This is a genomic window from Sunxiuqinia sp. sy24, from assembly GCF_052677165.1.
The window spans coordinates 1-57,671 of sequence record NZ_JBQYLH010000023.1; the positions used below are offsets into that span (position 1 = coordinate 1).

43 protein-coding genes and 1 tRNA gene (1 of these 44 running past the window's edge) are annotated in these 57,671 nt (G+C 42.3%); 10 read left to right on the forward strand and 34 right to left on the reverse strand.

What is annotated here, in order from left to right; translation table 11 throughout:
* Positions 1 to 495: 495 nt before the first annotated feature.
* From ACUNWA_RS17110 to ACUNWA_RS17245, 28 genes are all read right to left on the reverse strand, one after another.
* Positions 496 to 1,767 (reverse strand): DUF4998 domain-containing protein, encoded by a 1,272-nt coding sequence (locus tag ACUNWA_RS17110; protein WP_445593204.1) that lies wholly within the window; start codon positions 1,765 to 1,767, stop codon positions 496 to 498.
* A gap of 23 nt (positions 1,768 to 1,790) precedes the next feature.
* Positions 1,791 to 3,035 (reverse strand): DUF5000 domain-containing lipoprotein, encoded by a 1,245-nt coding sequence (locus tag ACUNWA_RS17115; protein WP_445593141.1) that lies wholly within the window; start codon positions 3,033 to 3,035, stop codon positions 1,791 to 1,793.
* A 29-nt stretch (positions 3,036 to 3,064) separates the two neighbouring features.
* Positions 3,065 to 4,981 carry a RagB/SusD family nutrient uptake outer membrane protein gene (locus ACUNWA_RS17120; protein WP_445593142.1) on the reverse strand — a complete coding sequence of 639 codons (1,917 nt, stop codon included), beginning with the start codon at positions 4,979 to 4,981 and terminating at the stop codon, positions 3,065 to 3,067.
* Between the two features lie 14 nt (positions 4,982 to 4,995).
* Positions 4,996 to 8,457, reverse strand: a complete 3,462-nt coding sequence (locus ACUNWA_RS17125; RefSeq protein WP_445593143.1) for a SusC/RagA family TonB-linked outer membrane protein — start codon at positions 8,455 to 8,457, stop codon at positions 4,996 to 4,998.
* Between the two features lie 335 nt (positions 8,458 to 8,792).
* Positions 8,793 to 9,980 carry a FecR family protein gene (locus tag ACUNWA_RS17130; RefSeq protein WP_445593144.1) on the reverse strand — a complete coding sequence of 396 codons (1,188 nt, stop codon included), beginning with the start codon at positions 9,978 to 9,980 and terminating at the stop codon, positions 8,793 to 8,795.
* A 132-nt stretch (positions 9,981 to 10,112) separates the two neighbouring features.
* On the reverse strand, positions 10,113 to 10,631 hold the full coding sequence (locus ACUNWA_RS17135; protein WP_445593145.1) for an RNA polymerase sigma factor: 519 nt from the start codon (positions 10,629 to 10,631) through the stop codon (positions 10,113 to 10,115).
* A 342-nt stretch (positions 10,632 to 10,973) separates the two neighbouring features.
* Positions 10,974 to 12,746 (reverse strand): metallophosphoesterase family protein, encoded by a 1,773-nt coding sequence (locus ACUNWA_RS17140; RefSeq protein ID WP_445593146.1) that lies wholly within the window; start codon positions 12,744 to 12,746, stop codon positions 10,974 to 10,976.
* A 121-nt stretch (positions 12,747 to 12,867) separates the two neighbouring features.
* Positions 12,868 to 13,671, reverse strand: a complete 804-nt coding sequence (locus ACUNWA_RS17145) for an endonuclease/exonuclease/phosphatase family protein (protein ID WP_445593147.1) — start codon at positions 13,669 to 13,671, stop codon at positions 12,868 to 12,870.
* Between the two features lie 135 nt (positions 13,672 to 13,806).
* A complete protein-coding gene (locus ACUNWA_RS17150) occupies positions 13,807 to 15,501 on the reverse strand; it encodes a RagB/SusD family nutrient uptake outer membrane protein (protein WP_445593148.1) in 1,695 nt (564 codons plus the stop codon).
* 22 nt (positions 15,502 to 15,523) lie between these two features.
* Positions 15,524 to 18,736, reverse strand: coding sequence for a SusC/RagA family TonB-linked outer membrane protein (locus tag ACUNWA_RS17155; protein WP_445593149.1), 3,213 nt, complete (start codon positions 18,734 to 18,736; stop codon positions 15,524 to 15,526).
* A 140-nt stretch (positions 18,737 to 18,876) separates the two neighbouring features.
* A complete protein-coding gene (locus ACUNWA_RS17160) occupies positions 18,877 to 20,064 on the reverse strand; it encodes a FecR family protein (protein ID WP_445593150.1) in 1,188 nt (395 codons plus the stop codon).
* A gap of 59 nt (positions 20,065 to 20,123) precedes the next feature.
* Complete coding sequence (locus ACUNWA_RS17165) at positions 20,124 to 20,735, reverse strand: RNA polymerase sigma factor (RefSeq protein WP_445593151.1); 612 nt, start codon at positions 20,733 to 20,735, stop codon at positions 20,124 to 20,126.
* 196 nt (positions 20,736 to 20,931) lie between these two features.
* Positions 20,932 to 21,750 (reverse strand): phosphatidylinositol-specific phospholipase C/glycerophosphodiester phosphodiesterase family protein, encoded by an 819-nt coding sequence (locus ACUNWA_RS17170; protein WP_445593152.1) that lies wholly within the window; start codon positions 21,748 to 21,750, stop codon positions 20,932 to 20,934.
* A gap of 20 nt (positions 21,751 to 21,770) precedes the next feature.
* The gene (locus ACUNWA_RS17175) at positions 21,771 to 22,733 is read right to left on the reverse strand and encodes a hypothetical protein (protein ID WP_445593153.1); all 963 of its coding nucleotides are present in this window, start codon (positions 22,731 to 22,733) and stop codon (positions 21,771 to 21,773) included.
* A 64-nt stretch (positions 22,734 to 22,797) separates the two neighbouring features.
* The gene (iolG, locus tag ACUNWA_RS17180) at positions 22,798 to 23,811 is read right to left on the reverse strand and encodes an inositol 2-dehydrogenase (protein WP_445593154.1); all 1,014 of its coding nucleotides are present in this window, start codon (positions 23,809 to 23,811) and stop codon (positions 22,798 to 22,800) included.
* 13 nt (positions 23,812 to 23,824) lie between these two features.
* On the reverse strand, positions 23,825 to 24,724 hold the full coding sequence (locus ACUNWA_RS17185; protein WP_445593155.1) for a sugar phosphate isomerase/epimerase family protein: 900 nt from the start codon (positions 24,722 to 24,724) through the stop codon (positions 23,825 to 23,827).
* A gap of 12 nt (positions 24,725 to 24,736) precedes the next feature.
* Positions 24,737 to 26,212, reverse strand: coding sequence for a CoA-acylating methylmalonate-semialdehyde dehydrogenase (locus tag ACUNWA_RS17190; RefSeq protein WP_445593156.1), 1,476 nt, complete (start codon positions 26,210 to 26,212; stop codon positions 24,737 to 24,739).
* A 161-nt stretch (positions 26,213 to 26,373) separates the two neighbouring features.
* A complete protein-coding gene (locus ACUNWA_RS17195) occupies positions 26,374 to 27,957 on the reverse strand; it encodes a solute:sodium symporter family transporter (RefSeq protein ID WP_445593157.1) in 1,584 nt (527 codons plus the stop codon).
* A 181-nt stretch (positions 27,958 to 28,138) separates the two neighbouring features.
* Positions 28,139 to 30,001: a 3D-(3,5/4)-trihydroxycyclohexane-1,2-dione acylhydrolase (decyclizing) gene (gene iolD, locus ACUNWA_RS17200; RefSeq protein WP_445593158.1), complete on the reverse strand. Its 1,863-nt coding sequence runs from the start codon at positions 29,999 to 30,001 to the stop codon at positions 28,139 to 28,141.
* A gap of 54 nt (positions 30,002 to 30,055) precedes the next feature.
* On the reverse strand, positions 30,056 to 31,075 hold the full coding sequence (iolC, locus tag ACUNWA_RS17205) for a 5-dehydro-2-deoxygluconokinase (RefSeq protein ID WP_445593159.1): 1,020 nt from the start codon (positions 31,073 to 31,075) through the stop codon (positions 30,056 to 30,058).
* Positions 31,076 to 31,089: 14 nt separating this feature from the next.
* Positions 31,090 to 31,971, reverse strand: a complete 882-nt coding sequence (gene iolB / locus ACUNWA_RS17210; protein ID WP_445593160.1) for a 5-deoxy-glucuronate isomerase — start codon at positions 31,969 to 31,971, stop codon at positions 31,090 to 31,092.
* Positions 31,958 to 32,917, reverse strand: coding sequence for a class II fructose-bisphosphate aldolase (locus tag ACUNWA_RS17215; protein WP_445593161.1), 960 nt, complete (start codon positions 32,915 to 32,917; stop codon positions 31,958 to 31,960). The genes iolB and ACUNWA_RS17215 overlap by 14 nt, the downstream gene beginning before the upstream one ends.
* Positions 32,918 to 33,063: 146 nt before the next feature.
* On the reverse strand, positions 33,064 to 34,083 hold the full coding sequence (locus ACUNWA_RS17220; protein WP_445593162.1) for a LacI family DNA-binding transcriptional regulator: 1,020 nt from the start codon (positions 34,081 to 34,083) through the stop codon (positions 33,064 to 33,066).
* A 117-nt stretch (positions 34,084 to 34,200) separates the two neighbouring features.
* Entirely contained in the window at positions 34,201 to 34,851 is a 651-nt protein-coding gene (locus tag ACUNWA_RS17225; RefSeq protein WP_445593163.1) for an HAD family hydrolase, read from the reverse strand.
* A gap of 152 nt (positions 34,852 to 35,003) precedes the next feature.
* Complete coding sequence (locus ACUNWA_RS17230; protein ID WP_445593164.1) at positions 35,004 to 35,699, reverse strand: vitamin B12 dependent-methionine synthase activation domain-containing protein; 696 nt, start codon at positions 35,697 to 35,699, stop codon at positions 35,004 to 35,006.
* Positions 35,686 to 36,579 (reverse strand): CobW family GTP-binding protein, encoded by an 894-nt coding sequence (locus ACUNWA_RS17235; RefSeq protein WP_445593165.1) that lies wholly within the window; start codon positions 36,577 to 36,579, stop codon positions 35,686 to 35,688. Before ACUNWA_RS17235 ends, ACUNWA_RS17230 begins: the two co-directional genes overlap by 14 nt.
* Entirely contained in the window at positions 36,579 to 37,925 is a 1,347-nt protein-coding gene (locus ACUNWA_RS17240) for a uroporphyrinogen decarboxylase family protein (protein WP_445593166.1), read from the reverse strand. Before ACUNWA_RS17240 ends, ACUNWA_RS17235 begins: the two co-directional genes overlap by 1 nt.
* Positions 37,926 to 37,928: 3 nt before the next feature.
* A complete protein-coding gene (locus tag ACUNWA_RS17245) occupies positions 37,929 to 38,597 on the reverse strand; it encodes a corrinoid protein (protein WP_445593167.1) in 669 nt (222 codons plus the stop codon).
* 117 nt (positions 38,598 to 38,714) lie between these two features.
* On the opposite strand from ACUNWA_RS17245, the gene ACUNWA_RS17250 reads away from it, so the two are divergent.
* Positions 38,715 to 39,578 carry a helix-turn-helix domain-containing protein gene (locus ACUNWA_RS17250; protein ID WP_445593168.1) on the forward strand — a complete coding sequence of 288 codons (864 nt, stop codon included), beginning with the start codon at positions 38,715 to 38,717 and terminating at the stop codon, positions 39,576 to 39,578.
* Between the two features lie 2 nt (positions 39,579 to 39,580).
* On the opposite strand, the gene ACUNWA_RS17255 is transcribed toward ACUNWA_RS17250, so the two are convergent.
* From ACUNWA_RS17255 to ACUNWA_RS17265, 3 genes are all read right to left on the reverse strand, one after another.
* Positions 39,581 to 39,904: an L-rhamnose mutarotase gene (locus tag ACUNWA_RS17255; RefSeq protein WP_445593169.1), complete on the reverse strand. Its 324-nt coding sequence runs from the start codon at positions 39,902 to 39,904 to the stop codon at positions 39,581 to 39,583.
* 113 nt (positions 39,905 to 40,017) lie between these two features.
* Entirely contained in the window at positions 40,018 to 41,268 is a 1,251-nt protein-coding gene (locus ACUNWA_RS17260) for a uroporphyrinogen decarboxylase family protein (RefSeq protein ID WP_445593170.1), read from the reverse strand.
* 79 nt (positions 41,269 to 41,347) lie between these two features.
* Positions 41,348 to 42,391: an L-rhamnose/proton symporter RhaT gene (locus ACUNWA_RS17265; RefSeq protein WP_445593171.1), complete on the reverse strand. Its 1,044-nt coding sequence runs from the start codon at positions 42,389 to 42,391 to the stop codon at positions 41,348 to 41,350.
* Between the two features lie 169 nt (positions 42,392 to 42,560).
* Here ACUNWA_RS17265 and ACUNWA_RS17270 point away from each other — a divergent pair, with 169 nt between their 5' ends.
* Together ACUNWA_RS17270 and ACUNWA_RS17275 are read left to right on the forward strand one after the other, a co-directional pair.
* A complete protein-coding gene (locus ACUNWA_RS17270) occupies positions 42,561 to 43,430 on the forward strand; it encodes a helix-turn-helix domain-containing protein (RefSeq protein ID WP_445593172.1) in 870 nt (289 codons plus the stop codon).
* Between the two features lie 237 nt (positions 43,431 to 43,667).
* Positions 43,668 to 43,744: transfer RNA gene (locus tag ACUNWA_RS17275), tRNA-Arg, on the forward strand.
* A 93-nt stretch (positions 43,745 to 43,837) separates the two neighbouring features.
* Here the strand turns inward: ACUNWA_RS17275 and ACUNWA_RS17280 are convergent.
* Positions 43,838 to 44,728, reverse strand: coding sequence for a DMT family transporter (locus ACUNWA_RS17280; RefSeq protein ID WP_445593173.1), 891 nt, complete (start codon positions 44,726 to 44,728; stop codon positions 43,838 to 43,840).
* Between the two features lie 143 nt (positions 44,729 to 44,871).
* Positions 44,872 to 46,983, reverse strand: a complete 2,112-nt coding sequence (locus tag ACUNWA_RS17285) for a M3 family metallopeptidase (RefSeq protein WP_445593174.1) — start codon at positions 46,981 to 46,983, stop codon at positions 44,872 to 44,874.
* A 230-nt stretch (positions 46,984 to 47,213) separates the two neighbouring features.
* On the opposite strand from ACUNWA_RS17285, the gene pheT reads away from it, so the two are divergent.
* On the forward strand, positions 47,214 to 49,670 hold the full coding sequence (gene pheT, locus ACUNWA_RS17290) for a phenylalanine--tRNA ligase subunit beta (RefSeq protein ID WP_445593175.1): 2,457 nt from the start codon (positions 47,214 to 47,216) through the stop codon (positions 49,668 to 49,670).
* Positions 49,671 to 49,864: 194 nt separating this feature from the next.
* Here the strand turns inward: pheT and ACUNWA_RS17295 are convergent, their stop codons facing one another.
* Entirely contained in the window at positions 49,865 to 50,065 is a 201-nt protein-coding gene (locus tag ACUNWA_RS17295) for a YwbE family protein (protein WP_445593176.1), read from the reverse strand.
* Positions 50,066 to 50,235: 170 nt separating this feature from the next.
* Between ACUNWA_RS17295 and ACUNWA_RS17300 the strand changes: the two genes are divergently transcribed.
* The 6 genes from ACUNWA_RS17300 to ACUNWA_RS17325 all read left to right on the forward strand — a co-directional run.
* Positions 50,236 to 50,646 carry a hypothetical protein gene (locus tag ACUNWA_RS17300; RefSeq protein WP_445593177.1) on the forward strand — a complete coding sequence of 137 codons (411 nt, stop codon included), beginning with the start codon at positions 50,236 to 50,238 and terminating at the stop codon, positions 50,644 to 50,646.
* A gap of 496 nt (positions 50,647 to 51,142) precedes the next feature.
* On the forward strand, positions 51,143 to 51,559 hold the full coding sequence (locus tag ACUNWA_RS17305) for a hypothetical protein (RefSeq protein ID WP_445593178.1): 417 nt from the start codon (positions 51,143 to 51,145) through the stop codon (positions 51,557 to 51,559).
* 279 nt (positions 51,560 to 51,838) lie between these two features.
* Complete coding sequence (gene ggt, locus ACUNWA_RS17310; protein WP_445593179.1) at positions 51,839 to 53,527, forward strand: gamma-glutamyltransferase; 1,689 nt, start codon at positions 51,839 to 51,841, stop codon at positions 53,525 to 53,527.
* A gap of 53 nt (positions 53,528 to 53,580) precedes the next feature.
* Complete coding sequence (locus tag ACUNWA_RS17315) at positions 53,581 to 55,881, forward strand: family 78 glycoside hydrolase catalytic domain (protein ID WP_445593180.1); 2,301 nt, start codon at positions 53,581 to 53,583, stop codon at positions 55,879 to 55,881.
* A 723-nt stretch (positions 55,882 to 56,604) separates the two neighbouring features.
* Positions 56,605 to 57,135 carry a winged helix-turn-helix domain-containing protein gene (locus ACUNWA_RS17320; RefSeq protein ID WP_445593181.1) on the forward strand — a complete coding sequence of 177 codons (531 nt, stop codon included), beginning with the start codon at positions 56,605 to 56,607 and terminating at the stop codon, positions 57,133 to 57,135.
* Positions 57,136 to 57,172: 37 nt separating this feature from the next.
* Positions 57,173 to 57,671 carry the beginning of an SLBB domain-containing protein gene (locus ACUNWA_RS17325; protein ID WP_445593182.1) on the forward strand. It continues 1,904 nt past the right edge of the window, so only the first 499 of its 2,403 coding nucleotides appear in the window; its start codon is at positions 57,173 to 57,175; the stop codon falls past the right edge of the window.

The following is a 57,671-nucleotide window of genomic DNA, read 5'->3' on the forward strand; positions in this document are numbered from 1 at the left end:
GTTTGTCTTTAAAATCAAACCAACAAATGTATAGACCCGCAAAAAGATTTAAAACACGGGGTTCAGCGAATGCTTACAAGCTTTTAACCAGTCCCTTTCCGACAACAGGTAATTTGGGCAATCCCTGTAGCGTATGGAAAAGGTAGCATACATCCGGGTGAAACACGCCAAATTAACCTTATTCCGCTGAATCGAGATCTGGTATAACAAACGAAGAAGGCATTCGGCTTTAGAGTACAAAACAATAAACGAATTTGAACAACTAAATAATAATCAAAGAATAGCAGCGTAACTCTTAACTAGCCGTACAATTTTTTGTTGCATATCCAATCTACTGGCTAACTGCGCTTATGCATTTTAAGAAGATAAAATAATACCTTCCGGCAAACAAAAATCTTATACCAGACTCAATTCTAGCTCAATGACCTATTCGAACAAAAACTTTCACTGACAATATACTGATGCCAGTGAAAGTTTGATTAAAAAACAATACTATTATATATCATCTCCCCAAAGAGTTATTTCGCCAATATTAACACAATTTGAATTTTGCCAATTTGAATTCTTAATTACCAATCGTATATAACGAACACGTTCAATATTGTCATCAACATCATATTCCCATCCAGCGTTCCACTCTGCGGACTGCTCACTCGATGTTTCAGGTTTTATAATTTCATGATCGCCTAACATCTTCCAGTCAGCTTTCCAGTCATCTGATTTCCAATATCCCTCATCGTCGACTGGCATTTTCAACTGATCAACTCCCCAAATTTCAAAATACCTTGGACTATGGCCAGTAAAAGGGCTATTATCTGTTCTTGGCCACAGATGGAATCTGCTTAACTCTGCCAATACGCCCATGTCAAAAGTAAAAAAGTGAGGGAAATCAAATCCCGCAGCATTCTCTATAGTATGCAAAACCTGCGGATTTCTTGAACCTCCATCCCAAATTCTTGCCAGATCGCGAGATTTATTAACAGTTGTATTATCGCCGGCTAAAACAACAATTGAAAAATTTGCTTTGTTAATTTCTCTCTCAAACTTAGGCATTGTGTACTCTTTAGGTAAAGCATCCAATGTTTCCAGGGCATCTTCGGTAGGAAGGTGAGTTGTTACCACATGAATTATATCTCCAGTTTCCAAACCGGTTAAGACTGTTTCCGTATCGTCATTTTCAACCCGAACAGATTGCGCTACACCTCCAACGCTGTAATTTACAGCAACATACTGAACGGTAGTACTGGCAATATCATCCCATTCAATAAGCATACTCCCATCCGCTTGTTTAGCAATAGACGCAATGCTTCTGTTCTTCAATGACTCAATGTATGAGTCACCATATACTTCTACAACAATTTCAGTAGGTAAAGAGAAATGGCCTTCATTATCTCGTGTAATAAACTCAAAAACGTAGTTCCCCTCTTCAATGCTGTTAATATCGTATGTCATCGGAAGTCTACCACTTTGTGTTCGGTTTACATCAACAACGATAGAGTCAGCACGACTATTCCAAAAAATCACAGATTTTGTGATCCTTGGATCTGCATTAACTTCCCAATTGAATTTTACTTTTTCATATCCGGAAAATGATTTCAATGAATCAACAACACCGGTATAAATGTCTTCTCCCCAATCATAGTATTTTTCGTGGATGCTGTTCATATCATCGCATCTTATCATTGAAAACAACATAATAGAGGAAAAAATAATCAGAAAGCTTTTTCGGATAACTGTGACTACAAATAGTCCTATATTTTTATTCATATCTTTCAAATTACTAATTTAATTTATTCATCTCTTACTCCATCATCACCAAATATCGATACCTCAGCAATATGCAAAGTAGCTGTTCTGGCCCAGGTTTCTTTTACAACAAAACGCAGGTAGCGCATTTCACCAACGCCCGATTCAAATATAAACTCACTTCCATTTGCACTTGCTACAGCATCCTCATCATTAGATTTGTTCAACGGAAGCCCGGATGGCTTAATCTCTTCAAAATCACCTAGTAAGGTCCACTGATTCTGCCATTCATTTCCCTCCCAATAAGTATCGTTAAAGTCATGACTCAATTCCTTTGCTCCCCACACTTCAAAATAACGAACATTGTGTTGAGAAAAAATATAACCATCCTGCCTGTTCCATATCACCCCCCTGCTCAACTTTGCCTGTACACCCAGGTCAATCGTAAAGGTCTGTGGTGGAATAAATCCAGCACTTGGATCTGTATGCCAGATAACATTTAAGTCCCCATCCCATATATTCTCGATTGGCCTACCTTGACGAACCGTATTATTATCCCCTAATAGATGTCCGTTAGAAAAATAGTCCTTATTTAATTCTCTTTCGTATAACGGAACCTCGATGGAAATAACAGTGTCGGTTCTGTTCCCATATTGATCTATCAAACTAACCCCGAACTTACGCTCATCTGTATTGTAGCCCCTGATAGATCTCTTCTCTTCTAATAATGTAGAGAACACTAGGTCATATTCTTCCCATTCGCTCGAATCATTCAGTGCATATAAAAATGCACCTATCAGGGCGTTTGTTTCATTTTGCCAACGAATTACTACACCTCCAAAATCAGGTTCCATTGTTATCGTTTTGAATATCGTCTGATAAGGAGGCTCCAATGGAGTAAAAGACCCCGTATAAGGCTCCGATCTGTTCCCGTTGTGATCCACTAAATAAATAGTGTATTCGCAGGGTGCTATTTCTCCTAAACCTTCAATGGTTATGAAATTACTGTACACCGATGAACGAGCAATCTTTTGCTCCCCTGCAAACGAATATTCACAAATTACATAAGATATATCCGTTTCATCTGGAAGATCGTAAGTTATTTTGGCTCCACCCGGTAAGGCTTCTGTCTGAACATTGGAGACAGCCGCCGGAGCAACACCCTCTATAGGATATTGTCCAACTTTTTCCTCGTCACAAGAGACAATTAACGTAATCATTATTGCAATAACTCCGAGGAGTTTTATGCAAAATAACATTTTTCTAATAGTTATAGTTATTTGCTTCATATCTATAAGTTGTTTCATTTTGATATAAATCACCAACCCGGGTTCTGAACCAGGTTAGAGTTTTTAATAATCGTATTGGTGTAAAGTGGCCACAAATAGTCTTTGGTTGTATAATTTCGATTTTTGAAATACGTAACAACCTGGTAATATTCATCCAGTTTTACACCTTGAAAATCCCATCCCCGAGCTGGTTGATTCATGTATGTCATAGCATCCTTCCAACGACGAAGATCAAAGAAACGTTGGCCTTCGAAGGCCAATTCAATCATCCTTTCTCTTTTAATAATATCGCGCATACCTTCTTTTGTAGTAGGTTTTGCTGGAACGGAAGAATACTTTTGCCAGGAATCAACAACTCCGGCCAAACCGGCTCTGGTTCTAACTGCATCCACCCATTCGTAAACTTCATTATCCGGCGCATCTTTTATTTCGTTCAATGCTTCTGCCCGTAACAGGTAAAGATCGCTTAGCCTAATAAGAGGGATTGAGAATCTCCAAGGGCTTGGGGATGATGTTGTTGTTGCAGATCTAAAGCTAACCAGCTTTTTAATGAAATATCCGGTTATAATATGATGATTAGATAATACGAGCCCCTGAGATTCTCCACTTTTATTTTTGATAACAATTGCCTCATCTTCGGATTGCGCCAAGGCCTCATATAAACTACGATCAAAAGCCAGATGTGCATAAAATCGAGGTTCCCGAAAATAGTTCAGGTTTGCTGTGGTTTCGCCTTTACTAATGTAATATTGATGAAATGAACCGGTGTCTTTTCTGGTTTCGTAACGTTGAGCAAAGTTCCAGGAAGGATCCTCATCAATTGGAATACCATGATTTGTATAATACTGTTCGGCAATTTTTAACGTCGCACTTAACTCCTGAATTCCACCACCTTCATTTGAGAAAAAAGCCGGAGTGCAATAATTCTGAAACTGATTGGCATTGTTGTAAGCGGTATGTGCCCAGATAATTTCAGGGTTGTCAACGGGTCTCTCACATACTGCCCCCCTTAACGTATACTTCAGCAATGTAGCATCCGACATTGTTTCAAAACCACGCTGAAAATGGAAAAGAGAGTGACCATTTTCTTCAGAGATATTGATTGCTTCCACAATGGCATCCAGCGCTTTGTTCCATTTGGTTTTGTCTTCCACCGTTGAAATCAACTGTACACCTCTGTTATCTTTAAAGTTTGAATAAAATGAGTTCCCATTGAGTAACGGACTTGCTCCCCAAACTAGCACTTTAGCCTTAACGGATGCTGCAATTGGTTTGGTTATTCTTCCCATTTCGGTTGTTGTTTCCTCGATCTGATCGGGAAGATTTTCCATTGATTCATCGATCAACCTTACTACGTAGCTAATAACCGAATCTGCAGGTTCTCTGTATACGCGAACTACAGCAGGATCAGCATCAACCTGTAAGTTTTCGTCCACGATTGGAATTGGTCCGTACAATTGCAAAAGAAAATAGTGCAAATAAGCCTTTATAAACTTAACCTCCGATACCCATCGAACACGCTCCCATGCTTCCAGGTCAGGTACTTTTTCAATGTTCTCCAGAAAAATATTACAGTCCCTGATACCAACCCACAGGTTTCTGCCATCTCTACGGCCATCCCAATAGTTCTGAAATGGATCTGAAGCATTTTGGTCGTTAACCGCTATTCGCGAACCACTCCTGCCGTTTAGACTCGATACGTCAATATCCCACCATATTTCATCACCACCGACGTTTCCTGGATAACTAAACGGATCATTCTGGTTCGGAAGCATATTGTAGCATGAAAATAGAAATTTTTCCGAATTAATCCTGTTAGAGAAAGCATTATCCAGTGTAGCTACACCATCGGGTACTACATCAAGATAATCGGAACAACTATATATGGTCGCTGATCCCAAAAGTATGGCGAAAAGCTTTAGTATTTTAATATTCAGATTTTTCATAATTCCTTAGCCAATTAAAATTCAACATTTACGCCAATATTTATCACCCTCTGAAGTGGGTAGTTAAATGCATTCCCGGCTTGTTCCGGATCCCACAACTTAAACTTACGCATTTGGAAAAGGTTGCTCCCTGAAGTATAGAAACGAACATTCTTCAAATGTAATTTCTGGACAAACCGGGCGGGCAAGATATATCCTATTTCTGCTGTTTTCAGACGCAGAAATGAGCCGTTTCTCATCCACCATGTACTCGTTACCTCGTTGTTACCAATTGACTCTGCCGATAACCTGGGCCAAAATGCATAAATGTCCCGATTATCTTCCGACCAGTGGCTGTCTGCAATTGTTTCCAGCAAAGCCCGGTTTGTTGTCCCAGAAGAGTTCCCCTCAACAAAAGGAGCAATATTACCAGGATTGATCCAGAACGAAGAACGGTCTGATCCCTGGAAAAAACAAGAGATATCAATGCTTTTATAACCTAACGAGAGTCCAAAACCATAAATAATTTCAGGTGTAGTCGGATAGCCGATAGGTACTAAATCGTTTTCATCAATTCGTCCGTCTTTATTGATGTCTTTATATTTTATATCTCCGGCCGCGTAATCTCCAAAAGTTTGTATCGGAGAATTCTTTACTTCCTCATCATCTAAGAAAAGACGCTCGGCAATATAACCCCACCTTTGTGATAATTTTTGTCCCTTATGTAAGCGCCAAGGAGTGGCAGAATAATCAGGCTCTTCGTACATTTCAAATTTGCTCGTAGCATATGTAAAATTACCTCTTGCTACTGCCCACAAATTTGGAGTAAATGACTTATTGTAGTCAATCGATAATTCTATACCACTACCAATAGCTTCTCCGATATTTGCTTTAGGAGTTGCTTGCAAGCCCATGGTTGTTGGAATATCTGCCCTTGTCTGTAGAATATTACTTCTCTTTTCTTTAAAATAATCAAACTGAAATTCGAGGCTGCTCCATAGATTCAGTTCCATTCCATAATTACTCTTTCGACTAATTTCCCAGGTAATATTATCATCTTCATAACGAGAAATAGAAATACCAGGACGATAATAGCTGTAAGTGTCACCAAAAGCTATTCCTCTACCACCATTGCTCATATTCAATTCGGAAAGATAATAAAACCTGTCAGCGCTGTTACCTATTTCATCGTTACCCACCAAACCATAGGTAGCTTTCAGTTTTAATTTTGAAATGAAGCTTTCATAGGGTTTCATAAACGGCTCGTTAGATACTATCCACCCCAAACCAGCAGAAGGGAAGAACCCCCAACGTTCACTTTTTGCAAATCTTTCAGAACCATTATATCCAAAGTTGGCTTCAAAATAGTAACGATCGTCATAACTGTATGTAGCCCTACCGGCCAATCCCATATTTCGGTGAGGCAAAGAAAGCTGTAGCGTATTATAAGTATTGTTTTTTCGCTCACGTATTGTTGCGACTAACAAACCTGAGACAGTATGCCTTTCTGCAATTGTTTTATTGTATTGCAATGCCCACTCGGAATACATTGTATTTTGCATTACCCTGCCACCTGGAACATAATCAAGATAGTCGGTTCCATCATCAGAGTTCAGAGCCGTCAACATATAATCATTCGACGTAGCTGAAGAAAGGGCATAATAAAAAGGTCTATACTGTCTCCTTACTTCAAGTTGGGCAAATCGGTTGATATTAAACATAGCTCTAGCCGATAAACCTTTAGTTAAAAAATCAAGGTTTTGCTTTAATTCAAACTGAACATACATAGAAGAACGATCGTTTGATTTATACCCCTTTAACATTTCAGCATAAGGATTCAAATACCCCCCCGATGCTGTATTTCCAAAAAGAATATGCTTTGTATAAATATTGGCTGAATCGGGTTCATAGTAAGGTAAAAAGTACACTGGATTTGCCAGAACAGCCTGATTGTAAATATTAGTACCTCCATATAATGGCCCCTGATAATCATCAAAGACACCGCTTAAACGAACTATGGCCTCAGTTGTATTGGTTAAATTCACATTGATATTTGAACGCAATGAATATTTATTAATTTCAATATTATTGTTAAAATTCTGGCGTTCATCTACTTTCAATATACCATTGTCATTTGAGTAGGATGCTGCAATATAATAGCGTGCAATTTTTCCTCCTCCACTAATATTAAGATTGTAACGTTGATTGAAAGTATTCTGATCAAACAAAAGATCCTGCCAATTAACAGCTGGATATAAAATCGGATCAATACCTCTTTCTGTATAGTTGATTTTCTTTTGATCATAAGGTAGACGAGAACCAGGAGTTCTTGTTCTTACTGCTTCATTATGCAATTTCATAAATGTTACAGGATCTGACAATTGAATACTTTCCGTTGGAGAAGAAAAAGACCCCTCTGCCCGAAACTGCACTTTAACACTACCTTCCCGTCCTTCTTTTGTCGTTACCAATACGACACCATTTGCACCTCGTGCACCATAAAGCGCAGTAGCATTAGCATCTTTCATAATTGAAAAACTGGCAATATCATCCGTTGTCAGCCGAGACAAATCTTCGGTTGTCATTTCCACACCATCAATCAATATTAATGGATCAACTTTTCCTGTACCAAAACTCGTAACACCACGAATAAAAAATTGAGCATTATCTTCTCCGGGTTCTCCGGTTCTCTGATAAGAAATCAATCCTGCGATTCGGCCGGCAAAAGCAGTAGTCAGGTTACTTGACGGAACTTTCAATTCGTCTGCATCGATTGTCGAAATAGAAGCCAGCACGCTTTCCTTCTTTTGCTTCCCAAAAGCAACTACTGTAACATCCTCTAATTCTTCAGATTTTTCCTTCAGCTTCACATTTATCTTTTCCTGATTGCCAGCATCCACAATCTGACTTTCCATTCCAATAAAGGAAAAGACTAGTTTGTCCGAAGGGTTGACTTCCATAGAGTAGCTTCCATCACTATCTGTGATGACACCACGCGTGGTCCCGACAATAGTAATAGTAGCCCCTGGTAGTGGCATCCCGTTAATATCAGTAACTCTTCCTGTGATTGTTTTCTTTTGCAGATTATCTAGCTCAAGATCAAGCAATGAGTTTGGCAGTTCATTTTCGGCTGTGCTTTTATGAACAATAACTGCCTTATGAACAATCTCATAAGTTAATCCAGTTTTTTTCAAACACTCATCAAGAATAGCACCAACCGTTTGATCGCTAAACTCAATGTTTAACCCCTGAATTTCTTCAATCTCATCGTTCTGATAAAAAAAATTGAACTCTGTCATTTTTTTCATTGTCCAGATTACTTCTTCCAGCGATGCATCTTTCATACTAAGGCTAATCTTTGTAGCCTGTGAATACGATTCTGTTGCAGCAACTTGAAGCACTGAAGCCAAAATGATCACCCAAATAACTTTAATCATAATTAGAAATTGAAACACCTTCCACTTAAGGAAAGTGCTCATTACACCGTTTTTTTTCATAAGTTTGAATGTTTAATTATCAGTATCCCGTTTGCAGTGGATATTTATTCTCCAGGCAGGAAATGTTGGTCGCATTTTCTGTCTTTTTTTCATCATAATTCTAAGTGTCTTTTTTAATTGTTTTATTCATTTACTTCTTGCCAAATAAAATGGCACCATTACTAATTTCTACCTTAACCTTTTGAATCACTCCATTTTTTTTCATAAGTTTGAATGTTTAATTATCAGTATCCCGTTTGCAGTGGATATTTATTCTCCAGGCAGGAAATGTTGGTCGCATTTCCTGTCTTTTTTTCATCATAATTCTAAGTGTCTTTTTTAATTGTTTTATTCATTTACTTCTTGCCAAATAAAATGGCACCATTACTAATTTCTACCTTAACCTTTTGAGTTGCTTCAATTATATCTATAAACTGTCTGATCTCATCATATCTATCCAAACTGCCACTAAACCTTATGCTTTTAACTTCGGGGTTCATATAAAACACTTTGACTGAATACCAGCGTGCCAACAAAACCATAATATCCTCAAGTGCCATATCGTGAAAGACCAGCTGTCCGTCTTTCCAACTTATGTAATTGGTTACATCAACCTTACGTCTTATAATGTTACCCGAAAGGTTGTCCATTACAACTTGTTCATTGGGGTTTAAAATCTGCTCTTTTGCCCCATTCTGACTATGAGATAATTTTACTTTCCCTTCCACAAGGGTGGTTATTATGCTCTTTGAATCCTTGTAGGCGTTCACATTAAAAGAAGTACCCAAAACCTCTAATCTCATCTCTTTGGTATTCACAATAAACGGTTTTACGGTATTTCTTGCTACTTCAAAATAAGCTTCTCCAATGAGTTCAACTTCCCGATTTATCTGTCCAAACTGAACCGGATATTTTAAAGTAGTCATTGAATTAAGATAAACTGTTGTTCCATCTGATAAAGTCAGTCGATATTCTCCTCCAATCGGAACATTAATTGTATTATAAACCATTGCATCTCCTGTTTTATCTTTCGATTTACTATAACTGATTTCACCCTTCTTTTTTTCAATTGTAGTTCCATCAATTTCAGTAAGCGACATCGTATTGGCAGAGTCTAATACAACATTTCGGCCATTAAACAAGGTTAAGGTTGCTTTTGAGGAACCAGGTTCTATTTGAGCATACTGTCGATTGATTCTATTTTCAGCAATTTGCCTTTCAAAATAAACATATGTGATTCCTCCAATAAAAAGAGGAACGATTAATATTGCTGCGACGCGAATAATCCTTTGCAAAAAGATCATTCGCGACCTTTTCTTTATTTCTACATGAACTTTTAACCAGCCCTTCTCAACTTTTACATTTTCCCTTTCTAAAACCCATTTTTTATAATTTTGTGAGTTTTTCAACTTTAAGTAAAGAGAATTATTTGCAACGGCTCTATTGCGCCAATTGTTAAGTTCCTGCAACTCTTCATCACTAATTTCATCGCTGATTTCTTTAGCAATCAATAATGCTATTTTCTCATATTCAGTATTGGACATTGTCAAACTTTAAGTGCTTACAACATAAAAGCACTTAAGTCTTAAAATAGGATGACACTTAGATGTTTTTTTTTTAGAATAGTGCAAAAAAGAGAACAAAAGAATTAAAACTTGAAAACAGAAATAATAAATTTAATTCTCACCTAATATGCACAGCAAAACAAATAAGGAAGGAGTTAATACCTTTCGCAATGCTCTAAAAGCCCTTTGCTTGATGGTTTTTACTGTATTTATAGTTATATTAAGCTGCTCTGCGATTTCTTTGTTAGATAGGCCATCAAGAGACAATTCGATCACTTGTTGTTGTTGGAAACTCAGATCTATAATCGCATGATAAATTATATCATAAACCTCACGCTCAACTAAAATATCACGATAAAAATCGAACGATTCAACTCGTTCTTTTATGATTTCCTGATGTCGTTTGCGATCGCGTAGGAAATTCAGGCAATGATTTTTTATATATTTATACAAGTATGATTTTGCAGCAGCAGCCCCTCGAATACACTCCCTTTTACTCCATATACACACAAAAGCTTCCTGCACAATGTCAGCACTTACCGCTTCATTCTGCAGATAGCGATTCGCAAAAATACAAAGCGAAGGATAATGTTCTTCAAAGAACTCTTTAAATCCTTCTTCTTCACTCAACAATTTTTTATTAGCAAGGCCCAAGCTGTAGTTATTCGTTTTTTCAAGTTTAGATAAAAAAATTGAGGATACTATTTACAATTCACAATATATACATAAAAAATCAGATTTATATTTTTAGTTCACGACGCATTTTTTTCGCAGGTAGTAATTACAAATATAATTAGTTAATCCTTAAAAACGAATTAATCACTGACTATCAACAGGTAGCATGAATGAGACTCGTGATTTCAAGGGATTTAATTACAAGGTTATTAGCAAATTAGGGAAAAACCTTGCAGAAATTATATAGTAAAAATTAATCTTATTTCTTATCATCCCTGGCATCCAACTTTCTGACATTCAATCACCCTTCAAGTTAATCAAATTAGAATTCTGAAGATCAATACTAAAGTGATCGGCCGGAGCACCATTCAAAAAATGTTGGAAAATTTCACCAAGCAATTTAAGTTGATCATTTCGTTTTGAATTGGACAAGTTCTGCTCCCAGGCCCCCAATAATAACTGGTATTGATCGATCCGATCGACTCCAATATCCTTAATGGCTAATTGGTCGGCACTACGAAGCCGGTAAAAATCATAGACCAGATCAAAACCTGTTAAGAGCTCAAACTCGTCGGTCCGAAATTGCGGTGCATTAACCACAGCCGAATCCGCATCACCCAATAGCATTTTCCCGGAAGCAGTCAATAAAAATGATCGCAATTCCTCTGGCCAATTCTTTGGTAAAAATCGTAATCGAACCAACTCCTTCAAATGCCAACTTGTAAACGCCTTGTAATTCTCTGACCGCAAAATTTCGTTATTCCATACATTTTCGGAAGCCTCTTTTTCCAAATAGGCATGCTCCATTTCATAAAGTGGAAAAAGCTCTTTAAAGCTTGGAACCGAATCGACAACAATGGTTTGAACTTCCATCACCCGATCGGTCTTTAACGTTAATAACTTGTAGGCCGGAATGTAAGCAGCCAACGATGGAATTTGCACATTCACCAGAGTATTCCCTTTGTCAGAGTTCCTGATACCTGTATCGTTAATGTGCATGTGCCCGCCAAAATGAACTTTAATACCGGCATCAGCAAATATTTGGGCCACATTTTCTTCAGGCACACGATGCAGCTGCATTTTCCCTTCACCTAAAAGCTCAGCTATGGATGCTGAAGCATCATCATTAAAATCGATCATCGGATAATGACTAAAAACCACCAAGGTTTTACCTCTTGTTTCGGCCTCTGCGACAACCCTTTTCACCCAATCAATTAAATGCTTTTTATGAGTCAACACATTATCGTATCCATTGCTTGCGCCGTTGTAATACAATGGGTTTTCCGGATCTGCTGCCGATTTTTCATTGGGAATATACACATTGGCATCAAGAGCTAAAAACCACAAACCTTTGGTTGGCTCCACCAAATAACTCACATCAGGAATCGTTGTATTCGTTGGTGGTATAGCATACATACGTTTTTCAAGAGCAGCTTGTTGATTTGCTTGCTCAAACTGGTATTCATCGTAGCTATAGGTTGTAAAAGGCGTCTCCCAATACCAATCGTCCTGTTTAGGGAAAAATCCAAAATCACTCAGAACTTCAATAACTTCATGGTATCCCATGTTACGAATATCACGAGTGATCACCGCTGGAAGCGCATCTGAACTTTGGGTTTTGTAGAAGCTTGTGGAACTCATGATAGCCTGCTCCTTTCCTCCATCACCTAAAAAGTCGGGCTTTCCGGCTTCCATCGAAAAAGGCCGAACAGGGTCGTGATTGCCTGTAGTGACAATAAACTGAATACCATACGTTTCAGAATAATCATCCAAAATCCGCTTCAATCCCCGAACGTTGACCGGTTGTCCGTCGTCACTAAAATCACCAGGAAGCACCACCAATTTAACACCCCGTTTCACAACATCATCCAAAGCCGCCAAGAAAGCGAAATAGTTTTCATTGAACAGACGAGTGGAATGTAGCTGCGACTCCATTGTTCGCGCCAAAGTATATTTTCCGGTAGCCGGATTATAAACACCTGCATACTCGCTATCCTGAAACTCGCCGTATATATCCAACAAATGCACATCAGCCATAAAGGCGATCTGAATATCTGCGGTATTGGACATTTGTTGGGGCCTACAAGCCATCAACACAAGAACTGACAGAAAGGAAAACAGTGTTATTAATTTTCGAAACATGGTTTATTCTCCGTTAAAAATTAAAAAAATCAGGAGCTGACTTGTTAAACTACTTCATCTGCAAAAGTGTCCAAACTGGCTTATGATCCGACATGGGGACTTCCATTTCAATGATTCCACCTTCCAAAGCTTTCATTTTTGCGGGATTATACATGATATGATCAATAACTTCACCACTCCCTTGATCTTCGACATTAAACGCATCATAGGTATTATGCGTTGTACAGTCAATCCCCAATGCTTTCCAGCTGACATCCAGCCCAATACTTCTGAACAGTTCATGATACGGATTCTCGTCATCAGCATTGGAAGGAACAAAATTAAAATCACCTGCTACCACGGAAACATCTTGCTCCTGCCTTTCATTTAGATAGCTAACAAACGTAGCGATTTTATTGTTTGTCTCATCAATGTGAGCCTGGTCTCGCCAGCCAAAAGGAAAATGGACGGCGTAAATTGAGATCTCGGTTTGATTGATTCTGGTTTTCGCTTTAGTGGCCGTATGCAAAGTATCGGCCATGAGCACCTCTTCCAAATCATATAAAGGCGTTCCACTAACAATCGTTTTATACTTATCTTCATGCCCCGCAGTGGAATATTCGCCTACTGCCGAATAATTTAATCCCAAGGCTGCTCCAACCTTTTGGGTCCAGTCTCCGCCAGGGGCTTCAGAAAAACAAACCACATCAAAATCAAACGATTTCAATGCTCTCCCTATTTCCCCGGCAGTCGCATTTTTGCTGTATTCAACATTGTAAGCTGCTATTTTAAGCGTAGGCAACTTCTCTGGCTGACAAGCCGCAATGAGCATAAAGAAGAATAAAAGTACGACCCAAAATTTCATTTTCCTCATCAGTATATCGTTCTATGTGGTTTAGTTCGGTTCTTATCATTAACGAAAACAGTGAAAAAGTAATCCGGGAAAGAATTCCTTTTTCCCGGATTACCTATTTTCAGATCAAGCTAATAGCCGGCTGAATTTCATTGTTTAATAACCATCGTTCTGAACCAGGTATCCCGGACTATCCGAAGCTCCGTCGATTGCCGACTGCGGAATGGGGAAAAGACGTCGTTTAACATCACTATTGGTCTTTTCTGTCCAAGTACCTTCATATTTCCCAAAACGAATCATATCGGTGCGACGTTGGTGTTCCCAGTAAAATTCAAACCCACGTTCACGAAAGAGAATATCGAGATCTATTTCCGATAAAGCTGGAGGAGTAACGTCAGGGCGAGCAGTTCTGGAAGCCCGAACAATGTTGACATCCGCCAAAGCACCAGCAGCATCGCCTTTACGCAATTTCGCTTCGGCTCGCATCATATATAAGTCGGCCAAACGCATAATGACCAAGTCTGCTTCTCCCTTATTTCGGCCACTATCCGATTCCTTACTCCATTGATATTTCTCAACTCGAAAACCAGTATTATAGTCGCTTCCTTCAGGAGTGAAATTAATCTCCTCAATAAAATCCACATAGGCATTTTCCTCCGCCCGACGCCAATCGCGCAATTTTCCAATTTTATACCGACCATCGTCACATTGAATGAACGGCAGGCGCCGACCGGTATTTTGCAAGCCATATTGTAACCCCCGATAGATTCCGCGGTTCACTTCAAAATCTTCAGCTGCAATGCACGAATCTTCCGGGATAACCATTCTCTCCCACCAAAAGCGGGCATCCGCTTCAGCCGGATCGACATCCTCGTAAGCCTGTACCCACGACTGGTAAAAATCGGATGTTATAGCAGCGCCATCGGTGCCATTCCCTCTTGGATACAGCGGATTTCCATAGAAATTATCTGACATGGAAAAGTAAGACATCCGGTTATGTCCATTCAGGTCAGGACGCTGATCGACAGCAAAAACCAATTCTTTATTGGTATGATTATCGTTATTAAAAATGGCAAAGTATTCCGGAGATAATTCGTATTGCCCTCCACTGATCACCCGACTGCTATATTCAATAACCTTATCCATGTCCGCCGAAGTAAAATCAAAGCTGGTTGAATAAGGATCGCGCCAAACGCCCGCATTTAAGTGCAAGCGGGCCAAAAGGCTCCAGACAGCAGCTTGAGTCAATCGCCCAGGGCCAACATCCGTTCTTAAATCACCTACAACAGCCTCAAACTCCGTTCGGATGTATTCCACTGCATCATTCCCACGAAGAATCGTAGAAAGTTCTCCAGCTTCATCTTTTTGAAAAACAACGCCCCAAAGATCGAGCATGAGCATGCTATAGAAAGCCCGGAGTCCTCTTACTTCGGCTAAAAACACCTTCGCTTCTCCATCGGTTTCGGCCAGTGGTGTCAAAACATTTATGGCTGTTACCGTTCGCGAAATCATTATGGTAAGGTAATCCCAACACTGTTGCACATTACTGTGAACAGACGTATACGTGTGCTGGTGCAATTCAATGTAGATACCATTGTCACCCCAGTCACGTCCGCCTCGGTAAGGCAGAATTGCTTCATCTGAGGAGATTTCCTGGACTGCAAAATACCTGGTGTGCCGGTAAAATTCGGGCAGCATACCATAGGCAGGTGCCACCGTTCCTGTTATCAAATCACTTTCTAATGCCCCACCCGATAAGGATTCGTCCAGAATCTTCTCTTCCAGGTCTGTGCAACTCCAGCTAAACAGGATGGAAAATGCCAGCAGGGCAAATTTTATTGTATTTTTCATTTTAGTTTTCATAGTTAATTAATTAAAATGATACATTTAAACCAACAACAAATGTCCTGGCTTTGGGATATCCATTAAGATCAATTCCAAAGGATTGAATCCCACCAATGGAACGATCCTGGTTTACTTCAGGGTCAAAACCATCATAATCGGTGATTACAAATAGATTTTGTCCGGTGAGAGACAACCGCATTTCCCTAATCCAATTACGAATACCCATTGCGCCGGTATTGAAATTATAGCCAAGCGTCATGTTATTTAAACGAAGGAACGAGCCATCTTTCAAGTATCGGGTAGAAACAGACGCCGAGTTAATAATACTTTCTTCAGGATACTTAATAGCAGCATCAGTTGCATTCAATGAATTAGCCAATTTCGCCTTATAAAATTTATTCGTGGCCGTATTATCGTAAATCATGTTGCCAGACACTCCGTTGAAATTAATACTGAGGTCAAATCGCTTATAGCTTAAATTGGCATAGAAATTATACAACACATCGGGTAAGGCACTTCCAACAACCATACGGTCATCACTTGCCGGGTCTGCCGGTTCTTCAAACTGAGATAGCCCATCCGAACCAATGCCAATAAATTTCTTCATATAAAATGACCCGATAGAATAACCATTAACCAAGCCATTGACGGTAGCACCTGTAAGCCCGGATCCGGAAGCACTCCCTGTTGTCAGAATAGTGAAAGGTGAATCTTCAACCACATTATCGATAAATGAGATATTACCACCTACCGAATAGGAAAACCCGCCTTCATTCCGATATTGATAATCCAGCGCAATCTCTAACCCCTCGTTGGTAATGTTCATATCCTCTACATTGGTCCAATAGGTTGTTGCAGGCTGAATCGGATCAGGAGGAACAACCTCAAGCAAAATATTATTGGAAACTTTATGAAAATAATCGATTGTTCCGGATAGTGCACCTTCAAACAAACCAAAATCAAGCCCAATGTTTGTTTGGGTTGAAACCTCCCACTGAATATCCGGGTTGGCCAAGCGAACGAAAGTTGTTCCTGCCGGATAATCACCTGAATTATCAAGCGGGTAACTATCCTGATTCGATATCCTGGTGGTGTACAAGGCCTGTGTAATTTTAGAAGGAATTTCCTGGTTACCAGTTTGTCCCCAGCCAGCCCTCAGCTTTAAGTTGTTGATCCGCGACGACTCCATAAAATCCTCTTCTGAAATCCGCCAGCCGGCAGCAAAAGACGGGAATACTCCATACTTATTGTTTGCACCAAACTTGGAGGATCCATCAGCTCGAACTGTTGCAGTAACCATGTACCTGTCTTTGTGCGTATAGTTGACACGCCCAAAAAAGGATTGAAGCTCATTTTCCAGCGTCCACCCTTGCGGATGATTGTCAACCAAGTCAATGTCCTGTCCTAAGCCTGGATTGTATCGCGGTTCAATTCCATTATCAGGAAAAATATCCACACTCCAATGCCTCCAACGATCGAATGTTTTTTGATAAGAATGACCAGCCAGCAGGTTAATCGCGTGATCGCCTGAAGTGATGGCGTAAGTCAAATAATTCTCGATCAAAGTATTGGTTCCATTCGAAAAATATTGATCTAACCGACCTTGCTCAAACGGATCGGTATTTGGTGCTTGCTGACCATCCGTTTCGCTGGACCGGTTTTCATAGCCAAAGTTGAGCTTATACACCAAGTCTTTTATTATTTCAAACGAAGGAGCAACGTTTACGATAATCCGTCGACTTTCCCTAAAATCCTTATACAGTTCGGCAGCAATAAGCGGGTTCATCAAATCCGGATATTTGGATAGTTCTCCATTCGCATCCCGTGCCGGATAAGTCGGGTTAAAATCCAGCATTTCTGAAACCAATCGATCCCTATTCGCATTTTCACCAGACTCGATGGTTGTGTTTAGGTTAAAGTCAATATTCAATCTGCCATCCAGTAGTTTTTGCGTAGCATTCACCCTTCCGCTGTATCGTTTCAAACCGGTATTTAAAATAATCCCTTCCTGATCTAAATAACCAAGAGACGCCCGGTAAGTCAGCCTATCCGTTCCACCCTGAAACGTCAAATTTTGATCGTTGGTGATGGCTGTTCGGGTTAATTCATCCTGCCAGTCGGTATTTCCACCCCGGTCTTCCAGGGTTCCACCAACAGCCACAACCTGTTTGCGAAATTCATCAGCGCTGAAAACAGGTATCTTTTTGGCCAAATTTGAGATCCCAAAATTTGAATTGATCGTCATCTTACTAATCCCTGCCTGTCCGCTTTTAGTGGTAATCAGAATCACACCGTTTGCTCCCCTAGAACCATAAATTGCCGTTGCTGAGGCATCCTTCAACACATCAATAGATTCAATATCATTAGGGTTCAAGAAATTAAGCGGGCTATCGCCGGAGCCAGTGCCTCCGAGTCCCACTGGAAAACCATCAATAACAAATAGAGGGCCAGTTCCTTGCCGGATACTTCCTTGTCCACGAATAACGATTCGTTGTCCACTTCCTGGTGCACCACTCGATGAGGTTATATTTACCCCGGACACCTTACCTTGCAAGAGTTGACCAGGAGAGTTAACCACCCCTCGGTTAAAATTTTCACTCTTCACTGAGCTAACAGCTCCTGTCAAGTCACTTTTCTTCAAGGTTCCGTATCCAATGGCCACCACTTCTCCAATACCAATTGTTTCAGCAGTCATCCGTATTTGAAACTCACTTTTCCCGGCCACTGGAACTTCCTGCGTCATCATTCCAACAAAGGAAAATTGTAAGGTTTCGGCATTAGCCGAAATTTCCAGCCTGAATTCACCATCTTCATTGGTAATGGTTCCGCTCGATGTCCCCATAACAACAACTGTAACTCCTGGAATCGGATTACCGTCATTTCCAACCACAACACCGCTTACTGTTCGCCTTTGCTGCTGCAAAAAATTATTAAGGTCTGCGCCTTGTTCTCTGAGTACAATCTGATGATCTGTTACTTCCGCATTCACGGAAGCTTGTTCCTCGAATTGCTTCAGAATAGATTCCAGCGATTCATTTTCAACCTGAATGGTTACTCGCTGACCTTGCTGGAATACTTCATCCTGATACAAGAAATAGAACTTTGTTTGATCTTCAATTTGCTGAATGAGTTCCTGAACGGTAACATTCTTCAAATTTAAACTAAGCTTGGATGCCTGAGAGAAGGAATTGGCCCAGCTTCCTGTAAAAATCAAAAATGAAAATAGAAAAGTTAGTTTCATTTTCCTAAGTTTTTGATCCATACCTTTTCGCATGAAAAGGTACCTTAATCGTGATTTTTTCATAAATTTAACGAGTTAAGTTAATGACTATGATTTAACTATTTCAAAACCGGGAGGTGTTGTAGCACCAACCGGTTTTTCTATTTTAGCGCATAGGTTGATTCTTTGAGTTTGATTAAATTAAGAGAAGCCGTCATGGCTAACACGTCCAAGACTGATTTTGGCTCATTGATTAATTTCAATTTGCCGGAAATGGTCTTTACGCCTAAGCTGGGATCATCCAATATGATTTGAATATCATAGTAACGTTCCAGTTTTTTGATGATCCGGTTGAGATCGGAGGTTTCAAAATTCAGGTAACCTTCGTGCCACGAAATGTAATTCTGTACATCAACAGAAGTTATTCTCATTTCTGATTGTCTTTTGTTGTAGACTGCTCGCTGGTTAGGTTTCAGTGTGTATACGTTTTCAAAAAGATGAATTCCATTCTTTCTCACCTTCACTTTGCCTTCAACTAAAACCGTTTCGACAAAATCATCTGAAGGATAAGCAGACACATTAAATCTGGTTCCCAGCACCTCCACTTCCTGATCGCCGGACTTCACCAGAAAAGGCTTTTTCTTATTGTGATTCACCTCAAAAAAGCCTTCTCCAATTAAAAACACTTCTCGGCGATCATCTCCAAAAACAGACGGATAAACCAATCTGGAGCCAGCATTCAGATAAGCCATCGTCCCGTCAGGCAGTTTGATAGAAGCATTTTTACCATAAGGTACAATCAATTGATTGACGGCACTTTTATGCATAGCAGAACCGGATGTCAGCGTATCTTGCCTATTAATAACAAAACGCTCAATATCCAAGTATTCAATTGCAGATTCTTTCCCGGAGACCCGAATATCGTTGCCGTCACTCAACAAAAGATGAACCTGGCTGCTATTACTCTGGGTTTCGGCTAACAGTTGGTAGAGATTTTTAAGTCCATCTGCTTTTTGATTATTATAAAAGGCGATTCCCATCATAAAAAAAAGCACCCCAACCGCAGCGTATTTCAACACAGTAAAACTAATTTGAAACAGCGCTGATCGTTTTTTTCGATCTTCAATGCGGGAAACTATGCTAGCAAACAGATCCGTGGGAACATTTCCAATTTCATTTTTTCTTTTTGATTTGAGTGACATTACCAGCAACCGTGCCAGTTTCATGGTCTCCTCTTCTTCCGGATTATTTTCGAGGTAGTTAGTCCAAAATTCATCCAGCTGTTTATCCGGATGTAAAACCCATCTTACAAATTCCTTTATTTCGATATAGTGAAGAAATCGATCCATTTTAATCTTCTTCGTTTATTAGTAGGGGCTTCCAAATGACAAAACATGGACATGCTTGATTAACTTTTTTTCATAAAAGCAAACCAAAGAAGCTGAACAATCTCTATATCAACCACTTTTCGAAGCGACAACAACGCTCTACACATGAGTTTACGAGAGGATTCAACGGATATTTTCATGACCGCTGCGATCTCAACATACTCCAATTCCTCTTCAAACTTCAAGTAGACAATTTCTTTTTGCTTGGAAGGTAAATGATTGACAACCTTATTTAACCGTTCTTTCAGATCATCCGCGATTTCAAATTCAGCAAGTTGATCTTCCAACTTATATTCGGAGTTAAAAAATTGATTTTCGCTTTCGTCAACCTTTTTAATCGGCTCAAACCTCCTTTGTCTCTTTATTTTTTTCGTTAAACTATTTCGGAAAGACACAAACAGATAGGCTTTCAGATTTTTAATTTCTTTCGATCTTTTCCGCTGGTTTAAAAATAGATCTAAAAAGATATCATGAATCGTGTCGTGAACTAAATCCCGATCGGAACAAAGCTTGTAACCATACAGAAGCAGCCTGCTAATATTTTGCTGGTAGATAACCGAGAAACTCTTGTCATCACCATTTAAGAACGAATGCCAAAAAAAATCGATGCTTTTTTGATCGTCGTCAAACATTCAATTTCGTTTAAACAATTGCAGCATTAGCTAATACTAAAATATTACCAAATACACGGATTTAAATCAACCAGACAAATCCGTCAACATTGTAATGCGTTCACACTTCAATTAAAATTTGATTAAAAGCGAAACAGACCCTTTTATTATGCTATTTAAAAGATCGGATAAAAAAACTAAAAATCCAAATCACACATCACTCGTTTTTAGCCACATAGAATTGATCCAATTCTTCCAAATGATCAGTTCCGATTAAGCCAACGCCAGCTTCCATCAATTCATTCCAAACTGCGGCTCTTACGTCAGCGGTTTCATTTGGGGTACTCCAAAAGCGAAGTAGGTAACCTTGGCTTTTGGCTTTTGCGGCCACGTTGTTCAACTTTTGTCTATCGGGCGCAGGCATCTCACCCGTGCCATTCCACTCAAAATACTTCGCCCAGTTATCGCTTACAACTGGCATCAAGTTGGGAGAGATGTCCGAATCAAGATCTTTCAGACGCCCATCATAGCATGCATATCGATCATCCTGAGCTTCCATATATTCAAATGGGCGATTTCCGGAAACAACCACCAGCAAACTCCCTTCTGTTTTCTCTTCACCATGAAATACAGACAAATCAGATTCATAATCTTGCAATACTTCATGCAACAACTGATAGGTTTTCAAACCATCATCTTTAATGTCAATAAAAAGAATGACCTCTTCACCCGTGCCGTAAACTGAACCGTTATTGTTTCTGATTTCTGTTTTTAGAGGCTCAAGATACAGCTGCCGAAGCGTTCTTCCGGGCTTAATTTGATCCCGATCATGAGCTACAAATAAAGAGTCTCCAATGGCATACACATCGGCTTCGATACTCTTAAAATGATGGGATAAGGCATCAAACAGCGGCTGCTCATTCTCATAGTCATTATGCGAGTGTGCATTCCAAACAGGCACAGACTCCCGTTCCTGAACGCTACATCCGGCAAGGGCCGTAATTGCACACCAAACAGCTATTTTTTTTATCGTCATCGTTTCCTTGTTTTACAGATCTAATTCGATATTGCTTCAAAATAATTTAAATAAGAATAATTTTGCATCGTATAAGCACACGAAACAATCCTTAAGCGCCCCTCTTCATCTATTTCAACCCCAGCGCCAGCCTTAAAACTTGCTCCTTTTTCACAATTAAACGTTTTTGAAGCCACCTTGGTAAGCTTAAACTTCCCGGAATCGCTTTCGCTTAAACGGAACAAATCTGCAACATGCTCCGGCTGCTCATCTTGGCCCAACCCAATTAGAAAAAGCTGGTTCTTCCCGGTCGAAAAGAGATTAATATTTTGATACGCCCACCAATTGGGATTTATCCAGCCTTCTCTCGAATGATTTTCGATATCAATGGAACCGACTAAGTCAAAGTCATCCTCGATAATCTTTTCGCTTTTGCACGCGTAAAAATCCAGGTGCTTTGAATCCCAATCGGCAACGACGATCAAAAATTGATCCTGATGCTTGGTCATTCCCACACAACCGGCCGTTGAACGCAATGGACTGCCTTTGCGTTCAATCATCGCGATGGGCTCCAACGGGGGATTTTCAGGATTTGAAATAGCATAAATACAAACCTTCGATTTGTCCTTTGCCTCATTATCTTCGATACCAACGGCCAGGTAATTTTGAAAAATCTGAAATCCACCCGCATGTTTATACGGTTTATCCATTAGTTTTTGAACCGCTATTACTTCATTCGTTTCGTCCAGTTTGATGACAGCATAGTAAGAATATAAGCTGCAACTTCCGGTAACAAACGCATAATGATGCTGTTTATCTGGCATGATCTGCACACCCTGCAGATGCCCTCCCTCGCTGCTAACCTCGAGGGGATTGGTAAACCCAACAACTTTAGCTTGAGTTCCGATTTGTTTAAAAGAAGAAATAAAAGACTCGGCATCAGATGATCGTCCGCAGGAATAAATAAAAAAGGAAACAGCAAAGAGCCTAAAAACAAATTTCATAACGGTGAAATCCGCGAAGCGCTTTTTACAATCCTTTGTATTTCCTTTTTTCCAAATCATTTTTTCAAGCCAAAATTTCATCCAGTTTCACCAAACGGCCTTCAACAACCGACTTTTTAGCTGCCAAACCAATGGCTATTGAAAGCAAGCCGTCATTCCCATCTACCGGCATCTCGCTCCCGGAAACCAGAGCGTCAATAAATTCTTTCATCTCCTGAACATACGATGCATCATACCTCTCCAGAAAAAAGTGCAAAGGCAGATCGCCCGACATACCCGATTCTGTGTACAGTTTGTGATTGGTGGGAAAGTTATTGTCGGCCTGGGCCATTCCTTTGTTGCCAAACACTTCCAAACGCTGATCGTACCCATAAACCGCTTTCCGGCAATTATCGATTACCGCCATGCTCCCATCGTCGAAAGTCAGTGTAATGATGGCCGTATCAATATCACCGGCATTTCCAATCTCCGGATCGACCATCACAGCCCCTTTGGCAAACACCTCTTTTACCATTTTCCCGGAAATGTAACGAGCCATGTCGAAATCGTGGATCGTCATATCCAAGAACATACCTCCCGACACTTTAATGTAACTCACCGGCGGTGGCCCTGGATCGCGGCTGGTAATTTTTATGATTTGAGGATCACCAATAGCATCACTCAAAACCAGCTGCCTAATTTTCTTGAATTCGGGATCGAACCTGCGATTGAATCCCAGCATCAACTTGACGCCGGATTCCTTCACCACATCCAGCACTTCCTGAACACGATCGAGCGAAAGATCGAGCGGCTTTTCACAGAAAATATCCTTTCCCGCTTTAGCTGCTTTGATGGTATAGTCGGCATGCGTGTCTGTGGGCGAACAAATCACCACTACATCCAAATCAAGAACTGCAAGCAGGTCATCAAAATCGCTTACAAGAATTGGGACATTGTATTCAGCCGCCACATTTTTAGATTCTGCTGCCACATCCATGACAGCGACAACTTCCAGCTCAGGAAAATTCCGACAAAGGTTCTTCAAATGTATTTTACCAATCCGGCCCAATCCGGCTATAGCTACTTTTAGTTTTTTCATCTTGATTTAATTTTTATAGTCCTACTGATTTCAAAAACTCCCTGTTATTAGCAGCACATTTTCGGGGCAATCCCATGCCGGGTAACACATCCTGCTCTACTACCAGCCAGTCGTTGTATCCGTTTTTATTCAAAATATTGACAATAGACTTAAAATCAACACTTCCTTTGCCCAGTTCGCAAAACACACCCTCTTCAACCGATTTAAAGTAGTCGTAGCCCTTTTCAACCGCAGTCTGTCCCACTTCAGGATCAAAGTCCTTAAAATGCACATGCCAAATCCGGTGGTAATATTTTTCGAGTGCTTCTACCGGGTCGCCTCCTCCAAAGGCGTAATGTCCCATATCGAGGCACAAACCAAGCAATTTGGGATCAGTAAGCTCCATCAGTTGGGACACTTCAGCTGGAGTTTCAACATAACCACCACAGTGATGATGAAAAACCGTGCGCATGCCAAACTCTTCATTTACAGCCTTGGCCACTTTTTCAGCTCCGGCAGCAAACGCTTTCCAGTCACTTTCAGATAAGCCCATCTCCGGCGTAATCCGACCAGCATGCAGGGTACGCTCTTCCACCGAACCATTCTCATCTGCCAAGACAATGAAGGCTTTGGAATAACCGGCATCAAACATCAGCTTGGCCGTTTTCAAGGCAAGCTGAACACCTGCTTCATGATCTTCCTCTTTTGCCAAAGCAACCGGAACAAAAGCCCCAAGCAACTCAAGCTTTTGCTCATCCAACACTTGGCGCAGTTCCATCGGATTGGTCGGCATAAAGCCCCAATCACCCAACTCAGTCCCGGCATAACCAGTTTCAGCCATTTCAGCAAGGACCTGCTCATAACCGAGCGATTTCCCTTCTAGTTCGAACTCAAGGGCACCCCACGAACAGGGTGCATTGGCTACTTTTATCATCGTGTTTGAATTTTAAAATTTACGAGACCATTCCTTCGGCCAGCGCTCAATCACCACTTTAGTTTGAGTGAAGAATTCAATTGCATGCCTGCCTTGTCCATGTAGGTCGCCAAAAAAGCTGTCATTCCAGCCACTAAATGGAAACTGAGCCATTGGCGCCGCTACCCCGATATTAATTCCGATATTACCGGCATTGGCGCTATTTCTGAATGTGCGCGCATTCAACCCACTTGAAGTAAACAAACAGGCCATATTTCCAAATTGATTGCGGTTGACAAAGTCAATAGCCTCTTCAATCTTGGTCATATGAATCAAGCTCATCACCGGTCCGAAAATCTCGGTTTTAATGATTTCACCATCCAAAGCAACATTTTCAAGAATGGTTGGCTTGATGAAGTTACCCTGCTCATAGCCACTGATGTTTGCATTACGACCATCCAGCAATAAATTGGCACCCTCATCAATACCCTTGGCAATTAATTTTTCGATCCGGCGTTTGCTCTCCGACGTAATGACCGGCCCCATTTCAATGCCTTCATCCAGCCCAAAACCAGTCGTTTTACTTTTGGCAGCCTCCAGCAAAGCGTCTTTAATGATGCCCCCTTTATCGCCCACCGTAATGATATTTGAGGCAGCCAAGCACCGTTGCCCCGCACACCCGTATACACTATCGGCAATAATTCTTGCAGTCATTTCCATATCCGCATCAGGCATAACAAGAACTGGATTTTTAGCCCCCCCTTGTGCCTGAACCCGTTTACCATTGGCTGTTCCTCGCTGATAAATGTATCGAGCTACCGGTGTTGATCCGACAAAACTGATTGCTTTTACCTGTGGACTATCCAGCAACGAATCAACACTTTCTTTGCCCCCATGCACCAGATTTACGACCCCCTTGGGTAAATCGAGCTGATCGATCAACTCAAAAACCTTCATCATCGTTAAAGGCACTTTTTCCGAAGGTTTCAGAATAAAGCTGTTCCCACAGGCAATAGCATACGGAAGAAACCAAAAGGGAATCATCCCCGGAAAATTGAAAGGTGCAATACAAGCACAGACACCTACCGGTTGCCGGATCATAAACTCGTCGATACCAGAAGCAATATTTTCTGAAAATTCACTCTGCATTAAAAGAGGCGTGGCACAGGCTGTTTCAACATTTTCAATGCCTCGCTGAATTTCAGCTTTCGATTCGGCAAAGCTTTTCCCACACTCCAGCGTAATGATTCGGCCAAGCTCGTCTAGATGATCTTCCAATAATTGCTTCAATTTGTACAGCGACTGAACCCGTTTCATTACAGGCATATTCCGCCATTCAATTAAGGCTGTACTTGCTGCACCAACGGCCGTTTCAACATCAGCAACCGTATTGCTGCCATAGGGAACTTTGGCCAATACTTCCTGGGTGGCAGGATTGACCACATCGACGCTGTGTTGCTCCTTGCTTCCAACCCAGCTTCCATTGATATAATTCTTTAAAATTTCCATATTATTTTAATTATTCGTTTTTATGATCTCTGGGCTATTTACCCACGATTGAGTTATGATAACCAACTACGACTATCTCCTAACTAAAGGCGACTTAGCAACAAGTGAATGACGTTTTATAACCCGATGAAAATTGACAGATATTCATTATAGTTTTTACTTCAGAGTCCATTATGTCCGAGTAGGATGTAGATCATGATTGTAATAACAACCAGGACGATAGAGAGATGCGGCGTATATTTCCAGGGAACCATTTCCATCCGGAGTGGAGCGGTTCGAATGCTGTAATTTTTACGCGGATAGAAATAAGAAACGCCGAACATGATCATGACATTCAGAACAAATTCAATTCCCCAGTTATGAATAAAATGAAGGTCAATTTTAAAGATGAAGGTGGTAACGATATAATATACCAACCCAAAAATCAAGGCGGATTTGGCCCCTACAGCTGATACTCTTCCCATATAAAAACCAGCCAACATAATCGAGGCAATCGGGATGAAAAATATTCCATTGAGTTGTTGAAGCAGTTGATATAGTCCTTCGGGGGCCCGGGCCACCAAAGGGGCCGCAATAATGGCAGTAATAGCCAGAACCGATGAAAGGGCCCGGCCAACCCAAACCAAACGTTTCTCTGTCGCGTCCTTGCTTATCATTCGTTTATATACATCAATACTAAAAATGGTGGCAGCACTATTCAATACACTGTTAAACGTACTTAAAACGGCCCCCATCACCACAGCGGCAAAGAACCCAGTAAGACTCAGTGGCAATACTTTCTTTATGAGTGCAGGATAAATCAAATCCTGATTGTCATACATGGAGTCGCCAAAATAATAGAATCCAATGATACCAGGCAGCACGATGATCAAGGGAACCAGAATTTTCAGAACGCCTGTAAACAATAGTCCTTTTTGTGCTTCTTTCAGATCGCGAGCTCCCAATGCCCGCTGAATGATTGTTTGGTTCATTCCCCAGAAATAAAGCTGATTAATGATCAGTCCGGTAAACAAAACTCCAAAGGGCATCACCGAATCTTTTGCGCCAATTACGTTGAACTTCTCCGGGGCACGCTCATAAACCCTTGAAATGCCATCGAGAATATTTCCATCACCGATGCTAAACAGAGCAATAACAGGCACCAGAATTCCGCCTAGTAATAAGCCAAAGCCATTAATGGTATCGGAAAAAGCCACAGCTTTCAGTCCTCCAAAGATGGCATACACCGAGCCGATAACACCAATGCAAATCACCGTTATCCACAAACCTTCCGAACGGCTGATCCCAAGCACTTCAGAAACATTGAAGATACTTTCAAGATTGATAGCACCTGTATATAAAACGATGGGCAACAAAGTGACGACAAACGAAATAACAAGAAATAAAGCCACCAGGCTGCGGGTCATTCCATCGAACCGCTTCTCAAGATATTCCGGGATGGTTGTTAAGCCAAGCTTCAAATATCTTGGAACAAAAAAGATCGCTGCAATGACCAAGGCCAAGGCTGAAGTAACTTCCCAGGAAATAACGATAAGCCCGTTTTTATAGGTCGAACCGTTCATTCCAATGAGGTGCTCCGTAGAGATATTAGTCAACAACATAGAACCTGCAATAACAACACCGGTCAGACTTCGTCCTCCCAGAAAATAGCTATCCGATGTGTCCAGCCTGTCTTTCCGAAGCTTAAACCAAGTATAAAAAGCGACAAAGGCTGTAAAGCCAAGAAATGTTAGTATTGTTAGCATCCTTTAGTGAGGTTAATCTTCATATTAGTAAAACTATGATTGTCCGTTTATTTTGCAGCTTATTCTTTTACTTTAGCCAATTTGGTCATTCAGGGTTATTAGTTTGTTGCTTCATACTGAACAAAAGATAACTAGCTAGCAACAAACTGCGTTCGAATTACCTACTCAAGCGACTTGTTCTCTACAAGAAATAACGCTGTTTCTTCTTCTGCTCCGTATAATTTTCGAAAGCCTTTTGTACCGACTCCGACTCCGAAACTTCGGCAATCGGAACATCCCACCAAGCATATCCATAACCGGCCATTTTCCGTTCAGGCACCGTTTCAATATAGATTACCGTAGTTTGTTTTTCCTGCTTGGCCTGTTGCAGCGACTCGTTAAATGATGAAATATTGGTTGCTCGGTAAACTTTGGCGCCCAGGCTTTCGGCATTCATTGCCAGGTCAACCGGCAACGCCTCTCCTTCCAAATAGCCGGCCTGATTCCGGTAAGAATACTTCGTTCCGAAGCCCTCGCCACCAATCGATTTTGAAAGTCCGCCAATACTTGCAAACCCCTTGTTGTCAATCAAAATAATGGTCAACTTGAACTTTTCCTGTAAAGAGGTGATGATTTCTGAAGGCATCATAAGGTAACCGCCATCTCCAAGAATAGCATAAATCTCGCGGTCAGGACAAGCCATTTTTGCACCCAGCCCACCTGAAATCTCATAGCCCATACAAGAATAACCATATTCAAGATGGAAGCCTTTTGAATTACGGGTCCGCCACAATTTGTGCAGATCGCCCGGTGCGCTTCCCGCGGCGCAAAGCACCACATCGTGGGCATCGGAAAACGTATTGACCGCACCAATCACTTCCGCCTGACTTGGGATAGACGTATCATCCGCTTGATAGACTTGAGTCACTTTTTCATCCCAACTTTTGTTAAAATCAGCCACCTTCTTCCGGTAATTCGCATCAACCGAAAACGATTCAAGCTTTTCTGCCAATTCTTCCAAAACTGCTTTAGCATCGCCGGTCAAAGCCAATGCGCTGTGTTTATGCGCATCAAATTCAGTAATGTTAATATTGATAAACCTGACCTTTTTATTCTGAAAAGCAGTTTTTGAAGCGCTTGTAAAATCACTGTACCGTGTGCCAATCCCAATAACCAAATCTGCTTCTGTACTAATGGCGTTGGCGCCCTCTGTGCCCGTTGCTCCGCCGGCACCCAAGTTGTGTGGGTCGTTGTAAGCTAGCGAACCTTTGCCTGCAAAAGTTTCGGCAACAGGAATCCCGGTTTGATGAACAAAATTGGTCAACGCTTTTTCAGCTTCACTGTAAATGACGCCCCCTCCGGCAATGACCATCGGTTTTTGGGCTGTTCGTATCCATTCCACTGCGCGCTTCATAGCATCCACATCGGGTCGCGGACGTGGAATGTGCCACACCCTCTTTTCAAACAGTTCTACGGGAAAATCAAACGCTTCGGCCTGTACATCCTGCGGAACACAAAGGGTCACGGCCCCCGTGTCAGCCGGCGATGTCAAAACGCGCATCACTTCGGGCAAAGCCGTAATCAGTTGCTCGGGACGGTTGATGCGATCCCAATATTTAGACACTGGCTTGAAACAGTCATTCACCGAGAAATCCTGAGAAACAGCTGACTCCAACTGCTGCAGAACCGGTGCAACCAAACGCTTGGCAAACAAATCACCAGGCATCAAAAGTACCGGAATGCGGTTGATGGTTGCTCCAGCCGCTGCTGTAATCATATTGGTGGCTCCCGGTCCGATGGATGAGGTACAAACGAAAGTGGACAGCCTGTTCTTCATTTTGGCATAGCCAACAGCGGTGTGCACAGCCGCCTGCTCATTACGCACCATGTAATATTTAAAATCGGGATATTGCTGAAGTGCCTGCCCGAAACCGGCCAAATTTCCGTGGCCAAAAATCCCAAAGCAGCCAGCAAAAAAAGCTTGCTCCACACCATCCCGCTCGGAATATTGATTTTTTAAAAATTCGATGGTTGCTTGTGCGACGGTCAATCGTTTCGTCTTCATAAGTTTAGAATTGTTAGATTTTATTCGTTTTCAGATCTCAAAAGCCCACAGATATTAAAAACCTCCTTTGGATTCGACAAAGGCAAGTATTTCATTCTCATAAGGCGTAAAATTGGCACACCCCAGTTGAGTAACCACATGAGCGCCACAGGCATTGCCCATTCGACAGCACTTATATAAATCCCAATCGTTCAGATAACCGTAAATAAAACCAGCAGCGAAAGCATCCCCCGCACCCAAAATATTCACCACTTCAACCGGAAATCCCGGAACTTCCTGAATCGTTCCATCCGGCAAATAAATTGTGGCACCACGCGATCCGGTTTTCACAATCAGCGCATCAACACCCAACTGCAAAATTCCCTGGATGGCTTCATCAATATCGCCTTTAATCTCCGGAGCAGAAATTTGCTGATGACTAATCACCAATTGGGCTTTATCGGCCAGAAAGGCGGCCAAAATTTCCTCTTCGGTTCCCAGCACAATGTTTACATTGCGCATGAAAGCCCGCGTGGTAACGCCAAATGCACGGATATCATGCCATTGGTCGGCACGAAAATCAAGGTCAAGCATCACTGGAGTTTCATTCTTCCGGGCAATTTCAGCAGCCAGAAAAGCGGCACTCCGCGTAGGCTCTATATTCAAAGCTGTCCCTGACAATTCGAGCAATCTTGATTTTTCGATTCCAGCCTTTAAAACATGATCGATGTTGATTTGCGAATCGGCACAATTATCGCGGTAATAAACCAATGGAAAACGATCGGGAGGTTCAATCCCAAGCAGTACAGCAGAAGTCCGGCTGCCTTCAATTACGGGAACGTTTTCAGTGCTCACACCTTCCTTTTCCAAAAAGTTAAGGAGAAAATCCCCCACTTTATCTCTACCTACACCGCTAAGGAGTGAGGCTTTAAGCCCCAGGCGAGAGCAACCGACAGCAATATTTAAAGGTGAACCACCCACAAAAGCGTGGAATCCCTGGATATCTTCAAAACGATTTCCAACTTCCTGCGAATACAAATCGATAGACGATCGTCCATAGGTAATTACGTCGTAAATTTTCTTTTGGCTAGTCATGTTAGGTCAATATGTTATAGATTATTCATTTCAGCAGTTACAAGAGGAACTCTCGGGTCGAGGCCTTTCCACGAGTTGTAAATCCATTGATGGTCAGGATCATCGGTGTTAGCCAGCAATTGGTCGCTTCCAGTTAAAAAGTTGAGGTAATAAACATTGTAACCGTGCCCGGCAGCTACCGGATGGTAACCTTCAGGTACCAAAACCACGTCGTTGTTTCTGGCAACGGCAATTTCATCTAAACTACGGTCGTCATTATAAACTTGCTGGATCGCAAATCCCTGGGGTTTATCAATTTTATAAAAGTAGGTTTCTTCAAGCCGAGCCTCCACCACGTTACCATCCACATCAACTTTACGTGTATCGTGTTTATGAGCCGGGAAAGAGCTCCAGTTGCCGGACGGTGTATACACCTCAACACTCACCAAACGATGGCAATCAAAACCGGGTTGCAGCAGGCTGTTAATTTGGCGGGTAGCATTGTCGCCTCCTCTAATTTCGATTGCGGCTTCCTCGGGGCGCTTAAAATAAGCCGGATGATCTTCATCGGTTTCGCACCAACCGTAAGCGATATCCAAAATCTGACTTTCAGCTGTTAGCTCAAAATCCGTATTTCGGGGGAGGTATATGGAATGAGCAATTCCACTGAAAACGTCTTTCCGACCATTAAGAGTTTCCCAGTTTCCTTTATCTGTTTTGACGGAATAATTGCCTCCCAACAAAATAATGGCATACTCATTTTGACCGGTATTGCCGATCCATTTTTCGCCCTGTTTCATCAGGCGAGCCTGAAAATTCAGAAATTGCCATCCGGTTTCGTCTTTCAATACGCTCTGATAAATGCCAAATTCGGAAGTCGATTTAGCCAACAATGGGTATTTTTTATCTCTTTCCATATTTTTTTGATTTAATTTTAGTTGCCTTCCCAACCGCTCCTAACAGTTCAAACTTCTCCAGATTGAACGTTTCCAAGGCATCCATGTACGCTTTACCTGGAATAATGGGTTCGAACTGAGCTGGTGATAGTTTGAAAAATTCGCGATGAACACGAGTCCAGATTAAACGAGCATCGGTAGCAATATTTATTTTGCATACCCCCAAGGCAATTGCTTTTTTCAATTCTTCGGATGAAACGCCTCGCGCATCCGTTCCCAGCTGTCCTCCGGCGCCATTGATTCGCTGTATTTCTTCGAAACTAACTGCAGAGCCACCGTGCAAAACCAAGGGAAATCCGGGGAGTTTAGTTTGAATTTCCTGCAGAATATCAAACTGCAATCCCTGCTTGCCCGAGAATTTATAGGCTCCATGACTGGTTCCCACTGCAATAGCCAGGCTATCGCATCCGGTTTGTGCCACAAAAGTCTCAACCTCCGAAGGCTGCGTAAATTTCTTATGTCTTTCTTCTACCACCAGGTCGTCTTCGATACCACTTAACACTCCCAATTCTGCCTCAACAGCGATGTTTTTAGCATGCGCTTTTTCCACCACCGATTTGGTCAGAGACACATTGGCTCTGAACGTTTCATGCGAACCATCAATCATAACCGAAGTATAACCGCCCGATTCAATACAATCAAAAGCATGTTCTTGATTGCCATGATCGAGATGAACAGCAAACACCGTATCGGGGTAAATTTTGGAAGCCGCGGCAATCATAGCCAGCAACATTTCAGAACTGGCATACTTCCTTGCCACCGGAGTTGTTTGAACAATAAATGGGGCATTGGCTTTTTGAGCAGCTCGAAACAAGCTGTGAACTTGTTCCATGCACCAAATATTCACGGCAGCAATTCCGTACTCCCCATAACACGTTTGAAATAGTTTTTTGGTCGAAACAAGCATCGCTAAACCAATTAGTTAGAATTAGTAACGAGATGAAATTTACGCCATTATTTATATCGGATCCAAACAATAAGGCAGAAATATTCATGCAAAGGTTTGCATAAACGAAGACATACAGTTAAGAAAAACCAAAGAAACAAAACACACTATCTAGATGAACCCCTGACGATTAACTCCGGAAACAGCTGTTCAACCTTCAATTTAGACAGATCATTGTTGGAGTTGATCCGTTTCATCAGGATGCGTGCTGAGAGCATGCCCATTTCGTAGGTGGGCTGCCAAACGGTTGATAAAGACGGCCGGAAATAACAAGAATACGGATCGTCGTCGAAGCCAATGACGGAGATGTCGTCGGGAATGGTAATTCCAGCTTCTTTAATAACATACATTGTACCAATAGCAACTCCATCGTTGATGGCAAAAATGGCATCGGGACGCTGAGGCAGCGCCAGCAGCTGCTTGGCAGGATCAATGCCATGCTCGGGTGCAAAACCGACACTTTCAACGACATACGCCTCATTCACCGGGAGTTGATGGAGTCTGTGTGCATCCCTGTAAGCTCTCAGCCGATGTCTGGCAGTAGAAAGAGAAGGCGGTCCAGCAATATGCGCAATTCGTTTACAACCGCTTTTAATCAAATACTCAACAGCCTGGAAAGCCCCATTGTATTCATCAACAAAAACCTTATCCACGTCAATTCCTTCGCAATCGCGATCGAAAATGACCAAGGGAATATTATTCTGAGTCAAAACGTCCAGGTGATCAAAATTTTTTGTTTCAGACGAGGGCGAAATTAAAAAGCCATCTACCCGAATAGATGAAAAGGTCTGGACCAGCGATTTTTCTTCTTCGTAGGACTCGTTGGATTGCCCAATAATCATATTCACACCTATCGGGTTGAGCAAATCCTGAATACCGCTGATGACGGAAGAAAAGAAGTGGCTCGTAATTTCCGGAACAATCACCCCAATAGTATTAGTACGTTTGCGCAATAAATTCAAGGCTAACAAATTGGGTTGATAATTCCGCTTGCGCGCCAAACCAATGACCAACTCCCGGGTTTTTGTACTAATTGCCGGATGATTATTCAAAGCCCTTGAAACCGTTGAAGGAGAAATATTTAGTTCCCGGGCAATGTCGGTTATGGTTGTTCGCGATTTCTTCATGCAAGAATCAATAGAAGGTTCAGTTCATGAAAGTCTTAAAAAGCTGTTTACTGTTGATGCTTTAAATTTAAAAAAATTATGCTCATTCTATTTTGAAAAAAACACAACAAGTCACTTTTAAGAAATTCCAAGTAAACGCCCCAATTCATCCATGCTGAAAAAAACAGTTGCTCCCAAAGCGTCCAGTTTGTCTTGACTACCATGACTTGCCAGTGCAAATACATCAAAACCACCGCCTTTGGCTGCCTTAACGCCCGCCAAACTATCTTCAACAACTGCACACTCGCTTGGCTGAAATCCCATTGTTTTTGCAGCGTGTAAATAGATATCCGGTTCAGGTTTCCAGCTTTCAATATCGTAACAACTAAAAACATGATCATCAAACCGCTCTAGAAGATGAGTCGTAGTAAGGTTCTGTCTTATTTTTGTTGCCGGGCCACTTGACGCCACCGCTACAGGAACCCTTATCTTCTTTAATAATTCATGAACTCCGGGAATGGGTTGCAACTCAGTTTTAAAAGCCTCATACGATCGTTTTCTGAATTCCGCTTCAAAACTAGCTGGGAGTTCCCGCCCAACACATGCTTCAAAAAATTTCAGGTTCGCTTTCATGGAAGTACCGGTAATTTGTTCCAAAACAGTTTCAAACTCTAGCCGACAGCCCAATTCAGCCACCATCTCATGAAAAACCTTGGCCGATATTTTTTCACTATCAACCAAAACACCATCGCAATCAAAAATAATGCAGTTATATCGCATGCTATTCATAATCATTTAATCGTTATCGGATCATTCTGAAACGAGCAACGATCACTCCCGGTTCTCCAGGCGGCATTTATCTTTTCCTTGCTCTTTGAAGTCAGATATTATAGCCATTTGGAAAACAAGCAAATTCTAATTTCGCAGGTATCGTCCCAAAGCTACTTCTTGTAAAAACAATTTTTCATTTGGCACAATTCGCACTGGTATTCGCGATAATTTACATCCTTTCCAATACCAATCACTCCGCTGATTGATTTGACCGGATTCATTAGTGATGAAGGTGTCAAACTTACTCCGCTGGGACTACCGCCAAGCAAGCTAAAAAGTTTATGCTGATCGGACACGTCCCAGTGACAATACCCTGGACTGTAGCGATTGGTTATAGCGTAACCATCCTTTTCAGCCTCTTGCTTGATCATTTGCTGCAGCTTATCTCCCACTGCTTCAGCAATGGCACCTCCCAAGATATCGTAAACATAGCCCAAAACAGGGTCTTCACCCTTGAGCAAAGCAACAGCTTTTTTGCTAAGTGTGCCCCCGGCTGTACAAACAAAAAAAGCCAGTTTTTCAGCGCCTTCAAGCTCCTTACGTATCGTTCGGCCTACTTTAAACTCAAGGTCATTAGCCAAAATTGAACTTTTCCGGGCCGCAAGCTCAACTTCCTCAATTATCTGGTAAGTTCCTCCAATATCTTCCAAAAGGCTGCAATCCTGCATGGCCTGCTCCAAGTAACTACCAAAAGGCTCAGGCAAACATTCCGAGTTATAGCCCAACAGCTTAATGATCTGATCTTGGTCTATAATCAGGTCTTCAAAGTGAAATTTGAGTTCAGTTGCTGTTTTAACAGTATTCATCGTATATGATTTGAAGGTTTTCAGTTCCTTTAAATGTTCCAATCAGCACCAATTCACCCGATCCCTTAAACGAGGGGATCTCCTGAAAGGTAAACTCTGAAAAAACGCCCTGTACAAAGATAGCTTCTCCATCTTTAAGTTTCAGAAACCCCTTAGAGCGAATACAATCCTTTTTTATTCGATCGATAAATCGGCTTAACTGCTCGAGATGAATTCCTCGATGACTTCGAATAACAACGGACTCCACATCAGGCCTTCCTAAGGCACCTTTCTGGTCATCAGGAAACAGGTTTAGTGCCTTTTTAAAGCCCGAAGTAGCTACCCGTCCATATTCTCCCTTCAACTGGTTAGCAAAAGGATTGACCTGTCTAATCCACGTTGCAATTTCATCGGTGTTGTTTCCGACCTGATCCGTTTTATTGATAATGATGGTATCGGCGCAGCGCAACTGATGCTCCATACGTAACCTTAGCGATGGCATCCGCTTAAAGTTTAAGGCATCAACCAAACACCACACATGCTCCAGGTAGATTTTCCCTTTCAACTGTGGCGATTGAAAAATCTGCCCTACACCCGTCGGATCCGATAATCCAGAGGCTTCCATGATCAACACATCGGGTTGATATTTTTCAACGAATTCATTCAAAGACTTGATAAACGAACCCAGAAGACACACACAAAAAACCGAGCCATTATTGATTTCCAACACCTGATATCTTGCATCCTGTTGAAATTCTCTCCCATCAATATTGATGGGAGAGAATTCATTCTGAATAATCGCAATATTACTCTTTGAATCCGAATTTTTAAGATAATGATGTAGGAATGATGTTTTACCACTCCCTAAAAAGCCGGTTATTAAATGCAAAGGAATGCTCATTAGCCCATGACATTTTTTATAGCTTTTACTATTTCCGATTTCCGAGGAATCTGGCTGATAAATTCGACTTTCCCGTTGATACAGGTCGTTGGAACATTCTGCACCCCAAGGGCCATCATCATCCGAATGCCATCCACATCTTTGATTTTATGCTCGTTCACCTCTACGCTTCCATCAAACTCCCCTGCCGCCTGTCTGACTGCTTCAACCATATACTGGCAAGGAGCGCAGGAAGCAGAATCGAGGGTAATAATATCAACAACGACCTTGCCTTCAACCCAGTGCCCTTCCAAACTAAGTGGCTCTAACGATGAGCTGTGTTCCATTTCACGGGTCACCTGCCGGGCATATTCATCATGAACCAGCTCGGTTACTGCCTGTAAATTGGCAACCGGCGTGTCCATTGGCAGATCGCAGCCTGGCGCCAGGATAAAACCTGTTGTTCCTCCTAAGTCCAGACAGTCAACCGCTTCTTTCTTCGAATCCAATTCATTACCCAATAACAACACACTGGTTAATTTCAGGTTACCACCAAAGCTGATCCCTTTCTTCAATGCAATTTCTTTGACATAATCCAGCGGAATGTTCTCGTCTATTGAAATATTATCCGGACGACAGTCAAACATCACTTCAATGTTTTGCTGTGCATGTCCGCATACAAAAAACGAACTGTATTTTTTCTTTGCCCGTACAAAATTAAATATCTGCCTTACATAAGGACTAACAAAGGTTTCAAACGACATGGGATCAATCTGGCTAGTCATCGGATCAACCACGGCAATAACATCGCAGCCAGCATCCAATAGCATTTCCGAGTGTTTAATTCCCACTTGTGTACAAAAATCCATCAGCTCATTCACGTAATCCGGATCTTCAAACAATTTCATGAAGATTTCAGTGCCTAAAAGATGTAAGGCTAAGGTGAACGGCCCGGTGATTAATCCATACAGTGCGACGTCAGGGTATTTTTTCCGAAGTTCACGTGTAGCTTCCAACACTATCGGGAAACGTCCATCCGTTTTTTCCGGAAGGCTCAATGAACTCAATTCAACACCATCGGCTAAGGGATGCGAAACCACAGCAGGCGGATTTTCTTTACTCCAAACCAATTTACATCCCAATATCTCAGCTTCAATCTGCAGGTCGAATACCACCGGAATACCATCCGGCTGATACAATTCGACGGCTTTACTAATTCCGTCAACCACACGCTCAGCCGATTTCAAGTATTCTTCAGCATCAGCACCAATCAGTTTTCCTCCATGCACACCTACAAAGGGGACCCAAGGAATCCGGTCGACTTCTTCCATTCGGAAAACTTTTTCAATACGCTCTAATCCATTCATAATTTAGGCAACTTTAGTATTCAAAAACTCAACGACTCCTTGTGGATCTGCCGAATAATTATCGGCTCCAATTTTAGTACAAAAATCGCTGTTCACGGGGGCACCGCCAATGGTAACTAAGGTATCGGGAAGTGTCTGTTTAATCTCTTGGGTTATTTTCTCCATATTGACCATCGTAGTAGTCAACAAAGCTGACAATCCAACCACTGCCCCCGGGTGCTCACGCAAAGCATCAATGAATTTAGCAGCATCGACATCGGTTCCCAGATCGACAACCTTATAGCCACTTCCTTCAACCATCATGGCCACCAGATTCTTACCTATATCATGCAAGTCGCCCAAAACAGTGCCAATAATAAACGTTCCTTTTTGCTTAGCTGCTCCGGATAAGAAGTGGGGTTTTAAATGAAGCATAGCCGTTCCCATGGCTTTGGCCGACATCAAAACCTGCGGTACAAAAACCTTATTTTCGCGGAATTTAACTCCTACTTTCTCCATCCCAGGCATCAGTCCCTGAGTTAAAACATCTTGAGGGTTTATTCCTTGCGCCAGGGCTTTTGCCGTCAGCTCATCGGCACCTTCCTGCCCCTTCATTTGAGGTGGAAATGGTGATGCCAGGTTTATTTTTCCGAATTCAATGCAGTCGGATAATTTAGATAATAAATCACACATAATATTCAGATTTAGTTTTATTTACAAAAATAGCAGCCTAGGAATGCACAAAAAATAGTACTTTCTTTGAAAAAGATGTAAAATCTTACTTTATTTAAAAACCCATTTCGGACAACTATGATTATCAAAAAACGATTTGTCAAACTTCCGCAGGCAATTATTTCGGCTCAACAAACGGATCCGCTCACGAAAGACCTCTACCTTTGTGAACTTTCAGAATTGCTCTTTAGTAAACAGTCGATATGGGAACACCAAAAACCTCTTGAAAACCATTTGTTGCTGTATTGCACTAAAGGCGACTGCATGCTAAAACTCGGCAAAGATGGAGTCCATATAAAACAAGAACAATTTTGCATTATCCCACAAAGCTTTATTTTCAAACTGGTGATCGGAAACATGGAGCCAACCATTTTTATGACCTGCCAGTTTAACGGATCAAAAAGTAAAATTCTAGAAAAAGAATTCACGGTTGTTCGTGATTTAGTTCCTTCAATCAACAACCGGGTTGCCAACCGTAAAATGCTATTCGACGAGATTTTCAATAACCTTTCACGAGGATATTCCAATTTCAACACGCATTACATTCATTTCACATTCAGCCACCTACTTGCCACCTTTGTTTTTGCATCAAAAAACAGCGAGGACATTCAAGTCGAAGAAAATCCACTCATCCAGCAAATCATCCGATTTATGGAACAAAAAGTTGGAGAGAAACTTAGTCTGAAGGAAATCTCTGAAGAAGTTGGCTACTCCGAAACCTACCTTTCCACCATGTTTAAAGAAAAAACCAACTATAGTCCACTTAGCTACTTCTCGCATCTCAAAATAACAAAGGCCTGCGAATACTTGGATCAAACAAAACTAAAGATCAAACAAATAGCTTTCATCCTGGGCTATTCCGACCCTTACTATTTCTCCAAAGATTTTCAAAAGAAGATGGGTATTTCTCCGAAGTTTTATAGAACCCGGTTAAAAAACTAGTGCTAATCCAAGTGAAAAACCTCCTCCATGCTAGCCCACCACTCTCCTTCTTTCCGATTCTCAACAGGGCGCTGCATGGGCTCCATAATCGACCACCATTCCTGTGTTTTCGGATCGGCAGCCATCTTCGCCATATCAGCATCAAAATCATCGCCTATGTATTCAAAATGAGCAAACAACAATCCGTCTTTATGAAAGATTGAATAATTCACAATATTACAAGCCGTAATCTTTTCAAGCACTTCGGGCCACACTGCTGCATGGTATTCTTTATACTTTTCAAATTGCTGTGGGTCAACACCAATAACTTGGCCAAAACGTTTCATATCCCTTGATTTATAGCATTAATAATTAAATCCTTGAAATTAGTTATCCTCGAAGATCATTAAACCTAAAGTCTTAAATGCGCGAACCGTCAGGTTATCAGCCTATAAGATATCTAGTTACGCTCATTAAACTCCCTTATTGCATCAAACATAGCTACAATGTTCTGAGGTGGTACATCGGGCAAAATATTATGCACTGTATTAAAAACAAAACCTCCCCCCTGAGCCAAGATTTCCAAACGTTCGAATACCTGCTCGCGTACTTGTTCCGGCGTTCCGACATTCAAAGTCCCCACGGTTTCAATACCACCTCCCCAGAAGGTACAATCTTTCCCAAATTCCTTTTTCAAAAAATTGGGCTCCATTTTCCAGGCATTGGTCTGAACAGGATTGAATATTTCAATACCAGCTTCGATCAGATGCGGCATAAGCATTGAGATGGAACCACATGAGTGAATAAACGTGTGCATTTCACTATGGCTTTTCACATAATCACACAAAATTTTATGTCTTGGTTTGAACAGCGTTTTATACGTTTCTTCATCCATAAACGGGCCCGAGCTCATTCCAAGATCATCTCCAAAACGAATGATGTCGACAATATCGCCCACAGCATCGCAAACTTTTTCCAGGGTAGCCAGGTGACGAATCATTAACTGATCAAGCAACCTTTCGACATTATCCGGGTCGCACATTAAATCCATCAGAAAATTATCCATCCGACGAAGAAAAGTTCCCCATTCAAACAGGTTGCAGCCGCAAACCACCAAGAGAGCCTTATCGGTTGTTTCACGCAGTTTTAGGGTGTTTTCACGTAATTTTTGCCAGAAATCAGACTCCCCGGAATGATCCCACGGGCTGTGAGCATCGCGAGCCCACATGATTCGCCCCATCTCTGCGTCCAGGTTTTCGTACGAATCCGGATAACCATCAACATAAGGGAAATAAGTCTGATCGAAAAACGTGGCGCCAACAGGCATTCGGGAAAGAATCCGCTGTCCATCATCATCAAAAGTAACAAATGATCCATCCGACATTTTGGTTGGATTGAACCATTTGGGGTAAGAAGCGACCGCGCCATTAGCTAATGTGGTTGGCTGCCAATCAGAAAACTGATCATTAAACGTTCGTCCAATATCCAATACATCAATGCCAAATTTATCCAGGACAGACATGTCTGGCTGCGCCAACTGCTGGACCACATCATAAATCTGAACAGGCAAATCTTCGCGACCAATATGTTTCACTAAATTACTGTATGCAATGGCAGAAATGCCAGAACTAGGTGTAGCACCAAGGTCAATCGGCACCCGATCGGGTTGCTTATGACTGATTGCTGCCAATATTCTTTCTCGTGAGTTCATTGATTGATTTGTTTTAAGTTTTTAATTGAAGTTTACTATCAAAACAGGCGAAAGGTTAATCCCACGCAACCTCACTCATTTATTCTGCCCCGCTAATTCCGATCATAAAAGATGAGGCAATAATTACAAGTAAAGAGAACACCATTAACACATAAACTTTGGTTGATGCACCTTTCCATTCCTTTCTGATCAAGCCCCATACTGTTGCAAAAACGATGGTTAAAGCCATTAGAATGCCCCAAGAAGTAAAGGTAAATGGCCCCATCTTACTTTTACCCATGCCATAGGCTATGAATTGGGCAAACCAAAGCAAGCCAGCTAATAATCCAAAAGCATAATTCAAGGCCAACACTTTCGATGTGCTAGCGGATATGTAGTCTTTGAAAGAGCGATTTTTGTAACCAAGATAGGCACACCAGATTATTGTAGTAACAAACGTTCCGGAAAATAGAACCAACAACACCGGCATCATCGTAAATAACGGATCAACGCCCTGCGCAGCGGCAATATCAGAAATGGGAAGTCCTTGCTCAAACCCCAGAGACATCGCCGAGCCAGTAATGCCGACTAATAACGCAAACATCGCTCCTTTGAAAAGATCAAACTCGCCAATGCTTTCTTGCTTTTTCTCGTCCGAAACCTGCTTGTCTTTCAAGATACCTGCCCAGGCCGAAAGAGCGATGCCTACACATGCAACCAGCACGCCAAGCAACAGCAAGGTACCACCCGATTGCTGTATCATTACCTGTAAGCGACCATCAATCATTGGTGGTATCAATGTCCCGATAGCCAGCATCAGTCCGAGCGCAAGAGCGTAGCCCAGCGATAAACCGAGGTAGCGCAACGCTAGTCCGAACGAAAGGTTGCCAACGCCATAAACGCCACCAAGCAAAAATACGATGATGATTGTCTCACCAGGAGTCGCCCGAATAATCGACACAAATTCGGGGGCTAAAACCAAACAGGCAGTCAGCGGAAAAAGGATGTAGGCACCTAAGCTGAAAACCATCCAATACGATTCCCATTTCCATCCTTTTATTTCACCAAACGGAACGGCAAAACTTCCGGAGGAAAAAGCTCCAATAGCAATTAATAATATGCCCAACAATACGTTTAAGCTCATTTAAAGATTGTTTAGTGATTAGTTACGTTTTTCAGGAGCAAGATATTCCATTATCCTCTAAAAAAATGGTACTTAAACGATCACATGTTGTACAAATAAGAGCATACCAATTATTAAATAAATTTCATAGATTTGAACAACACCTAAGATTGCTCTAACATTCAATCCAATGACTCCAGACTCACTAATAAAATCAATTAACTTCGATCTTAAAAATATTGCATATTTACGATTTGATCGCCAAAGCAGCTACAGTAATATTATCAGTCCAATTACACGCATCTACTTAATCACAAAAGGAAGTGGGAAATTATTCCTGAATAACCGGGAACTCAAACTTGAACCTGACTACCTGTACATTATCCCCAGCTACGTTCCCTGTACCTACAAATTTGAAAGCGGACTTGAGCATTACTACATCCATTTAAACATCAATTTGCAGAATGGACTAAGCATTTACAACCTATACAACATCAATTACAAAAGGCAAGCAGTCGAGATCGACAAAGTCCTACTGAGCCAACTGGTGAACATAAACCCTAGGCGGGAGATTCCGCACCACGACCCGCGGGTATATCAAAAAAAGCCATGGATAAACAAAAAAGCTAGTTTCGATAGTTTTGAACAATGTCTGGAAACTAACGGAATACTATCACAACTTTTTTCTCGATTTATCGGATCGGAGCTCTTATCAAACACCGACCGCCTGCTAACCCATAAAATTCAGCCCATCCTGCTTTTTATTCAGAATAACTTAAGCGAAAACATTAGCGTGGTAAAGCTTGCTGAAATGGCCTGCACTTCAAAAGATCATTTTACGAAACTATTTAAATCAATCACAGGAATTCCTCCAAGCGAGTTTATCATCCGGAAACGTATCGAGAAAGCTCAGTTTCTTCTATTATCCAGCGACTTACCACTTAACGAGATTATTGAGAAAACCGGTTTTAGAAGTACTTCCTATTTTTGCAGGCTATTCAAAAAGTATTCATCATTCACTCCCGAAGAATACCGCAAAAAAAGAGCAAAGCACATTTAGCATTACTTCAAACTGAAAATGACGATGAGTTAATAATCCGTAATAATTTGATAGTTCCTCGTGCAGGTAACAGACGTTTTTACTGCTCGTAACTGGCTGACTTATTTTCCTGAAAACTTACATTGAATTCATCTGGGAGATTGCCCCCTGACCAGTTGTCTAAATATTCGAAATAAAAAAAGGATAGAATTTGATAATTTCTTCAAAAATATACTATATTTGCACCGCATTAAAAAAGGACCTGTAGCTTAATTGGATAGAGCACTTGACTACGGATCAGGAGGTTAGGGGTTCGAGTCCCTTCAGGTTCACCACTAAAAAGAGTCATTATCGCTTCAGATTTTGACTCTTTTTTATACCATTTACCACAGCCGACCAGCAGATACAAACAGGTCTGGACTTCGGACTCAAACCATCTCCACCCGCTTATTCAATTTTTTATCGAGAAATGGATAAAGCACCACGGCTGATAAGATAACGAGTGTTCCGATATAGAATCCGCCTGACATGTATTCCGAATCTTTAAAAATAAAGAAGGCCATGAGAATACCATAAACCGGCTCCATATTAATAGTCAGCACCACCGAATAGGCCGACAACACTTTCATCACATCGATGGAAACCACGTAAGCGTAGGCCGTACACACAATACCCAGAATAACCAGCCACAGCCAATCGGGCGTCGTAGGAGCAACAAAGCCCGACGAAAAGCGACCGCTCATTAACAGAAAAAGCGTAATTCCCACAAAACCGCTCCCCATTTCATAGAAGCTTATAACAACAGGATTGTATTTGGAAATAAAGGTTTTATTCAATACAGTAAACAGACCGGCTAAAAATGCCGAAGTAAGAGCCGTGAGAATCCCCAGCTTGTATCGAAATTCAAATTGAAAAATAAGGTAAAGACCCGCAATGATTACCAAGCCAATGACAACCTCCAGCCATTTAACCCGCCGTTTTATAATGAGGGGCTCCAGGATACTGGCAAACAGTGTAGTAGATGCCAGACAACCTAGCGTTACCGACACATTTGAAATTTTAACAGCATGAAAAAAGGTGATCCAGTGAAAAGCAACAACCAGCCCCACGCCTACCATCTGCAAAATCGCCCGCCTGGGATAAACCACCGATCGATTTTTGTAGTTCAAATAAAGCCCCAGCGCCGCAAAAGCAATCAACATGCGGTACCAAACCATTTCGGCGGCAGGCAGTGTAATTAACTTACCCAGAATAGCCGTAAACCCATAAATAAAAACAACAAAATGAAGTTTCAGGTGATTTTTTAATAGTTCATTCATCCAGATCAATATCAAGCTTAAAACAATGTGTACAATTTACAAAATTAGTCCAGCTGCCTGAAGAGCATGCCAACATATTCAAAATAAAGAGCCTTGCAAATAAGAAATTCACAAGGCTCTTTGAGTTTTATTTTTAGCTCGATCTATTTCAAGCCACGTTTTTGCAACAAATATTCTGGCGACGGATCTTGTCCGCGGAAATTGCGGTAAATGACCATGCCTTCGTCTGAACCTGATTTCGCCAACAAGGTACGGAATTTTGCAGCCAGCTCGGGATTAAACAAGTCGCCCGACTCCTTGAAAGCGGCAAAGGCATCGGTATCTAAAACGCCGGCCCATATGTAGACGTAATATCCGGCTGAATACCCACCCGCAAAAATATGCGAGAAATAAGTACTCCGGTAACGCGGAATAATCTCATCAATTAAGCCCACCGACTCCATGGATGAACGCTCAAAATCAAGCACATCGCCATCAAAAGTTTTAGTATGCCAGTCCATATCCAGCAGCGAAGCCGCCAGGTATTCAACCGTTGCAAACCCTTGGTTAAAGTGACCACTATTAACCAGCTTCTGCACCAAAGCATCCGGAATCACTTCTCCGGTTTCGTAATGCTTAGCATATACTTTCAGTACTTCAGGCTCGGCTGCCCAGTTCTCCATAATCTGAGAAGGCAACTCCACAAAGTCGCGTGGCACCCGGCCAGCCGTACGCTGATAAGAACCATCAGTGAATAAGCCATGTAAGGCATGGCCAAATTCGTGGAAGAAAGTAGTTACCTCGTCAAAGGTCAACAAAGCAGGCATGTCGCCCGATGGACGTGTGAAGTTACACACAATCGAAGTGATTGGGTATTGCACCTTCTGACCGTCAGCGTAAGCCACATCGCGATAGCCGGTATTCCAGGCGCCAACGCGCTTCCCATCTCTTGGATGAAAATCCATATATAAAACGCCCACATGTGAACCATCGGCTTCTTTTACTTCCCAGGCTTCAGCTTCTGAGTGGTACACCGGAATGTCTTCGCGGCGCTCAAACTGAATGCCATACAACTGATTGGCCACATAGAAAATTCCTTTACGCACATTATCCAAGCTGAAGTAAGGCTGAATTTCCGACTCATCCAAGTCATATTTCTCTTTGCGCAGTTTTTCAGAATAGTACCACCAATCCCATGATTTCAACTTAAAGTTTCCACCTTCACGATCAATGATTGCCTGCATTTCGTCGCGCTCATTTTTCGCTACCTCCAGTGCTGGCTCCCATAACTTGAGTAGAAAATCATTCACATTTTCAGGAGTTTTAGCCATATTATTATCGGTAATGTAGGCTGCATGGTTTTCAAACCCCAGTAATTGTGCTTTCTGCTCGCGCAACTGAACCATTTGGGCTATAATCTCTTTGTTGTCAAATTCATTGTCGTTATTTCCACGCATAAAATATCCGCGGTAAATTTGCTCACGCAAGTCGCGGCTATCAGCATATTGCAGGAAAGGAATCAAACTAGGCTTTTGCAGTGTGAAAACCCATTTGCCAGCCATTCCGGCCTTTTCTGCTTCATCAGCTGCCGCTGCTATTACTGCTTCAGGCAAGCCACTCAAATCAGCCTCTGTTTCAACCACCAATTGGAAGTTCTTATTGGTTTCGGCCAGCAGGTTCTCGCCAAACTGCAAGCGCAGGTTCGACAATTCCTGGTTCAGCTCACGCAGTTTTGCCTGATCTTCGTCCGATAAATTAGCACCATTGCGCTCAAAATCCTTATAGTATTTTTCCAGCACACGCAGCTGCTCATGATCCAGATCCAGGCTTTCGCGCTGATCGTATACTGTTTTAACACGCTTGAAAAGCGCTTTATTCAACATGATGTTATCGCCATGCTCGGTTGTCTTAGGCGAAATTTCGCGAGCCAAAGCTTGCATATCGGGATTCGTGTTAGCCGAATTCAGGTTGTAAAAAACCGTTGTCACCCGTTCCAATAAATCACCCGACAAGTCCATCGCCAGAATTGTATTCTCAAAAGTCGGAGCCTCCGATTTTGAGGTAATCGCCTCTATTTCTTGTTGGTGTTGTTGAATACCTTCTTCCACCGCAGGCAAATAATGCTCAATCTCAATCTGATCGAAAGGAGGAACTTCAAAAGGCGTTTCGTAGGGTTTCAAAAAAGGATTATCCATAGCTGTCTTTGTTTCTTTTGCTGAATTACAGGAAGCAAAAATAGCCAGAATAAGCAATAAAACAGGATTAAATCTCTTCATCTTCTTTGGGTTATTTTTTGAACTATTTGGTGCGAAAAATAAGAAAATATTTCATAATAAAGGATGATGAATGATAGTCTCGTCCTAAAAACAGAGCTCTTTCGGCATTCTTTACCTAAAAAAAATAAAAACACAATAATTGCACAGCTTTGCCTCAGCCCAAAAAATGCTTACTTTTGCAGGTCTCAAAAAGACTGACATTCTCAAATTCAGCATAAAGCATTGCAATTATGAAAATTTCCTACAAGTGGCTAAAAGACTATATAGCAACTGATCTCACTCCGCAACAATTGGAAGGAGTACTTACGCAGACCGGCCTTGAAATTGGCAGTATTGAAGAAGTTGAAAGTATTAAAGGCGGCCTTCGCGGTTTGGTTATTGGCGAAGTGCTTACCTGCGAGAAGCACCCCAACTCTGATCATTTGAGCAAAACGACCGTTGACCTTGGAACGGAAGCCCCCCTGCCTATTGTTTGTGGAGCACCCAATGTAGCAGCTGGTCAAAAAGTAGTTGTTGCTACTGTAGGAACAAAGCTTTATAGTGGCGAAGACGAATTTGTCATTAAGCGGTCAAAAATCCGTGGCGAAGAATCACAAGGCATGATTTGTGCTGAAGACGAGATTGGCCTTGGCAACGGTCACGATGGCATTATGGTTTTACCCGCCGATGCCTTGGTTGGAACACCAGCCAACGAATATTTCAAGGTAGAATCAGATTATTCCATTGAAGTGGATTTAACCCCCAACCGGATTGATGGAGCCTCTCACATTGGTGTTGCTCGTGATTTGGCTGCCTATCTGAAACAAGAAAAAGATATTGCCTACACCAAACCTTCGGTGGATGATTTTAAGGTGGATGATCACTCACTGGAGATCCCCGTTGAAGTAGGCACACCCGAGGCTTGCCCTCGATATGCCGGAGTTACCATTAGTGGCATCGAAATTAAAGAATCGCCCGAATGGCTACAAAACCGATTAAAAACCATTGGTTTAAACCCAATCAACAATGTGGTAGACATTACCAACTACGTACTGTTTGAAACCGGCCAGCCCCTGCACGCCTTTGACGCGGATAAGATAACCGGCAACAAGGTCGTGGTGAAAACGCTGGCTGCCGGAACCAAGTTTGTTACCCTGGATGAAACAGAACGCGAACTGCACGAAGACGACCTCATGATTTGCAACGCGCAGGAAGGCATGTGCATTGGTGGTGTTTTTGGCGGAGTGCAATCAGGAGTGCAAGACACAACTCGAAACATTTTCCTTGAATCGGCCTGTTTTGATCCGGTGTATATTCGGAAAACAGCACGCCGTCATGGGCTGAACACAGACGCCTCGTTTCGCTTCGAGCGCGGCACCGACCCCAATGGCGTTATTTACGCGCTGAAACGTGCGGCACTGCTCATTAAAGAAATTGCCGGTGGAAAAATATCATCGGAAATTGTAGATCGCTATCCCCAGCCAATCGAAGACTTCAAAGTTGACGTGAGCTATACGAACATCAAACGACTGATTGGAAAAGATCTGGGAGCCGAACGAATCAAATTGATTCTGGAAGGGCTGGAAATCAAAATCGACAGCGAAACCGAAGCCGGCTTATCACTTTCCGTACCTCCTTACCGGGTGGACGTAAAACGCGAAGCCGATGTAGTGGAAGAAATTCTGCGAATTTATGGATACAACAATGTAGAAACCCCAACCAAAGTCAACGCCTCGCTGCAATATTCAGCCTTGCACGACCCGGTAAAAATTCGCAAACTGATGGCCGATATGCTGACCGCACAAGGCTTCAACGAAATCTGGTCGAATTCGCTCACCAAAGCATCGTACTACGAAAACGGAGAAACATACAAAGAAGAACATACCGTTAAGCTGTTCAACCCGCTGAGCAACGACCTGGGCGTAATGCGCCAAACCTTGCTTTTTGGAGGACTGGAAGCCATTGCCTACAATGCTAACCGTCAGAATGCCGACCTGCGTTTGTACGAATTTGGCAACTGCTATTTCTACAACAACAAGGATCAAGCAAGTGATCGACTGAAAAATTATCGCGAGGAAGAACACCTGGCAATCTTCATCTCAGGCGACAAAGAAAAGGAAAGCTGGACTACCCCTCAAACCGGAAGCAGCTTCTTTCAATTAAAATCCTACGCAGAAAACCTGCTAGCTAAAATGGGACTGAAAAATGACAAGCTAAACCTTGAAAGTTTCAGCAATGAGCTTTTCAGCGAAGGCCTGACGTATTCAACACGCAACGGAAATAAAAAGATTGCCGAGATTGGAATCGTTCACCCTAAACTGAGAAAACAGTTCGAGATTGAAAATCAAGTTTACATGGCCGATTTAGCCATCGATACCATCATTCTGGAACAGAAAAATAACAAGACACTTTTTGCCGAACTCCCCAAATACCCGGAAGTTCGCCGCGACCTGGCCTTGTTGTTAAACAAAGGAGTACCGTTTGGACAAATTCGTGAGCTGGCATTCAAAGTAGAACGTAAACTCCTGCGCTCGGTTGATTTATTTGATGTGTATGAAGGCCCGGGAATTCCGGAAGGAAAGAAATCATATGCTGTTAGTTTCACCCTTCGCGATGATGAAAAAACGCTTAAAGACAAGCAAATCGATAAAATCATGCAGAAGTTGATTTTCCAGTTCGACAAAGAACTGGACGCCAAACTTCGCTAATAACTACTGTTGGGTTTTGGATTGCAGGTTTCTTCTAACGAATCAGCAATCCAAAACCCATTTTTTTTGTACATCTCTCAATGAAATACCTTGGCGATTCTGTTTATAAAAAAAGCCGCCAAATGCTATCCGGTGCAAGCTCCTTTTTTAAGCCATTACAATCATTCCAACAAAACGACCCCATCAATCAAAGGCTAATCGTCTTCCAGAATGTGTTTCACCCGCCCCACTTCACCAGTTTCCAACTGCACTTTTATGCCATGCGGGTGATTAGGCGATTTGGTTAAAATGCGGGCAACATAACCTTCCGTCAGCTCACCGGTTCGCTGATGATGCTTCTGCACAATCTCTACATGACTCTCTATCTGGATATTAGCCCGTTTTGTTCCGTCCATATTTTTTATTTCGAAGAAACAATTATTTTGCGATATTTAAAACACCTCCCACAAGGGACCTTGTTAGTTATTTCATTAAAACTATTATTCTCTTTTTGCTTAGATATTTAAAGATGTTTTTATCTTTAAACAAAATTTGAGTTGAACGGCATAAATTAAACCGAAAGCAAATGAAAAACCATAAAAGTTGGGTATTCTCAAAACCAGAAGCAGACAAGGATTATTTTAGCCATCACGGAGAGCCAATTCAATTAGCCAGCTGCCCACAAAATGGGCATAACTGCGCCGACCACCGAGCCACAATCAATGAATGCCTGGTTAATTCGTTCCATCATTTTTCTCATCGGCAGTACGACACCTCCATTCAGGAACTAAAGGTTGCTTTCGACAAAACCAAAGATCTGGAAAAATCAACCTGTATAAAATGTGCCGAGCTCTTTCGCTTGCGGATTACCGCATCGATGGAGCAGATCCATAGCGAGCTGCATAAGATGAGTACCGGTTTCTTCAGAGCCAACCGCTACAAACCTAGTTTTGAGTACGCCACAACAGTCATCAACGAATTTAAAAGAGATGCCTAACGAATGCGCACTTTCAATAATCGCCCTGTTCAAATCAAGCAGGAGCTAAACAACGTTCCGGACAAGATCAGCTAGAACAGAAAGTTGGACAAAACCATCTTTCTTAGTCATGATCTTCTATAATAAGTGACATCGTTTCAGCAAAGCCAGAAGAAAAATACGTTTGATGTTTTCATAACAGCAATCGCTCTTTCTACCTATCAATGATGGGTTCTTCAACAAAGAGTCCCCCCAACCATTCAGCTCTTCGATTACTACGGGAGCACGATACATAAAGCACGAATAAACGTTGCCCATAGTGGTCAGCAACTGCTTGGCACACTCAATCGAAGAGTTAATTCCTGTTCAGAAGTTTATTAAAAAAATAAAATGCAACTCTTTATTTTCTAATTATTTATATTACTTTTAGCCTTCAGAAAACCTAATTAGGGTCATTCTATTTCTATATTTTCGATTAGTGAGAGAGGCAAATTATTGAATAATTTATAGAGGAACAATGAAGAAAATGAAAGAAATAAAGGGATGGATCTTTTCACGATTTGAATCAAATCGTGATGAAACAGGTCAACGAGAACCTATTCAATTTGTAAGTTGTCAATTCAATGGCAGCCGATGCGTGAACCAACGCGAAACAATCAACCAGTGCTTATTTAACTCACACGATTCTTTTACAAACAAAGAATACGATGATTCCATTGAGGCCTTAAAAATAGCCTATGATCAAACCGGAGAAATCAGCGGAGCACCTTGCTCGCGTTGTGCCCAGCTGTTTCGTTCTAGAATTACCGACTCGATGGAACAAATACATGACGAATTACAACGCATGACAACCGGATTTTTTAGTTGGGGGTCGTTAAGCCCCAGCTACGAATTGGCGAACACAGCGATCAACGAATTTCGCAAAAACGACTAATCCGCTCATGATCGTGCAGCCAGCTTAACAGCTGGATCTGATTTTTCACGGCACACTTTGCAGCTTTTTTACTCACAGGACTACAACAATCAAGCTCCAACGCATTGACCGCTCATCGATTTAGCCTTGCCGTAAACATCGTCCTGAATATGATGCCGTATTCCGCATCCATCCATAACATGCAAGCTGCCTAAAAAAACCGTTCAGCGTTACGATTCTGCATGGCTTGAAAAACACAATAGAATTTGGTAAATTCAAGAACTCAAAACGAATTAACCGATGAAGAAATTCCCCTTACTCCTAATGGTATTGGCCTTTCCCTTTTCCGTGCTTGCCCAGGACCGGATAACCGGCCACAATTTTGCCACACGTAGCGAAGTGATTGCTCAAAACGGAATGGCTTGCACCAGCCAGCCCCTGGCCACTCAGGTGGCACTCGACATTTTAAAATCAGGCGGCAATGCCATTGATGCAGCCATTGCTGCCAATGCCGCATTAGGTCTGATGGAACCCACCGGCAATGGCATAGGCGGCGACTTGTTTGCCATCGTTTGGGACGCGAAGACACAAAAACTTTATGGGCTAAATGCCAGCGGCCGCTCACCTTATAATTTAACACTCGACTATTTTAAAGAAAACGGATACAACAAAATCCCGGCCTTGGGACCGCTACCCGTTTCTGTGCCAGGCTGCGTGGACGGCTGGTTTGAACTCCATCAAAAATTCGGCAAGCTTCCTATGACTGAGCTCCTGGCGCCCACCATTCGCTATGCCCGCCAAGGGTTCCCGGTAAGCGAACTAATTGCCTACTACTGGAAACGCAATGCCAAAATCTTAAAAAGCTATCCGGGATTTGCCGAAGTTTATCTGCCCAACGGACAAGCACCCGCGAAAGGTGATATCTTCAAAAACCCTTACTTGGCCAACACCCTGCAACAAATTGCAAACGAAGGACGCGACGCTTTTTACAAAGGTGAAATCGCTCAAGAAATGGTCAACTACGTGCAACGACAAGGGGGATTTCTCAGCCTGAAAGACCTGGCAGATCATGCTTCGGAATGGATTGAACCCATTTCAACCAACTACCGGGGCTACGACGTATGGGAATTGCCGCCCAACGGGCAAGGAACAGCCGTGCTGCAAATGCTCAATATACTCGAACAATACGACATTTCATCCATGGGGTTTGGGACACCAGAATACATGCACCTGTTTATCGAAGCCAAGAAGCTGGCTTTTGAAGATCGTGCCAAATACTATTCTGATCCGGACTTCAGCGAGCTACCCGTCACTCAACTGATTTCGAAAGACTATGCCCGGGAACGGTCGAAATTGATCGACCAGAATAAAGCCAGCCGAAGTTTTCCGGCCGGAGAACTGGAACAGGGAAACACCATCTACCTGACCACAGCCGATAAAGACGGCAACCTGGTTTCGCTGATCCAGAGCAATTATCGTGGTATGGGATCAGGAATGACCCCCGGAAAACTGGGATTTATCCTACAGGACCGTGGCGAACTCTTTGCCCTCAAGGATGGACATTTAAATGTGTATGAGCCACACAAACGCCCGTTTCATACCATCATCCCCGCTTTCATCACGAAAGATGGGAAACCATTCATCAGCTTTGGGCTCATGGGTGGCGCCATGCAACCCCAAGGCCATGTTCAAATCATTTGCAACCTGATCGATTTTGGCATGAATCTACAGGAAGCCGGAGATGCTCCCCGCATGCGGCACGAAGGTTCGAGCCAGCCCACAGGCGAAACCATGAACGATGGTGGCACCGTGTATCTGGAGAGTGACTTCGACTATCCCATCATCCGCAAACTGCTAGGCAAAGGCCATCAGATCAAATCCTCGCGAGGCGGTTATGGGGGTTATCAAGCCATCCAATGGGATCGCAAGAACAACGTTTTCCTGGGCGCCTCCGAATCGCGCAAAGATGGACAAGCAGCGGGATACTGATCAAAAAAAAAATCGAACACGCTAAACTACACATTAATTAAACCCGATACTTCATGAACCATCCGTTTCTAAGCTCCTACAAACTTGCAATCAGGTCATTTTTGTTCCTGATGATCATTTGCTTCGCGCAACAAGTGTCAGCAAGCAATCCCAATCAACCCACAAAACTTTCTATCAACCTACTCACCCATGCCGACCAGGTTTTCCTGAATGGCTCTCCGGTTAACACACCGCTTGACGAAGCTGTTTACCGTCGGGAAAATTTTCAGTTTACGGAAATCGCACAGAAAAAACCATTCTTCGGATGGGTGGTTAACTCCGATAAAAACAAAACCATGCAAGTGGCCTATCAGGTTCTGGTTGCTTCATCCCAGCATCATATTCAAAACAATCAAGGAGATTATTGGAATTCGGGTAAAGTTGAAAGCAGCCAATCCATCAGCCTGAACTACCAGGGGAAAGCCCTTCTGCCCGACTCCGTCTACTTCTGGAAGGTAAAAACCTGGGATAACCATGGTGTTGAATCCGCTTGGTCGCCCGTCTCCCAATTTAAAATGGCGCCCAAACTGCTGGACTATGCGACCGCCCGCTACCCCCTGCAAAAGCAGGATGAATTTCCTAAAAGCATCCAACCAGTAGCGCCCCAAACCACATTGATTGATTTTGGCAAAGCTGCCTTTGGACGTATCCGGCTAACCCTGGATGGGACCGATGGCGATACCATCACCCTGCGACTGGGAGAAGTATTGAAAGACAAGCGGATTGATCCAAATCCCGGAGGTAGCCGACGCTATGCCGAATACCAACTCGAGCTAAAAAACGGTAGCAACACGTACATCATCACCATCGATCCCGACAAGCGAAACACAGGCCCCCGGGCCATTCCTATACCGGAGTACATTGGCGATGTTCTCCCTTTTCGTTATGTTGAAATTATAGGGTACAATCATCCCATTGAGAAATACCAGATCGCTCGCGAAACCGTTTTTTATCCTTTTGATGAAACGGAATCTTTTTTCACCAGTTCCGACACCATCTTAAATCAGGTTTGGGAGCTATGCAAATATTCCATCAAAGCCACCTCCTTTGCCGGAGCCTATGTCGATGGCGACCGCGAACGCATCCCCTACGAAGCTGATGCCCTGGTCAATCAGCTCTGCCATTATGGCGTTGCCCGCGAATACAGCATGGCTCGCTTTACACATGAATACTTGATTCATCATGCCACCTGGCCCACCGAATGGATTCTTCAGTCGGTATTGATGGCCTGGAATGACTACCAGTACACCGGAAATAAAGAATCACTGGCACAGCACTATACCGATTTAAAAGCCAAATCCCTACTGTCGCTTTCTGATGAGTCGGGTTTTATCAGCACCCGCACCGGAAAGGTCAGCCCTGAAGTGCTCGAATCGATTCACTTAAAAGACAACCTACGCGACATTGTCGACTGGCCGCACACCGGCATACTGGGCTTAGGTAAAAATGAAGCCGGCGAAACCGATGGCTTCGTATTTCAGGACATCAACACCGTCGTCAACGCCTACCACTACTTCGCCTTAAAAGTGATGAGCACCATTGCCGGACAACTGGGCAAAGGCGATGAAAGTGAATTTTACAGCCTCCGCGCAGCCAAACTAAAGAAAGCATTCAACGCGGAACTAATCGATCCGAAACGAAAGATTTACACCGACGGTATTGGCACCGACCACGCCTCACTGCATGCCAACATGTTCCCCTTGGCTTTTGGCCTGGTACCGGATAAAAACAGGAAAGCAATCAATACCTTTATCCGTTCACGCGGGATGGCCTGCAGTGTTTATGGTTCGCAATTCCTGATGGAGGCCATTTACGATGGACACAACGCCGACTATGGACTGCAACTGCTGACGTCAACCGACGAACGAAGCTGGTACAACATGATTCGTGCCGGCTCAACCATTAGCATGGAAGCGTGGGACAACAAATACAAACCCAACCAGGACTGGAACCACGCCTGGGGAGCCGTTCCGGCCAACATCATACCACGTAAGCTGATGGGCATTGAACCATTAGAGCCGGGATTCAGCAAAATCCGGATAAAGCCACAGCCAGGAAATCTTACACAGGCTGAAATCAAATGCCCAACCATCCGGGGTGACGTGCTGGCTTCTTTTCAACATGAACCGGGGAAAAACTTTCAACTTTCGGTTAACATTCCGGCCAATACAACAGCTGATGTTTACCTGCCCTTTTGGTCGAAAGCACAGCGAGTAAGCCATAACGACAAAAAAGTAAACTACCGGAAGGCTGGAGAATTTCTAATCATTGAAGAAGTAGGCTCAGGAAAACACCAGTTTTCGGTGAGCAACTGACAAAACAACAAAGCTGAACGCCAGCGGAGTTCGGGATCCATTCTTGAACATAGGCTAAATAGCTTCAAGCTAACCCCTTTAAAAAGCAAAGCTTAAAGACAAAGCCGAACCAGGGGTGATTGAAGCAAAAAGAACTCCCCGGAAGTAGCATATCCAATTTCAACAAAGTCTTTCATCCTGTCAATCAAATGAATTCCCCCGGCCTGCAAGATTAACCTTCATTTGTTTGAAGCTTATGGAAAATAAAACGCCAAAAGTGTCGTTCATGAGTCGAGCAGGCCCATTCAGCAAGAAAAAAGGCTCATTCATGAAATTCTGCAAAAAAATAAACCATTTCTCTGAAAATTGAGTAGTTTTGCTACTCGATTTGCTGCTGCTTTCATGTGGCAGCATTTCTTTTACATAGCGATTCGCTGCTCGGAAAATATGGGACTGAGGAGGCGGAGCTGTGAGAAGCCGTCAACAAACAGGCAGCTCCCCGAAGACACACAAGAGCACAACACACTGACGCAGTGCCGCTTTAACAAAAAGAATCCAAAACCAGGTATTGCCTGAATCCAAATCATAAGCTTACACAAAATACAAACACGCTTAGGGCTTCCTTGCCTCCAGATGAGCACAAAAAACAAAGTCTCCGGTTTCGGTGATGATCAAATAAAAACAAACAACAGCGAGCAAGGATAACCAACAACCGATAAGAACCGAAACTTTCGACCCGAAATTATGCTTGATGCATTAATCACATCAAAAACACGAATAAAAATCTTGCTCAAGTTCTTCCTGAACAAGAATAACAAAAGTTACTTGCGAAGCCTGGAACACGAATTTGGAGAATCATCCAACGCCATCCGCATTGAACTTAACCGATTTGAAGACGCCGGATTGCTCCAGAGTCACTTTGATGGCAATAAAAAATATTTTCAAGCCAATACTGCTCATCCGTTATTTCAGGATATTCACAATATCCTACTAAAGATGGTGGGCATCGACACCATTATTGAAAAGATAGCACAAAAGTTACAAAAAATGGAGGAGGCCTACCTGACGGGTGCTTTTGCACAAGGGGTTGACTCCGACACAATCGATCTCCTTTTTATTGGCGACCAACTAGACATTAAGCTCATCAACAACTATATTCGTAAAGCCGAAAAGATTATCAACAGAAAAATCAATTATACGCATATCCACAAAAAAGAACGGAAGGACTACCTGCAACACAGAGCCTCTCTTCTCATTTGGACTAGCGAAAAATAAAATCAGAAGCAATATTTTGGAAACAAACGATCAAAACATGATAGTACGTAAAGCACTAAAATTTATTTGGATCATCGGCCTGTTGGCCTGTTACCTGATCCCTTCGGCGCAAGTGCCAGCCCATGTAGATGTAAACAAGCTTAGCGACCAGCAAGTGCAGCAAATTGTTCAGGAGATCGAAAGCAGAGGTCTAACGATGGAGCAAGCCACTGAGATGGCCCGTCTGCGTGGCGCCAGCCCGGCTCAAATCAGCCAGCTGAAAAGTCGGATCAGACAAGTACAAAACAGCGGAGGAGCAAGCATGGAGCTGACGCCTCAGCAGCAGGATACAGCGTCAATGGTTGATACGCTTTCAAAAAAAACGCCTATTGACGCCACATCGAAGAGCAAAAAAATCTTTGGATTCAATTTTTTCAACAGCGCAGACTTAACCTTCGAACCGTCGGTAAACATTCCCATTCCTGACAATTATGTGCTGGGCATCAACGACCAGGTGATGATCAACATCTGGGGAGCCAGCCAGCAAACCTACCAAT

Bases quoted from the DNA above. Each gene is read 5' to 3' on its own strand.
- ACUNWA_RS17305 (WP_445593178.1), top strand. From the start codon at position 51,143: ATGAAGAAAATGAAAGAAATAAAGGGATGGATCTTTTCACGATTTGAA.
- ACUNWA_RS17190 (WP_445593156.1), bottom strand. From the start codon at position 26,212: ATGGAAATTTTAAAGAATTATATCAATGGAAGCTGGGTTGGAAGCAAG.
- ACUNWA_RS17195 (WP_445593157.1), bottom strand. From the start codon at position 27,957: ATGCTAACAATACTAACATTTCTTGGCTTTACAGCCTTTGTCGCTTTT.
- ACUNWA_RS17225 (WP_445593163.1), bottom strand. From the start codon at position 34,851: ATGAATAGCATGCGATATAACTGCATTATTTTTGATTGCGATGGTGTT.
- ACUNWA_RS17230 (WP_445593164.1), bottom strand. From the start codon at position 35,699: ATGAATACTGTTAAAACAGCAACTGAACTCAAATTTCACTTTGAAGAC.
- ACUNWA_RS17115 (WP_445593141.1), bottom strand. From the start codon at position 3,035: ATGAAGCAAATAACTATAACTATTAGAAAAATGTTATTTTGCATAAAA.
- iolB (WP_445593160.1), bottom strand. From the start codon at position 31,971: ATGGAAAGAGATAAAAAATACCCATTGTTGGCTAAATCGACTTCCGAA.
- ggt (WP_445593179.1), top strand. From the start codon at position 51,839: ATGAAGAAATTCCCCTTACTCCTAATGGTATTGGCCTTTCCCTTTTCC.
- ACUNWA_RS17255 (WP_445593169.1), bottom strand. From the start codon at position 39,904: ATGAAACGTTTTGGCCAAGTTATTGGTGTTGACCCACAGCAATTTGAA.
- ACUNWA_RS17130 (WP_445593144.1), bottom strand. From the start codon at position 9,980: ATGTCCAATACTGAATATGAGAAAATAGCATTATTGATTGCTAAAGAA.
- ACUNWA_RS17250 (WP_445593168.1), top strand. From the start codon at position 38,715: ATGATTATCAAAAAACGATTTGTCAAACTTCCGCAGGCAATTATTTCG.
- iolG (WP_445593154.1), bottom strand. From the start codon at position 23,811: ATGAAAAAACTAAAAGTAGCTATAGCCGGATTGGGCCGGATTGGTAAA.
- ACUNWA_RS17220 (WP_445593162.1), bottom strand. From the start codon at position 34,083: ATGAAGAAATCGCGAACAACCATAACCGACATTGCCCGGGAACTAAAT.
- ACUNWA_RS17320 (WP_445593181.1), top strand. From the start codon at position 56,605: ATGCTTGATGCATTAATCACATCAAAAACACGAATAAAAATCTTGCTC.
- ACUNWA_RS17155 (WP_445593149.1), bottom strand. From the start codon at position 18,736: ATGAAACTAACTTTTCTATTTTCATTTTTGATTTTTACAGGAAGCTGG.
- ACUNWA_RS17265 (WP_445593171.1), bottom strand. From the start codon at position 42,391: ATGAGCTTAAACGTATTGTTGGGCATATTATTAATTGCTATTGGAGCT.
- ACUNWA_RS17280 (WP_445593173.1), bottom strand. From the start codon at position 44,728: ATGAATGAACTATTAAAAAATCACCTGAAACTTCATTTTGTTGTTTTT.
- ACUNWA_RS17140 (WP_445593146.1), bottom strand. From the start codon at position 12,746: ATGTCCAATACCGCAGATATTCAGATCGCCTTTATGGCTGATGTGCAT.
- ACUNWA_RS17125 (WP_445593143.1), bottom strand. From the start codon at position 8,457: ATGAAAAAAAACGGTGTAATGAGCACTTTCCTTAAGTGGAAGGTGTTT.
- ACUNWA_RS17185 (WP_445593155.1), bottom strand. From the start codon at position 24,724: ATGATAAAAGTAGCCAATGCACCCTGTTCGTGGGGTGCCCTTGAGTTC.
- ACUNWA_RS17120 (WP_445593142.1), bottom strand. From the start codon at position 4,981: ATGAAAAATCTGAATATTAAAATACTAAAGCTTTTCGCCATACTTTTG.
- ACUNWA_RS17300 (WP_445593177.1), top strand. From the start codon at position 50,236: ATGAAAAACCATAAAAGTTGGGTATTCTCAAAACCAGAAGCAGACAAG.
- ACUNWA_RS17245 (WP_445593167.1), bottom strand. From the start codon at position 38,597: ATGTGTGATTTATTATCTAAATTATCCGACTGCATTGAATTCGGAAAA.
- ACUNWA_RS17150 (WP_445593148.1), bottom strand. From the start codon at position 15,501: ATGAAAAATACAATAAAATTTGCCCTGCTGGCATTTTCCATCCTGTTT.
- ACUNWA_RS17165 (WP_445593151.1), bottom strand. From the start codon at position 20,735: ATGTTTGACGACGATCAAAAAAGCATCGATTTTTTTTGGCATTCGTTC.
- pheT (WP_445593175.1), top strand. From the start codon at position 47,214: ATGAAAATTTCCTACAAGTGGCTAAAAGACTATATAGCAACTGATCTC.
- iolD (WP_445593158.1), bottom strand. From the start codon at position 30,001: ATGAAGACGAAACGATTGACCGTCGCACAAGCAACCATCGAATTTTTA.
- ACUNWA_RS17295 (WP_445593176.1), bottom strand. From the start codon at position 50,065: ATGGACGGAACAAAACGGGCTAATATCCAGATAGAGAGTCATGTAGAG.
- ACUNWA_RS17110 (WP_445593204.1), bottom strand. From the start codon at position 1,767: ATGAATAAAAATATAGGACTATTTGTAGTCACAGTTATCCGAAAAAGC.
- ACUNWA_RS17160 (WP_445593150.1), bottom strand. From the start codon at position 20,064: ATGGATCGATTTCTTCACTATATCGAAATAAAGGAATTTGTAAGATGG.
- ACUNWA_RS17145 (WP_445593147.1), bottom strand. From the start codon at position 13,671: ATGAGGAAAATGAAATTTTGGGTCGTACTTTTATTCTTCTTTATGCTC.
- ACUNWA_RS17285 (WP_445593174.1), bottom strand. From the start codon at position 46,983: ATGAAGAGATTTAATCCTGTTTTATTGCTTATTCTGGCTATTTTTGCT.
- iolC (WP_445593159.1), bottom strand. From the start codon at position 31,075: ATGACTAGCCAAAAGAAAATTTACGACGTAATTACCTATGGACGATCG.
- ACUNWA_RS17240 (WP_445593166.1), bottom strand. From the start codon at position 37,925: ATGAATGGATTAGAGCGTATTGAAAAAGTTTTCCGAATGGAAGAAGTC.
- ACUNWA_RS17260 (WP_445593170.1), bottom strand. From the start codon at position 41,268: ATGAACTCACGAGAAAGAATATTGGCAGCAATCAGTCATAAGCAACCC.
- ACUNWA_RS17235 (WP_445593165.1), bottom strand. From the start codon at position 36,579: ATGAGCATTCCTTTGCATTTAATAACCGGCTTTTTAGGGAGTGGTAAA.
- ACUNWA_RS17215 (WP_445593161.1), bottom strand. From the start codon at position 32,917: ATGCTTGTTTCGACCAAAAAACTATTTCAAACGTGTTATGGGGAGTAC.
- ACUNWA_RS17315 (WP_445593180.1), top strand. From the start codon at position 53,581: ATGAACCATCCGTTTCTAAGCTCCTACAAACTTGCAATCAGGTCATTT.
- ACUNWA_RS17270 (WP_445593172.1), top strand. From the start codon at position 42,561: ATGACTCCAGACTCACTAATAAAATCAATTAACTTCGATCTTAAAAAT.
- ACUNWA_RS17170 (WP_445593152.1), bottom strand. From the start codon at position 21,750: ATGACGATAAAAAAAATAGCTGTTTGGTGTGCAATTACGGCCCTTGCC.
- ACUNWA_RS17175 (WP_445593153.1), bottom strand. From the start codon at position 22,733: ATGAAATTTGTTTTTAGGCTCTTTGCTGTTTCCTTTTTTATTTATTCC.